At 70.1% G+C, this 54735-nt stretch carries 58 protein-coding genes, 1 tRNA gene and 2 other RNA genes (1 of these 61 only partly in view); 40 read left to right on the top strand and 21 right to left on the bottom strand.

Features of this window, described 5'->3' with window-relative positions:
* The 6 genes from ptsP to ACFSNB_RS12740 form a co-directional block, all read right to left on the bottom strand.
* On the bottom strand, positions 1–556 hold the 5' portion of the coding sequence (gene ptsP / locus ACFSNB_RS12765; RefSeq protein WP_377317131.1) for a phosphoenolpyruvate--protein phosphotransferase. 1217 nt of this gene lie to the left of the window's left edge; only the first 556 of its 1773 coding nucleotides appear in the window; the start codon lies at positions 554–556; its stop codon lies off the left edge, out of view.
* Between the two features lie 79 nt (positions 557–635).
* The gene (locus tag ACFSNB_RS12760; protein WP_377317129.1) at positions 636–914 is read right to left on the bottom strand and encodes an HPr family phosphocarrier protein; all 279 of its coding nucleotides are present in this window, start codon (positions 912–914) and stop codon (positions 636–638) included.
* Positions 911–1318, bottom strand: a complete 408-nt coding sequence (locus ACFSNB_RS12755) for a PTS sugar transporter subunit IIA (protein WP_377317127.1) — start codon at positions 1316–1318, stop codon at positions 911–913. The genes ACFSNB_RS12760 and ACFSNB_RS12755 overlap by 4 nt, the downstream gene beginning before the upstream one ends.
* 85 nt (positions 1319–1403) lie before the next feature.
* On the bottom strand, positions 1404–2303 hold the full coding sequence (gene rapZ / locus ACFSNB_RS12750; RefSeq protein ID WP_377317125.1) for an RNase adapter RapZ: 900 nt from the start codon (positions 2301–2303) through the stop codon (positions 1404–1406).
* Complete coding sequence (locus tag ACFSNB_RS12745) at positions 2300–2734, bottom strand: HPr kinase/phosphorylase (protein WP_377317123.1); 435 nt, start codon at positions 2732–2734, stop codon at positions 2300–2302. Before ACFSNB_RS12745 ends, rapZ begins: the two co-directional genes overlap by 4 nt.
* 31 nt (positions 2735–2765) lie before the next feature.
* Positions 2766–4466, bottom strand: a complete 1701-nt coding sequence (locus tag ACFSNB_RS12740) for a sensor histidine kinase (RefSeq protein WP_377317121.1) — start codon at positions 4464–4466, stop codon at positions 2766–2768.
* Between the two features lie 104 nt (positions 4467–4570).
* Between ACFSNB_RS12740 and ACFSNB_RS12735 the strand changes: the two genes are divergently transcribed.
* From ACFSNB_RS12735 to nifW, 13 genes are all read left to right on the top strand, one after another.
* Positions 4571–5902, top strand: coding sequence for a PP2C family protein-serine/threonine phosphatase (locus ACFSNB_RS12735; protein ID WP_377317119.1), 1332 nt, complete (start codon positions 4571–4573; stop codon positions 5900–5902).
* Positions 5899–6639, top strand: coding sequence for an ATP-binding protein (locus ACFSNB_RS12730; protein ID WP_377317117.1), 741 nt, complete (start codon positions 5899–5901; stop codon positions 6637–6639). The genes ACFSNB_RS12735 and ACFSNB_RS12730 overlap by 4 nt, the downstream gene beginning before the upstream one ends.
* Entirely contained in the window at positions 6636–6962 is a 327-nt protein-coding gene (locus ACFSNB_RS12725; protein ID WP_377317115.1) for an STAS domain-containing protein, read from the top strand. Before ACFSNB_RS12730 ends, ACFSNB_RS12725 begins: the two co-directional genes overlap by 4 nt.
* A gap of 231 nt (positions 6963–7193) precedes the next feature.
* Positions 7194–8903 carry a methyl-accepting chemotaxis protein gene (locus ACFSNB_RS12720; protein ID WP_377317113.1) on the top strand — a complete coding sequence of 570 codons (1710 nt, stop codon included), beginning with the start codon at positions 7194–7196 and terminating at the stop codon, positions 8901–8903.
* Positions 8904–9270: 367 nt separating this feature from the next.
* The gene (gene nifE, locus ACFSNB_RS12715; RefSeq protein WP_377317111.1) at positions 9271–10659 is read left to right on the top strand and encodes a nitrogenase iron-molybdenum cofactor biosynthesis protein NifE; all 1389 of its coding nucleotides are present in this window, start codon (positions 9271–9273) and stop codon (positions 10657–10659) included.
* Between the two features lie 7 nt (positions 10660–10666).
* Positions 10667–12025: a nitrogenase iron-molybdenum cofactor biosynthesis protein NifN gene (nifN, locus tag ACFSNB_RS12710; RefSeq protein ID WP_377317109.1), complete on the top strand. Its 1359-nt coding sequence runs from the start codon at positions 10667–10669 to the stop codon at positions 12023–12025.
* A 49-nt stretch (positions 12026–12074) separates the two neighbouring features.
* The gene (gene nifX / locus ACFSNB_RS12705) at positions 12075–12494 is read left to right on the top strand and encodes a nitrogen fixation protein NifX (RefSeq protein WP_377317107.1); all 420 of its coding nucleotides are present in this window, start codon (positions 12075–12077) and stop codon (positions 12492–12494) included.
* Between the two features lie 22 nt (positions 12495–12516).
* A complete protein-coding gene (locus ACFSNB_RS12700) occupies positions 12517–12972 on the top strand; it encodes a NifX-associated nitrogen fixation protein (protein WP_377317105.1) in 456 nt (151 codons plus the stop codon).
* Between the two features lie 55 nt (positions 12973–13027).
* Complete coding sequence (gene fdxB, locus ACFSNB_RS12695) at positions 13028–13327, top strand: ferredoxin III, nif-specific (RefSeq protein ID WP_377317103.1); 300 nt, start codon at positions 13028–13030, stop codon at positions 13325–13327.
* 73 nt (positions 13328–13400) lie between these two features.
* The gene (locus tag ACFSNB_RS12690) at positions 13401–13991 is read left to right on the top strand and encodes a nitrogen fixation protein NifQ (protein ID WP_377317101.1); all 591 of its coding nucleotides are present in this window, start codon (positions 13401–13403) and stop codon (positions 13989–13991) included.
* Between the two features lie 144 nt (positions 13992–14135).
* Complete coding sequence (locus ACFSNB_RS12685; protein ID WP_377317099.1) at positions 14136–14459, top strand: HesB/IscA family protein; 324 nt, start codon at positions 14136–14138, stop codon at positions 14457–14459.
* A gap of 22 nt (positions 14460–14481) precedes the next feature.
* Positions 14482–15624: a homocitrate synthase gene (gene nifV, locus ACFSNB_RS12680; RefSeq protein WP_377317097.1), complete on the top strand. Its 1143-nt coding sequence runs from the start codon at positions 14482–14484 to the stop codon at positions 15622–15624.
* Between the two features lie 14 nt (positions 15625–15638).
* Positions 15639–15941 carry a nitrogenase-stabilizing/protective protein NifW gene (gene nifW, locus ACFSNB_RS12675; RefSeq protein WP_377317095.1) on the top strand — a complete coding sequence of 101 codons (303 nt, stop codon included), beginning with the start codon at positions 15639–15641 and terminating at the stop codon, positions 15939–15941.
* Positions 15942–16100: 159 nt separating this feature from the next.
* Here nifW and ACFSNB_RS12670 read toward each other — a convergent pair whose 3' ends face one another.
* Entirely contained in the window at positions 16101–16793 is a 693-nt protein-coding gene (locus ACFSNB_RS12670; RefSeq protein WP_377317093.1) for a YkgJ family cysteine cluster protein, read from the bottom strand.
* A 277-nt stretch (positions 16794–17070) separates the two neighbouring features.
* Here ACFSNB_RS12670 and ACFSNB_RS12665 point away from each other — a divergent pair, with 277 nt between their 5' ends.
* From ACFSNB_RS12665 to ACFSNB_RS12635, 7 genes are all read left to right on the top strand, one after another.
* Positions 17071–17673, top strand: coding sequence for an anthranilate synthase component II (locus tag ACFSNB_RS12665; protein WP_377317091.1), 603 nt, complete (start codon positions 17071–17073; stop codon positions 17671–17673).
* A 1-nt stretch (position 17674) separates the two neighbouring features.
* Positions 17675–18703, top strand: a complete 1029-nt coding sequence (gene trpD / locus ACFSNB_RS12660) for an anthranilate phosphoribosyltransferase (protein WP_377317089.1) — start codon at positions 17675–17677, stop codon at positions 18701–18703.
* Between the two features lie 4 nt (positions 18704–18707).
* Positions 18708–19520 carry an indole-3-glycerol phosphate synthase TrpC gene (gene trpC / locus ACFSNB_RS12655; protein WP_377317087.1) on the top strand — a complete coding sequence of 271 codons (813 nt, stop codon included), beginning with the start codon at positions 18708–18710 and terminating at the stop codon, positions 19518–19520.
* 86 nt (positions 19521–19606) lie between these two features.
* Positions 19607–20713, top strand: coding sequence for an NADH:flavin oxidoreductase/NADH oxidase (locus tag ACFSNB_RS12650; RefSeq protein WP_377317085.1), 1107 nt, complete (start codon positions 19607–19609; stop codon positions 20711–20713).
* A gap of 202 nt (positions 20714–20915) precedes the next feature.
* Positions 20916–21623, top strand: a complete 708-nt coding sequence (gene lexA, locus ACFSNB_RS12645; RefSeq protein ID WP_377317083.1) for a transcriptional repressor LexA — start codon at positions 20916–20918, stop codon at positions 21621–21623.
* 2 nt (positions 21624–21625) lie between these two features.
* Positions 21626–21835, top strand: coding sequence for a hypothetical protein (locus ACFSNB_RS12640; protein WP_377317081.1), 210 nt, complete (start codon positions 21626–21628; stop codon positions 21833–21835).
* Positions 21836–21944: 109 nt separating this feature from the next.
* The gene (locus ACFSNB_RS12635; protein ID WP_377317079.1) at positions 21945–22472 is read left to right on the top strand and encodes an Lrp/AsnC family transcriptional regulator; all 528 of its coding nucleotides are present in this window, start codon (positions 21945–21947) and stop codon (positions 22470–22472) included.
* A 191-nt stretch (positions 22473–22663) separates the two neighbouring features.
* Here the strand turns inward: ACFSNB_RS12635 and ACFSNB_RS12630 are convergent, their stop codons facing one another.
* A complete protein-coding gene (locus tag ACFSNB_RS12630) occupies positions 22664–23962 on the bottom strand; it encodes an RsmB/NOP family class I SAM-dependent RNA methyltransferase (protein WP_377317077.1) in 1299 nt (432 codons plus the stop codon).
* Between the two features lie 228 nt (positions 23963–24190).
* A complete protein-coding gene (locus ACFSNB_RS12625; RefSeq protein WP_377317075.1) occupies positions 24191–26032 on the bottom strand; it encodes an AMP-dependent synthetase/ligase in 1842 nt (613 codons plus the stop codon).
* 67 nt (positions 26033–26099) lie between these two features.
* Between ACFSNB_RS12625 and ACFSNB_RS12620 the strand changes: the two genes are divergently transcribed.
* Together ACFSNB_RS12620 and ACFSNB_RS12615 are read left to right on the top strand one after the other, a co-directional pair.
* Positions 26100–27893 carry a M3 family oligoendopeptidase gene (locus tag ACFSNB_RS12620; protein ID WP_377317073.1) on the top strand — a complete coding sequence of 598 codons (1794 nt, stop codon included), beginning with the start codon at positions 26100–26102 and terminating at the stop codon, positions 27891–27893.
* Positions 27894–27972: 79 nt separating this feature from the next.
* The gene (locus ACFSNB_RS12615; protein ID WP_377317071.1) at positions 27973–29943 is read left to right on the top strand and encodes a YgiQ family radical SAM protein; all 1971 of its coding nucleotides are present in this window, start codon (positions 27973–27975) and stop codon (positions 29941–29943) included.
* 73 nt (positions 29944–30016) lie between these two features.
* Here the strand turns inward: ACFSNB_RS12615 and ACFSNB_RS12610 are convergent, their stop codons facing one another.
* Positions 30017–32032, bottom strand: a complete 2016-nt coding sequence (locus ACFSNB_RS12610; protein WP_377317069.1) for an O-linked N-acetylglucosamine transferase, SPINDLY family protein — start codon at positions 32030–32032, stop codon at positions 30017–30019.
* 188 nt (positions 32033–32220) lie between these two features.
* On the opposite strand from ACFSNB_RS12610, the gene cobA reads away from it, so the two are divergent.
* The 3 genes from cobA to ACFSNB_RS12595 all read left to right on the top strand — a co-directional run bounded on the left by cobA (position 32221) and on the right by ACFSNB_RS12595 (position 34247).
* Entirely contained in the window at positions 32221–33009 is a 789-nt protein-coding gene (gene cobA, locus ACFSNB_RS12605) for a uroporphyrinogen-III C-methyltransferase (protein WP_377317067.1), read from the top strand.
* Complete coding sequence (locus ACFSNB_RS12600) at positions 33006–33686, top strand: CbiX/SirB N-terminal domain-containing protein (RefSeq protein ID WP_377317065.1); 681 nt, start codon at positions 33006–33008, stop codon at positions 33684–33686. The genes cobA and ACFSNB_RS12600 overlap by 4 nt, the downstream gene beginning before the upstream one ends.
* A 96-nt stretch (positions 33687–33782) precedes the next feature.
* Entirely contained in the window at positions 33783–34247 is a 465-nt protein-coding gene (locus ACFSNB_RS12595; RefSeq protein ID WP_377317063.1) for a hypothetical protein, read from the top strand.
* A gap of 149 nt (positions 34248–34396) precedes the next feature.
* Here the strand turns inward: ACFSNB_RS12595 and ACFSNB_RS12590 are convergent, their stop codons facing one another.
* Together ACFSNB_RS12590 and ACFSNB_RS12585 are read right to left on the bottom strand one after the other, a co-directional pair.
* Entirely contained in the window at positions 34397–34588 is a 192-nt protein-coding gene (locus tag ACFSNB_RS12590; protein WP_377317061.1) for a hypothetical protein, read from the bottom strand.
* Positions 34589–34620: 32 nt separating this feature from the next.
* Positions 34621–35103 carry a hypothetical protein gene (locus ACFSNB_RS12585; RefSeq protein WP_377317059.1) on the bottom strand — a complete coding sequence of 161 codons (483 nt, stop codon included), beginning with the start codon at positions 35101–35103 and terminating at the stop codon, positions 34621–34623.
* 98 nt (positions 35104–35201) lie between these two features.
* Between ACFSNB_RS12585 and ACFSNB_RS12580 the strand changes: the two genes are divergently transcribed.
* The 7 genes from ACFSNB_RS12580 to sugE all read left to right on the top strand — a co-directional run bounded on the left by ACFSNB_RS12580 (position 35202) and on the right by sugE (position 42954).
* Complete coding sequence (locus tag ACFSNB_RS12580) at positions 35202–36197, top strand: MDR family oxidoreductase (protein WP_377317057.1); 996 nt, start codon at positions 35202–35204, stop codon at positions 36195–36197.
* A 134-nt stretch (positions 36198–36331) separates the two neighbouring features.
* Positions 36332–36520 (top strand): hypothetical protein, encoded by a 189-nt coding sequence (locus ACFSNB_RS12575; protein WP_377317055.1) that lies wholly within the window; start codon positions 36332–36334, stop codon positions 36518–36520.
* A gap of 90 nt (positions 36521–36610) precedes the next feature.
* On the top strand, positions 36611–37729 hold the full coding sequence (gene dnaN, locus ACFSNB_RS12570; RefSeq protein ID WP_377317053.1) for a DNA polymerase III subunit beta: 1119 nt from the start codon (positions 36611–36613) through the stop codon (positions 37727–37729).
* 17 nt (positions 37730–37746) lie between these two features.
* Positions 37747–38907, top strand: coding sequence for a DNA replication/repair protein RecF (gene recF / locus ACFSNB_RS12565; RefSeq protein ID WP_377317133.1), 1161 nt, complete (start codon positions 37747–37749; stop codon positions 38905–38907).
* Between the two features lie 9 nt (positions 38908–38916).
* Positions 38917–41382: a DNA topoisomerase (ATP-hydrolyzing) subunit B gene (gene gyrB / locus ACFSNB_RS12560; protein ID WP_377317051.1), complete on the top strand. Its 2466-nt coding sequence runs from the start codon at positions 38917–38919 to the stop codon at positions 41380–41382.
* A 130-nt stretch (positions 41383–41512) separates the two neighbouring features.
* A complete protein-coding gene (locus ACFSNB_RS12555; protein ID WP_377317049.1) occupies positions 41513–42520 on the top strand; it encodes an Abi family protein in 1008 nt (335 codons plus the stop codon).
* A 116-nt stretch (positions 42521–42636) separates the two neighbouring features.
* On the top strand, positions 42637–42954 hold the full coding sequence (gene sugE, locus ACFSNB_RS12550; protein WP_377317047.1) for a quaternary ammonium compound efflux SMR transporter SugE: 318 nt from the start codon (positions 42637–42639) through the stop codon (positions 42952–42954).
* A gap of 1 nt (position 42955) precedes the next feature.
* On the opposite strand, the gene ACFSNB_RS12545 is transcribed toward sugE, so the two are convergent.
* The 3 genes from ACFSNB_RS12545 to ACFSNB_RS12535 form a co-directional block, all read right to left on the bottom strand.
* A complete protein-coding gene (locus ACFSNB_RS12545; RefSeq protein WP_377317045.1) occupies positions 42956–43669 on the bottom strand; it encodes a glycosyltransferase family 2 protein in 714 nt (237 codons plus the stop codon).
* 69 nt (positions 43670–43738) lie between these two features.
* A complete protein-coding gene (gene serB, locus ACFSNB_RS12540) occupies positions 43739–44653 on the bottom strand; it encodes a phosphoserine phosphatase SerB (RefSeq protein WP_377317043.1) in 915 nt (304 codons plus the stop codon).
* 124 nt (positions 44654–44777) lie between these two features.
* Positions 44778–45266 (bottom strand): TspO/MBR family protein, encoded by a 489-nt coding sequence (locus ACFSNB_RS12535; RefSeq protein WP_377317041.1) that lies wholly within the window; start codon positions 45264–45266, stop codon positions 44778–44780.
* A gap of 270 nt (positions 45267–45536) precedes the next feature.
* On the opposite strand from ACFSNB_RS12535, the gene rplM reads away from it, so the two are divergent.
* Positions 45537–45995, top strand: a complete 459-nt coding sequence (gene rplM / locus ACFSNB_RS12530) for a 50S ribosomal protein L13 (RefSeq protein ID WP_377317039.1) — start codon at positions 45537–45539, stop codon at positions 45993–45995.
* Between the two features lie 4 nt (positions 45996–45999).
* Positions 46000–46464, top strand: a complete 465-nt coding sequence (rpsI, locus tag ACFSNB_RS12525; protein WP_377317037.1) for a 30S ribosomal protein S9 — start codon at positions 46000–46002, stop codon at positions 46462–46464.
* A 230-nt stretch (positions 46465–46694) separates the two neighbouring features.
* On the opposite strand, the gene recR is transcribed toward rpsI, so the two are convergent.
* The 4 genes from recR to ffs all read right to left on the bottom strand — a co-directional run bounded on the left by recR (position 46695) and on the right by ffs (position 49626).
* A complete protein-coding gene (gene recR / locus ACFSNB_RS12520) occupies positions 46695–47288 on the bottom strand; it encodes a recombination mediator RecR (protein ID WP_377317035.1) in 594 nt (197 codons plus the stop codon).
* A gap of 64 nt (positions 47289–47352) precedes the next feature.
* Positions 47353–47676 carry a YbaB/EbfC family nucleoid-associated protein gene (locus tag ACFSNB_RS12515; RefSeq protein ID WP_377317033.1) on the bottom strand — a complete coding sequence of 108 codons (324 nt, stop codon included), beginning with the start codon at positions 47674–47676 and terminating at the stop codon, positions 47353–47355.
* Positions 47673–49454 (bottom strand): DNA polymerase III subunit gamma/tau, encoded by a 1782-nt coding sequence (locus tag ACFSNB_RS12510; protein WP_377317031.1) that lies wholly within the window; start codon positions 49452–49454, stop codon positions 47673–47675. Before ACFSNB_RS12510 ends, ACFSNB_RS12515 begins: the two co-directional genes overlap by 4 nt.
* A gap of 73 nt (positions 49455–49527) precedes the next feature.
* Positions 49528–49626: signal recognition particle sRNA small type (ffs, locus tag ACFSNB_RS12505), an RNA gene on the bottom strand.
* Between the two features lie 220 nt (positions 49627–49846).
* On the opposite strand from ffs, the gene ACFSNB_RS12500 reads away from it, so the two are divergent.
* Together ACFSNB_RS12500 and ACFSNB_RS12495 are read left to right on the top strand one after the other, a co-directional pair.
* Complete coding sequence (locus ACFSNB_RS12500; RefSeq protein ID WP_377317029.1) at positions 49847–50149, top strand: hypothetical protein; 303 nt, start codon at positions 49847–49849, stop codon at positions 50147–50149.
* The gene (locus ACFSNB_RS12495) at positions 50146–50577 is read left to right on the top strand and encodes a PIN domain-containing protein (RefSeq protein ID WP_377317027.1); all 432 of its coding nucleotides are present in this window, start codon (positions 50146–50148) and stop codon (positions 50575–50577) included. The genes ACFSNB_RS12500 and ACFSNB_RS12495 overlap by 4 nt, the downstream gene beginning before the upstream one ends.
* Positions 50578–50850: 273 nt before the next feature.
* Here ACFSNB_RS12495 and ACFSNB_RS12490 read toward each other — a convergent pair.
* Positions 50851–50927 (bottom strand) — tRNA-His (locus ACFSNB_RS12490).
* A 62-nt stretch (positions 50928–50989) separates the two neighbouring features.
* Positions 50990–51952, bottom strand: coding sequence for a ZIP family metal transporter (locus ACFSNB_RS12485; protein WP_377317025.1), 963 nt, complete (start codon positions 51950–51952; stop codon positions 50990–50992).
* A gap of 105 nt (positions 51953–52057) precedes the next feature.
* Here ACFSNB_RS12485 and rnpB point away from each other — a divergent pair.
* From rnpB to ftsL, 4 genes are all read left to right on the top strand, one after another.
* Positions 52058–52477, top strand: an RNA gene (rnpB, locus tag ACFSNB_RS12480) — RNase P RNA component class A.
* Positions 52478–52865: 388 nt separating this feature from the next.
* Positions 52866–53348 (top strand): division/cell wall cluster transcriptional repressor MraZ, encoded by a 483-nt coding sequence (mraZ, locus tag ACFSNB_RS12475; RefSeq protein WP_377317023.1) that lies wholly within the window; start codon positions 52866–52868, stop codon positions 53346–53348.
* A complete protein-coding gene (gene rsmH / locus ACFSNB_RS12470) occupies positions 53345–54307 on the top strand; it encodes a 16S rRNA (cytosine(1402)-N(4))-methyltransferase RsmH (RefSeq protein ID WP_377317021.1) in 963 nt (320 codons plus the stop codon). Before mraZ ends, rsmH begins: the two co-directional genes overlap by 4 nt.
* The coding region (ftsL, locus tag ACFSNB_RS12465) for a cell division protein FtsL (protein WP_377317019.1) at positions 54304–54735 on the top strand (432 nt) is incomplete at its 3' end. The genes rsmH and ftsL, both read left to right, overlap by 4 nt.

Below are 54735 nucleotides of genomic sequence, written 5' to 3'. Positions count from 1 at the left end.
GGTCGAGCAGCGCGGTGTCGGCCGGGGTCATCTCCTCGGCCAGGATCACCGCCCGGCGCGGCAGCGCGGTGAACGGGCGGTGCGGGGTGTGGGTCAGGTTGCGCAGCAGCCGGCGGCCGATGTCGCGCATGTCGGCAACGCGGGCGGCGAGATAGGAATCGTCCATCGCCTCGAAGCTCTGAACGATGCCGGCGATCTCGCGCTGGACCGCCGCCTCGGCGTTGATGTGGGTGTCGGCGATGCGGCGCTCGACCCCGCGCACCAGCCGCGAGCCCTTCAGCATCTGGCGGTAGGCGTCGAGCAGGTAGCCCATCTCCTCGGCGGCGGCGCCGCCGAGATCGACCGCCTTGACCTGCAATTGCTCGACCTGCCGCGCCGCGGCGGCGACCGCCTCGGCGAAGCGGGCGCATTCCTCGGCCACCGCCTCGGGCTCGATCCGCCGTTCCGCCACCGCGATGGTGCCGGAATCGTGCGGATAGGCCACCCCGATCGCGACCCCCCGGGCGATCGCCAACCCTTCGAGCACGACCTCGCTGCCCGCGACCCGCACCGTCATCCCCCACCTCGCCTGCCATGATCCGGACGCCGCCGCGCCGGTTGCCCGAAGGACCCCGCCGGGTCCCGGCCCATCGCCGTCAGTCTTCGTCGAACTTGCGGTCGACCAGCTCGACCAGCGCCGCCACCGCCGCCTCGGCATCGTCGCCATTGGCGGAGATGTCGATGCTGCACCCGGGGGCGGCCGCCAGCATCATCAGCCCCATGATCGAGATCCCCGAGACCTCGGTGCCACGGTGGCCGACGGTGACCTGGGCGTTGAAGGTGGCGGCCAGCTTGACGAATTTGGCGGCGGCACGGGCATGCAGCCCGCGACGGTTGGCGATCAATGCGCCACGGCGCAGAACTTCAGAACTCATCGACGATCCTGGGTCAGCAATTTGGAAGCGACGTTGATGTATTTGCGCCCCGCCTCCTGGGCGCTGGCGACCGCCTCGGCCAACGGCTCGGAATGGCGGACGCTGGCGAGCTTGATCAGCATCGGCAGGTTGACCCCGGCGATCACCTCGACCCGGGCCTTGTCCATGATCGAGATCGCGAGGTTGGACGGGGTGCCGCCGAACATGTCGGTCAGCAGCACCACCCCGTCGCCGTCGTCGCAGCAGGCGACGCTTTCGAGGATGTCGTTGCGCCGCTGTTCCATGTCGTCGTCGGGGCCGATACAGACGGCGGCGACGTTGGGTTGCGGTCCGACCACGTGTTCGAGCGCGGCGACCAGTTCATCGGCCAGCCGGCCGTGGGTGACGAGAACCAGCCCGATCATTTTCCTCCCTCCGCGCCGGACGATCGGCGGCTGTCGCCGCCGGGCCGGTGCCTGATGTCAATCCATGTCATGAGCGATTCCCCCTTCACCCGGCGCCTTCCTCGAGTTCGCGGTGCCGCAGATCGACCCGCTCCCCCCGGTCGCGCAGCCAGGCGGCCACCCGTTCGGCCACCGCGACCGAGCGGTGCCGGCCACCGGTACAGCCGATGGCGATGGTCAGATAGCTCTTACCTTCCGCCGCGAAGCGAGGCAACAGCGGTGCCAGCAATCCGGTCAGGCCGTCGAGGAATGGCGTGAAGGCCGGATCGGCGGTGACGTAGTCGGCCACCGCCGGATCGCGCCCGGTCAGCGGGCGCAATTCGGCCCGGTAATGCGGGTTGGCGAGGAAGCGGGCGTCGAACACCAGATCCGCCTCGCGCGGCAGGCCGTTGCGATAGGCGAACGAGGTGACGAACACCACCAGCCCGGTGCGGTCCTGCTCGGGCGAGAAATGGCCGGCCAGCAGCCGCCTGAGCGCGGCCGGCGGCAGATCGGAGGTGTCGATCACCAGATCGGCCCGCGCCCGCAGCGGCAGCAGCAAAGCGCGCTCGTGGCGGATGCCGTCCTGGAGCGGCCGGTCGGCGGCGAGCGGATGGCGGCGGCGGGATTCGGTGTAGCGGCGACACAGCGCCTCGTCGCTGCAATCGAGGAACAGCAGATCGACCCGGCCGCCGCCCTCGCCCATCAGCCGTTCGACGGTGGCCAGCACCGGCTCAACCCCGAAATCGCGGGTGCGGATGTCGATCCCCACCGCCAGCGGCCGGGCCAGACCGGAATCCGAGCGGACCAGACTGCCCAGCAGCGACAGCGGCAGATTGTCGACCGCCTCCCAGCCGAGATCCTCCAGCCCCTTCAGCGCCAGGGTCTTGCCGGCACCGGACAGACCGGTGACGATCACCACCCGGCCGGCGGCAGAAACGGAAGAAGACGAGGGGTCCGGACTCATGACGCCCTCATTATATCCTGCGGAGCCGCCAGCACCACAAGGCGAACCTTCGCCGCCGCCGAAGCCTCGAATCCGGCCAGCCGCAGGCGGGGCAGCGTCACCCCCAGCCATTCCACCGTCTCGGCCGGCGGCAGCCGCTCGATTTCGGCCGGGTCGGCGACCAGATCGACCACCAGCGCCAGCGGCGCCGGGCCATGCGGCAGACGCAGGATGCCGACCCCGCGCGCCTCGATCAGCCCGGCGATCGGCGCCGGCACGTCGGCGATCAGGCGGTCGCCCTGGCGCGTCAGCCGGGTCTGGTCGTCGGCCACCAGCCGGGCGCCACCGTCGATCAGACGCAGCGCGAGGTCGGATTTGCCGCGCCCCGACCCGCCGCGGATCAACACGCCGCGGCCCGCGACCGCCACCGTGGTGCCATGGACCAGATTCATGAGGAAAAGGTGGCGGCCGGAGGGAGCGAAGTCAATCCCGCCCCGCCGCCGCGATCGCCTTGGGCAGGGCGACCAGGAAGGTGCTGCCGCGTCCGGGCTCGGATTCGGCCCAGATCCGGCCGCCGTGATGCTCGGCGATCTTGCGGCAGATGGCGAGACCGATGCCGGTGCCCTCGACCGCCTCGCGGCTGACCAGACGCTGGAAGATGCCGAACACCCGGCCGAGATCGCCGGGGGCGATGCCGACGCCGTTGTCGGCCACCGCCACCACCCATTCGGCGCCGCCGTCGCGGCAGGTGACGCCGATGCGCGGCGGCACCCCGGGACGGACATAGGTCAGGGCGTTGCCGATCAGGTTCTGGAACAGCCGGACCAGCTCGGAGCGGTCGCCGATGCAGACCGGCAGATCGTCGGCCACCCTCACCTCGGCCCCGGCCTCGGCCACCGCCACCTCGAGATGGCGCAGGCTGTCCTTGACCACCTCGGCCAGCGCCACCGGATTCATCGGGCTGCTGACGCGGCCGATGCGGGAATAATGCAGCAGATCGATGATCATCCGGTCGAGCCGCTTGGCGCCGTCGAGGGCGAAGCCGAGGAACTGGCGGGTTTCGTCGTCAAGCGCCGCCGCCAGCCGCTTGTCGAGCAGGCCGAGATAGGCGCTGATCATCCTGAGCGGCTGGCGCAGATCGTGGCTGGCGACATAGGCGAACTGTTCGAGATCCTCGTTGGAATGGCGCAGTTCCTCGACCAGGGCGGCGAGACGGGCCTCGTTGCGCTTCTGGGCGGTGATGTCGGACTTGATCGCCAGATAATTGGTGACCTCGCCATCGAGGCCGGAAATCGGCTGGATCGAGGCATATTCCCAATAGAGCGCCCCGTCCTTGCGCCGGTTGATCAGCTCGCCTTCCCATTGCCGCCCGCTCGACAGCGCCGCCCACAGCCCCTCGAAGGTGCCGGGCGGATTGCAGCGGGAATTGAGGATGCGCGGGTTCTGGCCGATCGCCTCGTCGCGGCCGTAGCCGGTGACCTCGACGAACTTCTGGTTGACGTATTCGATCTGGCCCTGAAGGTTGGTGATGACGATCGAAACCGGGCATTGCTCCACCGCCCGGGTCAGCAGGGCGAGGCGATGGGCGGACTGGATGGTCGAGGTGATGTCGGCGCCGCTGCCGTAATAACCGAGGAACGCGCCCTCGGGGGTGAAGCGCGGGATGCCGCTGACCTTGACCCAATGCACCCGTCCCTCGGGATCGAGATGGCCGCATTTGAAGTCGCGGAACGGCAGATGGGCGGCGAGGTCGGCGTCATGGCGGCGCCAGGATTCCTCGTCGGCCGCCACCGTCTCGGCGGCGAGGTCGGTCTGGCGGCGGCCGATCAGGCTCTCGGGCGGCAGGCCGGTGACGGTGCGAAAGCCGTCCGACACCCAGACGAAGCGGCAGTCGCGGTCGCTTTCCCAGAACCAGTCGACCGCGGTGGCGGCGAAGGCGCGGGCGCGGGCCTCCGCATCGCGCAGCGCCCGGCACTGGGCGGTGAGGCGGGCGTTTTCGGCCTCAAGCGCGGCACACCGGGCCTCGGCCCCGCCGGGAGACGCCGCATCCTCGGCGCCGAGGTTGTCCGCTTTGGCCCGATCGCCCACCGCGTCGTCCTTTCCGCCGTGATTCGCCCGATCCGCGAGGGTGTCCTCCCCCCGGCCGACCAGGGCCAGAATACCGCCGCCTTGGCCGCTTTTCATCTCCGATTCCGTCGTTCCGACTCGGGGGAATCCTGGACGGCGGGGCGGCGGCTGACGTAGGATGCAATCGTGAATAATTGGTTAATCCTGCCAGGAGCGCGGGGATGAACTCGACCGGAAAGGCCGCCGCCGCGGTGCCGGCAGCCACCGGGCCAGGGCGGCTGATCCGTCTGCCCAGCCGGTCGGCCGGCTGGCTGGAGGCGCCCGAGCCCGCGCCCGATCCGGCGATGATGGCCCCGCCCCGTCCCGAGCCGGCCTCGCTGGCGGTGCTGCTGGTCGAGGACGAACCGGGCGACGCCCGGCTGGTCGAGCTGGCGCTGATGAGTTCTCACCGTCCCAGCTTCGCCGTCAGCCACGTCCAGACCCTGGCGGCGGCGGTGGCGCATCTGGCCGCCGCCCGGCCGACCGACGTGGTGCTGCTCGACCTCAGCCTGCCGGATTCGGCCGGGCTGGCGACGGTGGCGCGGATCCGCGAGACCGCCCCCCGCCTGCCGATCGTGATCATGACCGGCACCGACGATCCCCGGCTGGCCGAGGCGGCGCTGGAGGCCGGCGCCCAGGATTATCTGGTCAAGAGCGACGATCCCGAGCGCACGGTGGCGCGGGCGATCCGCTACGCGGTGACGCGGATGACCAGCCAGATCGAACGCGAGGCGCTGCTGAAGCGGATCGCCCTGCAACAGCGCACCCTGATGGACGAGATCGCGGCGGCGCGGGCGATGCAGTTCGACCTGCTGCCGCGTCCGGCGCGGATCGATGCCCGCCTCGCCGAACTGGGGATCGAGGTCGAGTCCTTCTTCGAGCCCTCGCTCGGGATCGGCGGCGACCTGTGGGGCTGCCTCGACCCCGGCGGCGAGCGGATCTGTTTCTACTCGTTCGACTTCACCGGCCACGGCATCGGCGCCGCCCTCAACGTGTTCCGGCTGCACGCTCTGATCAGCGACCGCTGGAACGCGGCGCAGAGCCCGGCCCAGACCCTGCGCCTGCTCGGCATCGCCCTGCGCGGCCTGCTCGGGCGCGGCCATTTCGCCACCATGGCGCTCTGTTGCCTCGATCTTGGCCGGGGCGAGATCGAATGGGCCTCGGCCGGGGCGCCGGCGCCGCTGCTGATCGAGGGCGGCGCGGTGCGCTTCCTCGACGCCAAGGGGGTGCCGCTCGGCCTGTCGCCCGACCCGCATTACCTCGACCGGCGCGAGCCGTTCCCGCCCGGCGCCACCCTGCTGCTCTACAGCGACGCCATCACCGACGCCCCGCTGGCCGAGGGCGACGAGATGTTCGGCGAGGCCGGGCTGTGCCGCCTCGCCGCCGAGCTGATCGCCCGCGACGGCCGCGCCCGGGTGGCCAGCCTGATCGAGGAATTCGAGCGCCGGGTGCGGCTGCCGCTGGAGGACGATCTGACCACGCTGGCGATCCGCCGGCTGGGAGGCGGGCCGTGAGCGCGCTGACCGACCGTCCCGCCGCCGCCCGGCCGGTCCGGGTCGGCCGCGCCGGCACCGGCTGGAGCGAGGCCGGCGCCGCGCCGCACCTGCTGGCCGGCCCGGCCGGGATCGAGGCGCTGCGGCACGGGCTGGCCCCGCCGCTGGCCGGCTTCCTCGATACCGGCGGCGGCGGGCTCGACGGCGTCGGCCCGCGCTGTCTCGCCACCGTCGCCGCCGGCGGGCTGGTGCTGTCGCTGACCACCGCCTCGGTCTGCGCCCTGCCGGTGGTCGAGCTGGCGACGATCGCAATCCGCCACCGCTTCGGCCTGCCGCCCGGCGACCTGATCGAGCGGATCGAGATCTGTCTGGCCGAGGCGCTCGGCAACGCGGTGATCCACGGCAATCTGGCGATCCCCGGCCATCTGCGCACCTCGCCCTGCGGCTTCGCCCGCTTCCGTCAGGTGATGGCGGAACGGCTGCGCGACCCGATGCTGGCCGATCGCCGGGTCGAGATTCACGCATTGCGCGCCGCAACCAACTCGTTCACCCTTCTGGTCTCGGACCAGGGGAGCGGGTTCGACCTGGGGGAACAAAGCGGACGGGTGGTGCCGATCGACGCGCGCTGCGGGCGCGGACTCGACCTGATCCGGCGGGGCTGCACCGGCCTCGCCAGCGAGGACGGCGGCCGCACGGTGCGGATGGAGTTCGCCGGACCGGAGGCTGACCGGCCGGCACGCGAGGGGGAGCAGGGGTGAACGGCAGCTGGCACATGCGCTACCGGATCGAGGACACCGGGACGGATCTGGTGGTCCATCTCGAGGGTCAGCTCAATTTCGGCGCCGACCGGGTCTTTCAGGACCTGCTGGCCGAATTGGCCGAGCATCACGGTCACCGCCGGGTGCGGCTCGACCTGTCGGAGCTGAGCCACATCGATTCGGTCGGACTCGGCCTGCTCTACATCGCCCGCGAGGATCTCGACGCGGTCGGCATCCGGCTCTGTCTCAGCCGCCCGCGCGCCAACGTGCTGCGCATGCTCGACCTGACCGAGGCCAGCGAAACCTTCGAGATCACCCGCTAGCCGCGCGCCGGCGGGCACCAATGTTGGGGATGGGACGATTCAAGCAAGAATGAGGCAGCGCGATGCGATGTTGAACCGCCCAAGAATAAGGGTCGAAGCAGAGCACGTCCGGGGGGGCCGGGCCGAAAGGCGCGGACCGGACAGGCGGAAATATTGTCAGGACGGACCCAGTCCGGCGCGGAGAACGCCGGGAGCGGGTTGCGTCCGGGGGACTGGGAAGGAGTGACGGGTATGTCCAAGGCCGGTTGGGGAACACTGCGCCTGCGCGAGAAGTTCATGCTGGTGATCGGGGCGGGCGTGATCGTGATGGCGACGCTGATCGTCGTCTTCATCGCCCGCTACGAAGAAAGCGCGATGGAGCGCAAGCTCTACGAACTCAGCCTCAACGAAATGACCTCGCTGCACGCCTTGATCGTCAACGTGATGGCGAACCGCCCGACGGATTCGGAAAACGTCGGCATCAAGGTGTTCAACAAGTGGTTCGACAGCCGCAACGATCATTACGCCGGCAAGGTGTGGAGCGTGTGGGGGCCGAAGGTCACCGCCTACATGAAGGACGCCGAGCCCGACCGCGCCCCCAAGGCGCCGCAGGACGAGGTCGATCGCGAGGCGCTGGCCACCGGCAAGCCGGTCGGCCGCTTCGTCGGCGGGTTCTACCGCTATTCGATGCCGATCGTGCTTGGCGTCACCGACGGCGCCAACCAGGAGGTCTGTCACACCTGTCACGGCGGGATGGGGATCACCGACGGCGAGGTGATCGCGGTGCTGTCCTCGTCGCTGTCCACCGCGGCGGAGAAGGCCGAACTCAACCAGGCGATCACCTGGCTGGTGATCTTCGGCGTGGTGTCGACCATCGTCTCGGTGCTGGTGGTGCGCTGGATCCTGAGCGGGGTGATCATCCGCCCGATCCTGCGGATGAGCGGTCTGATGGAGCGGCTGGCCAAGGGCGACATGACGGTGGCGATCGAGGGCACCAGCCGCGCCGACGAGGTCGGCGACATGGCCCGCACCGTCCAGGTGTTCAAGGAACACATGGTCGAGGCGGAAAAGCTGCGCTCGGCCCAGGACGAGGAACGCAACCGCGCCTCGGCCCAGCGCGCCCAGGCCCGCCACGAAATGGCCAACAATTTCGAGCACACCGTCAAGACGCGGGTGGCGCGGGTCGATGAATCGACCGCCGGCATCCGCAACACCGCGCAGTCGATGGCCAACCGTTCGGAAAAGAGCGGCGGCCGCACCCTGGAGGTCAGCGAGGCGGCCGGGATCACCACCGAACGCGCCGCCGCGGTGTCCGAGGCGACCCGCCAGCTGGCGGAATCGGTCAACGAGATCGCCAAGCAGGTCAGCCAGTCGTCGCGGATCGCCCAGCGGGCGGTGGAGGACGTCAACACCACCGCGCGGCAGATGGGCGAACTGTCCGAGGCGGTGCGGGCGATCGGCAACGTGGTGCAGTTGATCAACGACATCGCCGCCCAGACCAACCTGCTGGCGCTCAACGCCACCATCGAGGCGGCCCGGGCCGGCGAGGCCGGCAAGGGCTTCGCGGTGGTGGCGGGCGAGGTCAAGCACCTCGCCAACCAGACCGCGCGGGCGACCGACGAGATCGCCCAGCAGGTGGCGGCGGTGCAGGCCTCGGCCCGCGAGATGACCGGCAGCATCGAGGGGGTGGTGACCACCATCCGCGAGATCGACGACATCTCGACCGCGATCGCCAGCGCGGTGCAGCAGCAGGAGGCCACCACCCGCGATATCGCCAGCAACATCAGCGAGGTCGCCCATCAGGCCGGCGAGGTGTCCCGCTCGGTCACCCACCTGTCGAAGGCCTCGGCCCAGGCCTGCGCCGGCACCATCCGGGTGATCTGGAGCGCCAAGACCCTCGCCAACGTCGTCGCCGACCTCAACGGCGAGGCGGAACGCTTCCTCCAGTCGGTCCGCAAATAGCGGCCCCCCGACCGGGTTTCTCTTCCAGCGCGGGCTTCGGCCCGCGCTTTTTTTGTCCAGATGCCGCTTTCGTGGGCTCCGCCCACACCCGCCAGGAGCCCGCGGCTCCTGGACCTGCTTCGGTGGTGTGCCGCACCGCCCGAGCCCAAGCTGAAGGCTGCCTGGGCTCCCGACCATCGACGCTGGTCCAGGAGCCGCTGGCTCCTGGCGGGTGCGGGCGGAGCCCGCGTTCTTTCCCGACACCTCCCTGTCGCAGACGCGACATTGTCGGCCTATGGCCCAGCGCGGCGCCTGCTTTTCCGCCCCCGCGACGATGGCACGCCCCTTGCTTCTTACAAAAATGTACCGAGACCGGGAGGCCGAGCCGATGCTCAAGCGCAAGATTCAGGAGCTGATGACCGAGCCCGCCTGCGCCACCAATCAGGCCAAGGATGCGGCGCAGCGCAAGAAAGGCTGCGGCAAGAAGGGCAAGCCCGGCGCCACCGCCGGCGGCTGTGCCTTCGACGGCGCCAAGATCGCGTTGCAGCCGATCACCGACGTCGCCCACATCGTCCACGGGCCGATCGCCTGCGAGGGCAATTCCTGGGACACCCGCAACGTCGCCAGCAGCGGGCCGACCCTCTACCGGCTCGGCTTCACCACCGACATGAGCAATCTCGACATCATCCATGGCGGCGAGAAGAAGCTCTACAAGGCGATCCGGCGGGCGGCGCAGCGTTACCAGCCGGCGGCGGTGTTCGTCTACCAGACCTGTGTCGGCGCCCTGATCGGCGACGATGTCGAGGCGGTGTGCAAGGCGGCGGCCGAACGGCTGGGGCTGCCGGTGATCCCGATCAACGCCCCGGGCTTCGCCGGCTCGAAGAATCTCGGCAACCGGCTGGGCGGCGAGGCTTTGTTCGACCATGTGATCGGCACGGTCGAGCCCGACGATGCCGGCCCGACCGACATCAACATCCTGGGCGAATATAACGTCTGCGGCGAGATGGCGCTGTTCAAGCCGCTGCTCGACCGGCTCGGCATCCGCCTGCGCGCCTCGATCACCGGCGACGCCCGCTTCCATCAGGTGGCAAGCTGTCACGCCGCCCGGGTCAACATGGTGCTCTGTAGTCAGGCGCTGGTGACCCTGGCGCGCAAGATGCAGGAAAAATACGGCATCCCCTATTTCGAGGGCTCGTTCTACGGCATCTCCGACACCTCGGACGCGCTGCGCTCGATCGCCCGGCTGCTGGTCGAGCGCGGGGCCGAGCCGGTGCTGCTCGACCGCGCCGAGGCGCTGATCGCCGCCGAGGAGGCCAAGGCCTGGGCCAAGATCGAGCCCTACAAGGCCCGCCTCGCCGGCAAGCGGGTGCTGCTCTACACCGGCGGGGTCAAGAGCTGGTCGGTGATCCAGGCCCTCCAGGAAGTGGGGATGGAGGTGGTCGGCTCCTCGGTGCGCAAGAGCACCGCGAGCGACCGCGACAAGGCGCTGGCCCGGCTCGGCGGCGACCCGACCAAGCTGGCCGACGCCATCCCCGCCCCCGAGATGTACCGGATGTTCAAGGAAGGGCGCGCCGACATGATGCTGTCGGGCGGGCGCTCGCAATTCATCGCGCTGAAGGCCCGCACCCCCTGGATCGACATCAACCAGGAACGCCACCACGGCTATGCCGGCTATGACGGCATGGTCGAACTGGTGCGGCAGATCGACCTGTCGATCAACAACCCCGTCTGGCAGCAGGTCCGCGCCCCGGCGCCGTGGGACCTGGAACAGGAGTAGTCGCGTCATGGCCCTGATCGTCGATCACAACAAGCCGCTGTCCTCCTGTCCGCTGAAGATCAGCGCGCCCCTGGGGGCGGCGCTGGCCTTTCTCGGCATGCGCGGCTGCCTGCCGATGTTCCACGGCAGCCAGGGCTGCACCGCCTTCGCCCTGGTGATGATGGTGCGCCATTTCCGCGAGGCGATCCCGCTCCAGACCACGGCGATGAACGAGATCAGCACCATCCTGGGCGGGATGGAGCAGGTCGAGGAAGGGCTGCTGACCATCGCCGACAAGGCCAAGCCCGAGATCATCGGGGTGATCTCGACCGCCCTGACCGAGACGCGGGGCGAGGACATCGCCGGCGAGGTCAAGCAGATCCGCGCCCGCCGCCGCGAACTCGACGACATCGCGGTGGTCGATGTCAGCGCCCCCGATTATGCCGGCTCGCTCGAAACCGGCTGGGGCAAGGCGGTGACCGCGATCATCAACGCCCTGGCCACCCCGGCCGGCGGGCTGGCCAAGCTGCATCAGGTCAATCTGCTGCCCGGCTGCCACCTGACCCCGGGCGACATCGAGGCGCTGAAGGACGTCATCGGCGAATTCGGGCTCGACGTGGTGGTGCTGCCCGACCTGTCCGACTCGCTCGACGGCCACGTCGCCGACAGCTACGTCCCCACCACCCTGGGCGGCACCCCGGTCGCCAGCGTGCGCGAGATGGGGCGCTCGAAGCTGACCATCGCCGTCGGCGAGCACATGCGGATCGCCGCCCAGACCCTGCAGGAACGCACCGGGGTGCCGTTCGTGCTGTTCGACCGCCTGACCGGGCTCGAGGCGGTCGATCGACTGATGGTCAGCCTGTCCACCGTCGCCGGGGTGCCGGTGCCGGCGCGCCAGCGCCGCGCCCGCTCGCAACTGGTCGATGCGATGCTCGACAGTCACTTCTATTTCGGCGGCCGCTCGATCGCGATCGCCGCCGAGCCGGCGCTGCTGTGGAGCCTGGGCAAGCTGGTGACCGATCTCGGCGCCACCCTGGTCGCGGCGGTGACCACCCAGCCGACCGGGACGCTGTCCGAGCTGCCGGCCGAGCGGGTGATCATCGGCGATTTCGAGGATCTCGAGGACCAGATCCTCGAATCCGCCGGCTGCGAGCTGATCCTGGCCAATTCCAACGGCCGGCAGGCGGCGGCGCGGCTGTCGATCCCGCTGTTCCGGGTCGGCTTTCCGGTGTTCGACCGGCTGGGGGCCGCGCATCAGGTCTCGGTCGGCTATCGCGGCACCCGCGACCTGATCACCCGGCTGGGCAACGTCCTGATCGAGATTCCCAGCCACGGCCCCATCCCTGCGGAGCATTTCCATGGCCACACGGCGGCTACGGCTGGTTGATCCGGCCGGTTCCCCGTCCGGCGACGGGCCGAAATCGAGAGGAGGTCACATGAGAATCGCCATCGCCACCCAGGACCGGCAGCGGGTGGACGCCCACTTCGCCAGCGCCCGGACCTTCCTGTTCTACGACGTCGGCCCCGAGGACCACACCTTCCTTGAGGCGGTGCAGTTCGATCTGGTCAGCGCCGAGGAAGGCGCCCACCCCGAGGACGGCGAGGACCGCCTCACCGCCAAGATCACCGCGCTCGAAGGCTCGGCCCTGCTGTTCTGCCGCGCCATCGGCGGCCCGGCGGCGGCGCGGGTGGTGCGGGCCAACGTCCACCCGATCAAGCTGCCCGACGACGAGCCGATCCCCCAGGTGATCGAGCGGGTCCGCACCATGCTGAAGGGCAACCCGCCGCCGTGGCTGCGCAAGCTGCTGAAGGACCCGGAGGCGGGCGCCGACCGCTTCGTCGACGACGAGGACTGACCCCAAGGAGAGACGCCGACTCATGGCCGAACCGCAATCCATCCCCGAGGATCCGTTCCTCAAGTCGCTGCTGATGCTGATCCGCGCCCATGACGGCAGCGGCGCGTGGGAGGCGATGCCCGATGCCGAGGTGATCGCCCCCTTCATCGTCACCAAGGAACAGCGGCGCGAGATCCCGCTGATCGGCGACCCCGACCCCGACATCCTGTGGCGGGTCGAGCTGTATTATTCCGCGATCGGGCTGGCGATCGAGCAGCGCACCGGCTTCAACGCCGCGCCGATCATGAAGATCCACCACGAGGGCTGGGGGCGGATGCTGCTGACCGCCGGCCGGCTGGTGGTGGTCAATTCCTATCTGCGCGACCTGCACCGCTTCGGCTTCGACAGCCCGCAGGCGATGATCGACAAGGCCGCCAAGATCATCGACGGCGCCGTCGCGGTGATCGAACGTTTCCCCGAGGCCGCCGCCGCCTCGTGACCCCGCCCCCCGACCGACCCCGTTTGACCCTGACCATCTGCAAGGAGTGGATCCGATGTCGTTCCGCCAGTTCACCACCCAGGACGGTTCTCCCTGGATTCCCAAGTACCTCACCGACATCAGCGCCGAGCTGTGCATCGGCTGCGGCCGCTGTTTCAAGGTCTGTTCCCAGGCGGTGATGAAGCTGATGGGGATCAACGAGGACGGCGAGATGTGCGACCCGTTCGACGATGACGACGGCGAGGTGGTGCGCAAGGTGATGACCCTCGAAACCGCCGGCAAGTGCATCGGCTGTGGCGCCTGCGAGCAGGTCTGCGGTACCAAGGCGCAGTCCCACGCGCCGATGCCGGCCTGACGCCGGCCTCCGTCCCCTTCCCCCCGGCGGGGAAGGGGATCGCCGCCCGCGTTTTCCCGCCAGGAGCCCGGTGATGAACGAATCCCTCTACGCCCAGTTGATCGAAAGCCCGGGCGGGGGCGATCCGTTCGACCGGCACTTGTTCGCCTGCACCATCGCCCTGGCCTGGCGCGAGGGGCCGCCGCCGCTGACCCGGGGGCTCGGCCTGTCGGCGCCGGCGCTGGCCGCGCTGGTCGGCCGGCTGTTCCCCGAGCGCCCCGCCCTGCTGGCCGGGCTGCGCCAGGACGACGAGGGCGCGCCGCTGTCGCCCGAGGAGCCCGACCTGCGCGCCCTGCTGCTCGATTGCCGCCGCGGCGCGCTGGTCGAGGAGGAATGGCTGGCCCACATCCTGGCCCGCCGCGCGCTGGGGCCCAACCATCTGTGGCAGGATCTCGGCCTGACCGGGCGCGGCGACCTGTCGGCGCTGATCCGGCGCCATTTCCCCCCCCTGGCCGCCCGCAACGACCGCGACATGAAATGGAAGAAATTCCTCTATCGCGAACTGTGCCAGCGCGACGGGCTGGTGGTGTGCAAAGCGCCCAATTGCGAGGTCTGCGTCGATCACGATCTGTGTTTCGGCGCCGAAAGCGGCCTGCCGCGCGGGAATGCGACGTCGCTGTCGTAAACCCGACAGGATGTGCGACAGCGGTAAATCCCGCCGCCGCCGAAAGCCCGCGAAACCGCGCCTTTGCCGCCCGCCACCCTTTGGCACGCCACTTGCGTAACTCTCTCCACGACAGAAGCCGCTGTTCCAGAGGAGGGGTGCCAAATGTTGAACCTGACCGACAGGGCCGTCGATGTGATCCGCGAGGTCTGCCAGGGCGAGTATCAGGGCCTGCGGATCCTGGTGCGCAAGGGATGTTCCGGCCTGACCTACAGCATGGGGCTCGAGGAGCAGGCGGCCGAGGATGACGAGGTGGTCGGCGTCGCCGACGTCAAGCTGTTCATCGATCCGGGCTCGGCGCTGTGGCTGACCGGGGCGACGCTCGATTACATCGCCGATTCGTCGATGGGCTCGGGCTTCGTGTTCGACAATCCGAACGCGGTGCCGCCGCCGTCGGGCTGCTCCTGCTCCGCCGGAAGCTGCGGCTGAACCCGGGCCGGGGAGAAACGCGATGAGCAATCCCGCGAGGATCATCGTCAACGACACCACCCTGCGCGACGGCGAGCAGACCGCCGGCGTCGCCTTCCGCCGCGACGAGAAGCTGGCGATCGCCCGGGCGCTGGACGCCGCCGGCGTGCCGGAGATCGAGGTCGGCACCCCGGCGATGGGCGAGGACGAACAGGCCGGCATCCGCGCCGTCGCCGCGCTGGGCCTCCGGGCCCGGCTGATCGCGTGGTGCCGGATGCGCGAGGACGATCTCGCCGCCGCCGCCGCCTGTGGCCTGACGATGGTCAATCTGTCGATTCCGGTGTCCGACCTGCAATTGTCGGCCAAGCTCCAGCGCGACCGCGCCTGGGCGCTCGGCCACATCGATGCCTCGGTGCGGCGGGCGGTGGCGCTGGGGTTCGAGGTGATGGTCGGCGGCGAGGATTCCTCCCGCGCCGACCCCACCTTCCTGGCCCAGGTGGTGCGCGCCTGCGAGGCGGCCGGCGCCCGCCGCTTCCGCTTCGCCGACACGATGGGGATCCTTGAGCCGTTCGGCGCCTATGAACGTTTCAGCGCGCTGCGGGCCGCCTGCGGGATCGAACTCGAGGTGCATGCCCACGACGATCTCGGCCTCGCCACCGCCAATTCGCTGGCGGCGGTCAAGGGCGGCGCCACCCATGTCAGCACCACCGTCAACGGCCTGGGCGAGCGCGCCGGCAACGCCCCGCTGGAGGAAGTGGTGGTGGCGCTCGACCACCTCTATCAGCGCGACACCGGGGTGGCCAAGCCGGCGCTGGCCGCCGTGTCGCGGCTGGTGGCCGAGGCCTCGGGCCGGCCGGTACCGGTCAACAAGAGCATCGTCGGCGAGGCGGTGTTCACCCATGAATCCGGCATCCATGTCAGCGGCCTGCTGCGCGACCGCCGCACCTATCAGGCGCTCGACCCGCGCGAGCTGGGGCGCGACCACCGGCTGGTGCTGGGCAAGCATTCCGGGCTGACCTCGGTGCTGCATGCCTGCGCCGAGGCCGGGCTCGAGGTCGATCCGCCCCGGGCGCGGCTGATGCTGGCGCGGGTCCGCCGCCATGCCGACCAGACCAAGACCTCCCCCACCCTGGACGACCTCAAGCGCTTCCACCGCGAGGCGACCGCCGCCCAAATGCCGGTTTGAAGGATGCTGCCGCGATGATTCTCGAAACCCTGGCCAAGCTTTCCAGTGCCGAGCAGTTCTTTGAAATCCTCGGCGTCCCCTACGAGGAGCGGGTGATCAATTCCAGCCGCCTGCACATCCTCAAGCGGTTCCGCGACCTGATCGCCACCACCGACATCGAGGGGCTGGACGAGGACGACACCACCGCCGTCTGTCGCGCGGCCCTGATCCAGGCGCATGACGATTTCGCCGAGGGACGGGGCCCGAAAACCTTCAAGGTGTTCCGCGACGCCCAGCCCGGCTTCGTGCCGCTGGGCGAGATCCGCCGGGCGATCTGACCCCTCGCCGACCGCCCGGCGGCAAAGCCCCTGGCGCCTTCCTCTCCACCGGGATCTCCCTGCCCCGGCGGAAGGCGCCAGGGGCTTTCCCGTTACGCCCCCGCCTGGAGGCTTCCGCCTTCCAGACCGCCCCCTCTTCCCCGGAAGAGTGATGATTTCTCAGGCCCGGCGCGCGGCCTCTTCCCCCGGCGGCACCCAGCGATGCAACTGGGCGTCGGCCGGGAACACCCGCTCGCCCCGCGCCCAGGCGGCCAGGGCGTCGGGACGGTCGAGCACCGACTGAAGCGCGGGCACCAGCGAATAGGCGTCGCAATCGAGCCCGGCCGCGTGCAGCGGCAGATTGAAGCCGGCGGCGACGGCCTCGTGCAGCCGGCGCGGCACCGCCAGCGGCTGATGGCGGATCGGCGGACCGCCGGGCGGCGGATCGATCTTGGCGAAGGTGGCCATGCACCAGCGCGGATCGGGTTGGAACAGCCCCCGGCATTTCAGCGGCCGCAGCGGGTGGATGCTGCAACTGTACTCGACCAGGAACGGACAGGCGCGGCCGCCGTTCCAGGCGGCGACCCGGCCGCGCCAGCCCGGCGACGATTCCAGGGTAACGGCCAGGGAGAGGATCTCGACCGGACTGAGTTCGACCGGCTGGTGGCAGCACCAGCCGCAGCCGGGACCGCAGGCGGCGCGGTCGGGTTCGAGCGCGGCGGCGGCGACCCAGGCGCGATCGGCCAGCACGTGGGTATGGGCGACCGCCGCCGGCCAGTCCGGCGCGGGCTCGGCCAGCGTCGCCTGGGCCAGCGCCCGGGCGGCGGCGAAGGCGGCGTCGAGATGGGGAGCGAGTGCGGAACCACCGGTCATCCGGCCAGGATAGCAGAGAGACGGCGGCGGCAAAACAGCGGGCCGGGCCGGGCGCGCTGCCCGGCCTCCACCGGCGGCCATAGACCGGAACGCCGGGGGGCGGGAAAATGGGAAATGGAGGCTTCCGCCGTGGTTTGGACCGGGCTATTTTGGCAGCGGCGCGCACGGGAGCAGGTCGGGTCCGGGACCGGACACCGGTCCTTCCGGGGAAGAAACCGGGGAACGCCTCGGCGACATCACAGACGTTGGGTTGTTTTTCAGTGGGTTGGAGGGTGGCTTGTTTCTCCTGATCGACAATTACGACAGTTTCACCTACAACCTCTGGCATTATCTGGGCGAACTGGGCGCCGAGGTCGCGGTCCGCCGCAACGACGCCCTGACGGTGGCCGAGGCGCTGGCGCTGGCGCCGCAGGGAATCGTGATCTCGCCCGGCCCGTGCGATCCCGACCGCGCCGGCATCTGCCTCGACCTGATCGCCGCCGCCGCGCAGGCCGGGGTGCCGCTGTTCGGGGTCTGCCTCGGCCATCAATCGATCGGGCAGGCCTTCGGCGGCAAGGTGGTGCGGGCGCCGCAGCCGCTGCACGGCAAGATCAGTTCGATCCACCATGACGGCTCGGGGGTGTTCGCCGGCCTGCCCTCGCCGTTCCGCGCCACCCGCTACCATTCGCTGGTGGTCGAGCGGTCGAGCTTCCCCGCCGACCTGCATGTCTCGGCCTGGAGCGAGGACGGGCTGGTGATGGGCCTCACCCACCGCACCCTGCCGATCTGGGGGGTGCAGTTCCACCCCGAGAGCATCGAGACCGAGCACGGCCACCAGATGCTGCGCAATTTCCTCGATTACGCCACCGGCCGCCCGGTCGCCCCCGGGGTGGCGGCCTGAGATGAGCGCGATCGGCGTGATCAGGCCGGTGCTGGCGCGGGTCGCCCTGGGCGAGAGCCTGTCCGAGGCCGAGGCCGAGGCGGTGTTCGCCGAGATCATGTCGGGCGAGGCGACGCCGGCCCAGATCGGCGGCCTGCTGATGGCGCTCCGGGTGCGCGGCGAGACGGTGGCGGAAATCACCGGCGCCGCCCGCATCATGCGGGCCAAGTCGCTGCCGGTCGCGGCCCCGGCCGACGCGATCGACACCTGCGGCACCGGCGGTGACGGCTCGGGCACCTACAACATCTCGACCGCCGCCGCCTTCGTCGTCGCCGGCTGCGGCGTGCCGGTGGCCAAGCACGGCAACCGTGCCCTGTCGTCGAAATCGGGCTCGGCCGACGTGCTGGCGGCGCTCGGGGTCAATCTCGACGCCGACCTCGCCTTGGTGCAGGAATCGCTCGCCACCAACCATATCGGCTTCCTGATGGCGCCGCGCCATCACAGCGCGATGCGCCACGTCGCCGGCCCCCGGGTCGAACTGGGCACCCGCACCCTGTTCAACCTGCTCGGCCCGCTGGCCAACCCGGCCAACACCCGGTTCCAGGTGATCGGGGTGTTCGCCGAACGCTGGGTCGAGCCGCTGGCCGAGGTGCTGGGCCGGCTCGGCTCGGAGCGGGCCTGGGTGGTGCATGGCAGCGACGGGCTCGACGAGCTGACCACCACCGGCCCGAGCACGGTGGCCGAGCTGCGGAACGGCCGGGTCCACCGCTTCACCGTCACCCCGGAACAGGCCGGCCTGCCCCGCGCCGACGCCGAGGCGCTGAAGGGCGGCGACGCCGCCGCCAACGCCCAGGCGCTGCGCGCCCTGCTCGGCGGCGCGCCCGGCGCCTATCGCGACATCGTCGTGCTCAACGCCGCCGCCGCGCTGGTGGTGGCGGGCCGGGCCGGGGATCTCGCCGCCGCCGCCCGGCTGGCCGAGCATTCCATCGACAGCGGCGCCGCCGCCGCCTCCCTCAATCGCCTGATCGCGATCACCAACCGGATCTCCTGACACCATGTCCGCATTGCCCACCATTCTCGACCGGATCTGCGGGGAAAAGCGCAAGCTGGTCGCCGAACACAAGGCCCACCGTCCGATTCAGGAATTGCTGAACCGGGCCCAGGACCAGGCGCCGCCGCGCGGCTTCGCCCAGTCCCTGACCGACAAGGTCGCGGCGGGCGGCTTCGGCGTGATCGCCGAGATCAAGAAGGCCTCGCCCTCGGCCGGGGTGATCCGCCCCAATTTCCAGCCGGCCCAGATCGCCCGCGCCTATCAGCGCGGCGGCGCCGCCTGCCTGTCGGTGCTGACCGACACCCGCTTCTTCCAGGGCAGCGACGCCGATCTCGGCGCCGCCCGCTCGGCCTGCGACCTGCCGGTGCTGCGCAAGGATTTCCTGGTCGATCCCTATCAGGTGGTCGAGGCCCGGGCGCTCGGCGCCGATTGCGTGCTGCTGATCGTCGCCGCCCTCAGCGACGAGGATCTGGCCCAGATGGAATCGGTCGCGCTCGGCTACGGCATGGACGTGATCCTCGAGGTGCATGACGAGGCAGAACTGGAACGGGCGCTGAAGCTGCGCTCGCCGCTGATCGGCATCAACAACCGCGACCTCAAGGTGATGCGCACCGACATCGCCACCACCGAGCGGCTGGTGCCGCTGCTGCCGCCCGACCGGGTCGCCATCTCGGAAAGCGGGCTGGAAAGCCCGGCCGACCTCAAGCGGATGGCCGATGTCGGGGTGCGGCGCTTCCTGATCGGCGAGTCGCTGATGCGGCGCACCGACGTCGAGGAGGCGCTGCGGGTGCTGCTGGCCGGCGCCTGCGCCGGCTGACCCTGGCGGCGCCGTCCGCCGCGATCCGCGACCGGGACGGCGCCAGCCCCCCGCCGGCAGCCGGTCCCCAGCCCAGGAGGAACCGCATGTCGGCCTTGTTTTCCCCCTTCACCCTGAAGAGCGTCACCCTGCGCAATCGCGTCGCGGTGCCGCCGATGTGCCAGTACAGCGCGACCGACGGTCTCAGCAATGACTGGCACTGGGCCCATTACGCCGGGCTCGCCCGCGGCGGCGCCGGACTGGTGATCGTCGAGGCCACCGCAGTGGCGCCCGAGGGACGGATCAGCCCGGCCTGCCTCGGCCTGTGGAACGACGCCCAGGCCGAGGGGCTGGCCCGCATCGCCGCCCAGATCAAGGCGGCCGGCGCGGTGCCGGGAATCCAGATCGGCCATGCCGGCCGCAAGGCCAGCGCCAACCGGCCATGGGAAGGCGACGACCACCTCCCCGCCGACGATCCGCGCGCCTGGCCGATCCTCGCCCCCTCGGCGGTGGCGTTCGGCGCCAACCTGCCCCGGGTGCCGCGCGCGATGGATCTCGCCGACATCGCCCGGGTGCGGGCCGATTTCGTCGCCGCCGCCCGCCGCGCCCTCGCGGCCGGGTTCGAGTGGCTCGAACTGCATTTCGCCCACGGCTATCTCGGCCAGAGCTTCTTCTCGCCCCATTCCAACCATCGCACCGACGGCTATGGCGGCGACCTCGCCGGGCGCTCGCGCTTCCTGTTCGAGACGCTGGAGGCGGTGCGGGCGGTCTGGCCCGATTCGCTGCCGCTGACCGCCCGCTTCGGGGTGATCGAATATGACGGCCGCGACGAACAGACCCTGGCCGAGTCGATCACCCTGGCCCAGGGCTTCCGCCAGCGCGGCCTCGACCTGCTCAGCGTCAGCGTCGGCTTTTCCACCCCGGAGGCCTCGATCCCGTGGGCGCCGGGCTTCCTCGCCCCGATCGCCGGCCGGGTGCGGGCCGAAACCGGTCTGCCGGTCGCCTCGGCCTGGGGGCTCGAATCCCCCGCGATCGCCGAACGGGTGGTGGCCCAGGGCCAGCTCGATCTGGTGATGATCGGCCGCGCCATGCTGGCCGATCCGCATTACCCCTACCGCCTCGCCCAGGCGCTGGGGGTCGAACGGCCGTCCTGGGTGCTGCCAGCGCCCTACGCCCACTGGCTGGCGCGCTATCGGCTGTATCAGGGGGACTGACGCGGGCTCCGCCCGCCCCCGCCAAGGGCCGCAAGGCCCTTGGATCCCTTTGGGGGTCGGGCATGGACACGCCTGTCAGCCTGGGCGGAACCCGCATCCTCTCTGCGGCGGAACGCTTGACGGCAGGGTGGAACATGGGTAGAACAAAGCGAGGTTGTTTAGGCTTTGTTCCTGATGGCTCCGCCCTGAAAGGATGCCCGGCATGCTGACCCGCAAACAGTACGAGTTGCTGATGTTCATCGATCAGCGACTGCGCGCCACCGGGGTGTCGCCATCCTTCGACGAGATGAAGGACGCGCTCGACCTCAAGTCGAAATCGGGGATTCACCGCCTGATCACCGGGCTGGAGGAACGCGGCTTCATCCGCCGCCTCGCCCACCGCGCCCGGGCGCTGGAGGTGCTGCGCCTGCCCGACAACCGGGCCGACAGCGCCCCGCCGCCCGCCCCGGCCCGGCCGTTCTCGCCGACGGTGATCAAGGGCAGCTTCTCCCAGGTGCTGACCGGGGCGCCGATCGCCGGCCCGGCCGACGCGGTGGCGCTGCCGCTGTACGGCAAGATCGCCGCCGGCACCCCGATCGAGGCGCTGCGCGACCATTCGACCAGCATCGACGTGCCGGCCGCCCTGCTCGGCAGCGGCAACCATTACGCCCTGACGGTCGAGGGCGATTCGATGATCGACGCCGGCATCCTCGACGGCGACGTGGTGGTGGTGCGCAGCTGCGATCTGGCCGAGGCCGGCACCATCGTCGTCGCCCTGATCGACGACAGCGAGGTGACGCTGAAACGGCTGCGGCGCAAGGGCGGCTCGATCGCGCTGGAGCCGGCCAACAAGAAATACGAGACCCGGATCTTTCCTCCCGACCGGGTCAAGGTCCAGGGCCGGCTGGTCGGCCTGCTGCGGTCCTACTGACCATGGCCGCCCCTCGCCCCCTGCGCTTCGGCTTCACCGTCGACGGCCGGCCGGCGACGGAAGAACCGGCGGCGATGTGTGTCACCTATCTCGGCCGGACCAGCCGCCGCGCCGCCGAGGCCGACGCCCGCCGCCGCTTCGAGGAATGGCGCCGCCTCGCCAGCCCACTGGCGCGCCGTTGGTCGGCCGATCAGGTTGTGCTCATTCCTTAGGCAATCCCGGTTTTCTGCGGAAAACATGACCGGAGGAAAGGTAAGGGCTTGCTGGGACGGGACTCCGTAATATAATTTCGCGCACTTTCGAAGCTTGCGGAGTTTTTTGATGCAGCGGGTCAAGCTCGACCGGATCGATCGCCGTATTCTCGCCGATCTCCAGGCCGACGGCCGGATGACCAATGTCGAGTTGGCGCGACGGTCGGGGATCTCGGCCCCCCCCTGCCTGCGGCGGGTGCGGGCGCTGGAGGAGACCGGCTACATTCGCGGCTACCATGCCGACATCGATCCGACGGCGCTCGGCTACACCGTGACGGTGTTCGCCCAGGTCGGGCTGAGCAGCCAGGCCGAGGCCGACCTCAAGGCGTTCGAGGATCTGACCAATTCCTGGCCGGAAGTGCGCGAATGCCACATGCTGGCCGGCGAGACCGACTTCCTGCTGAAGGTGGTGGCGCGCGACTGGGACGATTACCAACGCTTCCTCACCACCCGCCTGACCGCCGCCCCCAACATCAGCCACGTCAAAAGCGCCCTGGCGATCCGCAGCGCCAAGGTCCAGCCGGGCGTGCCGATCGACGTCAACGAGGGCGACGAGCCCGAGCCGCTGGCCGACGAGGACATCCAGGACGCGTCATAGGCGGGCTTGACCCGCCATCCCCATGTCAAGCCAAACCGCGCCCCTGGATGCGCGGATCAAGTCCGCGCCTGACGGAGAAGAGCGCCCCGCTCCTCCATGATGAACCAAAAAAGAAGGGGGTCCGGGGCATCGCCCCGGCCGGGCCCGCGGGCGGGAGCCCGCGTAACATCGCAGTGTGGCGGGAGCCCGCCTCAGGCCGGCAGCCGTTCCAGCACCTGGGCGAAAAACCCGTCGGTCTGGTGACGCAGCGGGGTCAGGCGCAATCCGTCCCCCTCGACCGGACAGGGCGTGCCGAGGGTTTCGGCCCAGGCCTGGGCCACCGGCACGATGCGGAAATCGGGATGGGCGGCGAGGAAGGTCGCGACCTGCCCTTCGTTCTCCTCGGTCATCACCGAGCAGGTGGCATGGATCAACCGGCCGCCGGGACGGACCAGCCGGGCGGCGCTGGCGAGGATCGCCTGCTGCCGGCCGACCAGTTCGAGCAGATCGGCCTCGCCCAGTTGCCATTTGGCGTCGGGATTGCGGCGCCAGGTGCCGGTGCCGGTGCAGGGGGCATCGACCAGCACCCGGTCGAACGAGCCGGCCGAGCGTTTGATCCATTTGTCGGATTCGCCGCCGATCACCCGGCGGGTGACATTGTGGACCCCGGCGCGGCGCAGACGGTCGCCGGCGCGATCGACCCGCCATTCGGCGACGTCGCAGGCCACCAGCCGGCCCTTGTTGGCCATCTCGGCGGCCAGGGCCAGGGTCTTGCCGCCGGCCCCGGCGCAATAATCGACCACCGCCATCCCCGGCCGCGCCCCGACCAGCAGCGCCACCAGCTGCGAGCCCTCGTCCTGCACCTCGACCAGCCCGTCGCGCCACGCCTGGACCTGGACCAGCGCCACCCGCGAGGCCAGCCGCAGCCCGAGCGGCGACAGAGCGGTGGGGGTGGCCTGGATCCCCTCGGCCGCCAGCGCGGCGATCGCCTGCTCGCGCGTCGCCTTCAGCCGGTTGACCCGCAGGTCGAGCGGGGCCTCGTCGCGCATCGCCCCCATCTCCTCGGCGAGCCGGTCGCCGAACAAAGCGGCGAGACGCGGCGCGATCCAGGCCGGATATTCGCCCCGCACCTCGGGCGGCATCTCGTGATGGAACAGCGAACGGGTCTCGCGCAGCCACTCGATCATCCGGGTTTCGTCCGGCTCGGGCGGCCAGGCGGAATGCGGCCCCCGGAACAGATCCGGCGTCACCGGCTCGCCCTGGAAGGCGAGATCGGCCAGCACCCGGGCCCGGCTGCCGCCCTCGGCCTCGCAGCGGGCGATCCACCAATCGAGCCGGGCCTGAGCGCGCAGCACCCGCCACACCCGCTCGGCGATGGCGCGGCGGTCCTTGGCGCCGATGTAGCGGCGTTCGCGGAAATAGGCGGCGGCGGCGGAATCGGCCGGCCGGGCCGATTTCTCGATCGCGGACAGGACCTCGATGGCGGCCTGGAGACGGGCGGCGGGAGTCATGGGGCAAAACACCTGATCGGCAAGGGAAAAAGCGCCCCGCCGGACGGGGGCGGCGACGTGACGGCGCAACGCGGCGGGGGACGGCCCCACTCATAAGGCAACCGCCCGGCCGAAAGCAACAGCCACGGCCGGAGCCGATGCCCCCCCCCTTCCGACAAAAACAAAGGGGGTCCGGGGCATCGCCCCGGTTGGGTTTGGGCGAAAGCCCAATCGTTCCCGGGCGGCGGACTACATCGCGTCAACCCGCGACCGCGCCGCGCGGGCGGTGGCGCGGTCCTCGTACATGCCGTCGAGGATTTCGGCGTGGCTCTCGCGGATCAGGTGGCGGCGGATCTTCATCGTCGGGGTCAGCAGCCCGTTCTCGACCGAGAACGGCTCGGCCAGCACGGCGAAGCGGCGGATCCGCTCGACCGGGGCGAGACGGGCATTGACCTGCTCGACCGCCATCGCGATCTCGGCCTTGAGGCTGGGATGCTCGATCACCACCCCGCCCGGCCGGCTGCCCAGCGCATGGGCCACCCGGTCGGGCTCGGGTACGATCAGCGCCACCAGATGGGGGCGGCGGTCGCCATGCACCATCGCCTGGGCGATGCCGGGCTGAAGGGTCAGCAGGGTCTCGATCCGCTGCGGCGAGACGTTGTCGCCGCCGGAATTGACGATGATGTCCTTCTTGCGGTCGGTGATGCGCAGACAGCCATCGGCCTCGATCACCCCGATGTCGCCGGTATGCAGCCAGCCCTCGGCATCGATCGCGGTGGCGGTGGAGACCGGATCCTGCCAGTAGCCCTGCATCACCAGTTCGCCGCGCACCAGGATCTCGCCATCGTCGGCGATGCGCAGCTCGACATCGTCGAGCGCCGGGCCGACCGTATCGGGCCGCTCCTGGCCGGGGCGGTTGACGCTGATCACCGGGGCGGCCTCGGTCTGGCCGTAGCCCTGGAGGATCCGCACCCCGAGCGAGAGGAAGAACCGCCCGACCTCGGGCGACAGCGGCGCGCCGCCCGAGACGAACGCCTTGAGCCGGCCGCCGAACCGCTCATGGACCTTGCGCCGCACCAGCCGGTCGAGCACCCGGTCGGCGATGGCGTCGAGCGGGCCGAGCCGGCCGCGCTGGTCGAGCCGGCGGCCGCCCAGCCGCAGCGCGGCGCTGAACAGGCTGCGCTTGGCCTGACCGCTCTTGGCCAGCCCCTTGAGGATCCGGCTGCGCATCGTCTCGTAGAGGCGGGGCACGGCGGTCATGATGGTCGGCCGCACCTCGAGCATGTTGGCGGCCAATTGCTCGATGCTGTCGGCACAATGGATGCTGGCGCCGATCGCGATCGGCAGATAGAGCCCGGCGGTGTGCTCGTAGGCGTGCGACAGCGGCAGGAACGACAGGAACACCTCGTCCTGGTCGATGCCGCGATTGAGGTCGTGGACCAGCCGGGCCGCGCCGGCACAGTTGTGCAGGATCGAGCCGTGCGACTGCATCACCCCCTTCGGCACCCCCCCGGTGCCGGAGGTGTGGATGATACAGGCGGTATGGCGGCGGGTCAGGGCGCGCACCCCGGCGCGCAGGGCGGCGAAATCGCCCTCGGCCCGACCGCGCCCCAGCACCTCGTCCCACAGATGGCGGGTGATGCCGGGGGGCGCCTCGGCGAACGGGGAATCGATCAGGATCACGTCGGGCCGGGCCGGCACCTCGGCGGCGGCGGCCAGCACCCGCATCGCCAGCGCCGTGCTCGACACGATCGCCAGCCGCGCCCCGGAATTGGCCAGGATGTGGGCGTGGTCGGCCACGGTGTTGGTGGTGTAGGCCGGCACGGTGATCGCGCCGACGGTCATGATCGCCAGATCGGCGATCGCCCATTCCGGCCGGTTCTCGGCGATCAGGGCGACGCGGTCCCCCGGCCCGACTCCCAACGCGGACAGCCCGGCGGCCAGGGCAAGCACCTGCTCGGCGGTGGCGCGCCACGAGCGCGCCCGCCATTCCCCCTGCCGTCGCGCCACCAGAAACGGCTTTTCCCCCAGTCGCTCCGCCTGATCGAAGAACATCCCGGGCAGGCTGGTCCAGGCGCGAATATCCTCCATGCGACGATCTCCCTGTTCCCCGCTAACAGTGATACCTATATTCGCGCACGGCACAAGGAGGTTGCGCATGACTCATCACGGTTCCGCAGGTGCGAACGAAGCCCTTCCGGAATGGGACCTGTCCGATCTGTATCCTGGAACGGACTGCCCGCAACTGGATCGGGACCTGAGCGAGGTCGCCACCGCCGCCAAGGGGTTCGAGACCCGTTTCGCCGGCCAGCTCGCCAGCCTCGACAGCGCCGGCTTCGCCGCGGCGATCGCCGAATATGAGCGGATCGGCGAGGTGTTCGGCCGCATCATGTCCTATGCCCAGCTGCATTATGCCGGCAACGTCGCCGACGCCGCGCGCGGGCGGTTCATGCAGGGGATGCAGGAGCGGGTCACCGACATCTCGACCCACACCCTGTTCTTCACGCTGGAAATCAACCGGCTCGACGACGCGACGCTGGAACGGCTGCTGACCGACCCGGCGGCGGCGCGCTATGCCCCCTGGCTGCGCGACCTGCGGGTGTTCCGGCCGCACCAGCTTTCCGACGAGCTGGAAAAGATGCTGCACGATCTGCATGTCTGCGGCACCGCGGCGTGGCACCGGCTGTTCGAGGAAACCATCGCCCGGCTGCGTTTCCCGGTCGGCGGGGCCGAACTGACCTCGGCCGAGGCGCTCAACCTGCTGTCCGACCCCGACCGCGCCAAGCGCGAGGAAGCCGGCCGCGCGCTCGGCCGGGTGCTGGGCGACAATGCCCCGCTGTTCGCCCTGATCACCAACACCCTGGCCAAGGAGAAGGAGGTCGACGACCGCTGGCGCGCCTATCCCCGGCCGCAATCCTTCCGCAACCTCGCCAATCAGGTCGAGGACGGGGTGGTCGATGCCCTGGTCGCGGCGGTGAAGGACAATTACGCCCACACCGCCCATCGCTATTACGCGATGAAGGCCCAATGGCTCGGGCTCGACAAACTGAGCCACTGGGACCGCAACGCCCCGCTGCCGGACGACAACGACCGGCTTTATTCGTGGGACGAGGCGCGCGGGCTGGTGCTCGACGCCTATGGCGCCTTCTCGCCCGAGCTGGCCGCGCTCGGCCGCCGCTTCTTCGACAATCCGTGGATCGACGTGCCGCCCCGCCCCGGCAAGTCGCCCGGCGCCTTCGCCCATCCCACCGTGCCGTCGGCCCATCCCTATCTGCTGCTGAACTACATGGGCCGCAGCCGCGACGTGATGACCCTGGCCCACGAACTGGGCCACGGCGTCCATCAATTGCTGGCCGCCGGCCAGGGGCCGCTGCTGTCCGACACCCCGCTGACCCTGGCCGAGACCGCCTCGGTGTTCGGCGAGATGCTGACCTTCCGCGCCCTGCTCGACCGCGAGACCGACCCGGCCCGCCGCCGCATCCTGCTGGCCGGCAAGGTCGAGGACATGCTCAACACCGTGGTGCGCCAGATCGCCTTCTACGATTTCGAAAGCCGGGTCCATCAGGAACGGCGCGAAATCGGCGAACTGGCGCCCGAGCGGATCGCCGAAATCTGGCGCGCGGTGCAGACCGAGAGCCTCGGGCCGGCGTTCGATTTCGACGCCAGCTACGATCATTTCTGGACCTACATCGCCCACTTCATCCATACCCCGTTCTACGTCTACGCCTATGCGTTCGGCGATTGTCTGGTCAACTCGCTCTATTCGACCTATCAGGGCGGGACGATCCCCGATTTCCAGGCCCGCTATCTCGACCTGTTGCGGGCCGGCGGCACCCTGCGGCACCGCGAGTTGCTGGTGCCGTTCGGGCTCGACGCCTCCGATCCGGCGTTCTGGAGCCGGGGGCTCGGGCTGCTGACCGGCTTCATCGACGAGCTTGACCGCGCTGGTTGAGATCATGACCCACCGCCCGGGCGTCGGGGCTTCCGCCCCGAACCCCGACCGGGAGGCGCAGCCTCCCGGACCCTCCCGTTTGCCGGCGCTGTTCGACCGCAAGGCCGGCGGGAGCGCGGCACCGTTCCTGCCGACCAGCCGAGGCGAGATGGAGCGGCTGGGGTGGGACGCCTGCGACGTCGTGCTGATCGGCGGCGACGCTTATGTCGATCATCCCAGCTTCGGCCTCGCCGTGATCGGGCGGGTGCTGGAGGCCGACGGCTTCCGCGTCGGCATCATCGCCCAGCCCGACTGGACCAGCGCCGAGCCGTTCAAGGCACTGGGGCGGCCCCGCCTGTTCTTCGGCGTCACCGGCGGGGCGATGGATTCGATGGTCAACCATTACACCGCCGACCGGCGGCTGCGGCATGATGATGCCTATACGCCCGGAGGGATCGCCGGGCGGCGGCCGGACCGGGCGGTGCTGGTCTATGCCCAGCGTTGCCGCGAGGCGTTCAAGGACGTGCCGATCGTGCTGGGCGGGATCGAGGCCTCGCTGCGCCGGGTCGCCCATTTCGACATCTGGTCGGAGAAGGTGCGGCGCTCGGTGCTGCTCGACGCCAAGGCCGACCTGCTGGTTTACGGCAATGGCGAGCGGGCGATCCTGGCGATCGCCCGCCGCGCCGCCCGGGGCGAGCCGATCCGGGCGATGGGCGACCTGCGCGGCACCGTCACCCTGCGCGACCGGGTGCCCGACGATTGGCGCGAATGCGACCTGTCCGGGCTCGACGCCGCGCTGCCACCGCCGGACTCGGACGATGTCCGGCCGGAGGTGGTGCGGCTGCCGTCGTTCGAGGCGGTGCGCGACGATCCGGTGCTGTACGCCCACGCCACCCGGCTGCTGCATCTCGAAACCAATCCGCTCAACGCCCGCGCCCTGGTCCAGCGCCATGGCGACAAGGAGGTGTGGGTTAGCCCGCCGCCGCTGCCGCTGTCGAGCGCCGATCTCGACCGGGTCCACGAACTGCCTTATGCCCGCGCCCCCCATCCCGGCCAGGGCGACGGCAAGATCCCGGCCTGGGAGATGATCCGCTTCTCGGTGGCGATCGTGCGCGGCTGTTTCGGCGGCTGTTCGTTCTGCGCCATCGCCGCCCATGAGGGGCGGATCGTCCAGAGCCGCTCGGCCGACTCGGTGCTGCGCGAAATCGCCGCGATCCGCGACCGCACCCCCGGCTTCACCGGGGCGATTTCCGATCTGGGCGGCCCGACCGCCAACATGTGGCGGCTGGGCTGTACCAAGCCGCAGGCCCAGGCCCGCTGCCGGCGGCCGTCCTGCCTCACCCCCCGCCCGTGCCCCTCGCTCGGCACCGATCACGGCCCGCTGATCGCGCTGTACCGCGCCGCCCGCGCCGTGACCGGGGTGCATAGCGTCGCGGTCGCCTCGGGGGTGCGGCACGACCTCGCCCTCGCCAGCCCGGACTATATCGACGAGCTGACCCGCCACCATGTCGGCGGCACCCTCAAGCTGGCGCCCGAACACAGCGAGCCCGGCCCGCTGGCGCTGATGCTGAAGCCGCCGATCGAGCAGTTCGAACGCTTCCGCACCCGCTTCGAGGCCACCGCGCGCAAGGCCGGCAAGAAGCTGCGGCTGATCCCCTATTTCATCGCCGCCCATCCCGGCACCACCGACCAGGACATGCTGGCGTTGGCGCTGTGGCTGAAACGCAACGGCTTCCGGCTCGATCAGGTGCAGACCTTCCTGCCCTCGCCGCTGACTCTCGCCACCGCGATGTACCATTCCGGCCGCAACCCGCTGGAACAGGTCAAGCGCGAGGGCGCCACGGTGTTCACCGCCAAGGGGCTGCGCCAGCGCCGGCTGCACAAGGCGTTCCTGCGCTGGCACGACCCGGAGAACTGGCCGATCCTGCGCGAGGCGCTGCACCAGATGGGCCGGGCCGACCTGATCGGCGGCGGCCCCAACGCCCTGGTGCCGCGCGCCGCCGCCCGCGCCGAAAACGCGCCGGTCAAACGCGGCCCGCCGCCGCGCGGCAAACGCCCGCGCCCAAGCTGAAAGCCCGCTCCGCGCCCGACCATCGATGGGATCCAAGGGCCTTGCGGCCCTTGGCGGGGGCGGGCGGAGCCCGCTATTCGGCGGGAACCTCCAGCCGGCGGGGGCGGTGGCCGGCGCGGGCGGCCTGCCACATCAGGGCGAAGCCGCGTTCGAGATCGCGGGCGAAACGCTCGGTATCGAACAAAGGCGAGCGGGCCCGGGCCAGTTCCAGCCGATGCGCCAACGCCGCCCGCGCCGCCGGATCGAGCGCCAGCGCCACCGCTTTTTCCTCATAGGCGGCAAGGTCGGGACAGATCAGCTCGGGCAGGTCGAGGGTGGCGAGCAGACTGGCCGCCACCCGGGCCGGGAACAGCGGCCCCGGCGCGGTCAGCACCGGCACCCCGGCCCACAGCGCGTCGCTGGCGGTGGTGTGGGCATTATAATAAAGCGTGTCGAGCACCAGCCCGGCATGCAGGTGACGGGCGAGATGGGCCGGCTTGGGCGCGCGGGGGGCGAACACCAGCCGGGCCGGGTCGATCCCCCGGGCCGCCGCCTCGCGCCGCAGGTTGGCCTCCATCGTCGCCGAGCGCGACAGCAGCCACAGCACCGACCCCGGCACCCGGGCCAGGATCCGCATCCACACCCCGAACATCACCGGCTCGATCTTGTAGGCCTGGTTGAAGCAGCAGAACACGAAGCCCTCGGGCGGCAGGCCGCAGGCGGCGCGGTCGGGCAGATCGGCGGCGATTTCCTGTTCGCGGTCGTTGGGCTGGTAGCAATGCGGCAGCACCAGCAGGCTTTCGCTGAAGCCGGCCTCGGCCCCGGGCGGGGCCACCACCCGATCGACGATCGCCCAATCGATGAAGCCGGCGCCGCTGCTGCCGGGCAGCCCCAGCCAGTTGGCGGTGACCGGGGCCGGCCGCAGCGCGGTCAAGGCGAGGCGGTTGCCCCGGGTATGGACGTTGATGTCGATCAGGATGTCGATCCCGGCCTCGACGATGCGGGCGGCGGCGGTCGGAATGTCGAGCGGGGCGAGGTCGAGGAACAGGTCGGAACGTTCCCGCACCGCCCGGCGATAGGCGCTGCCGTCGTCGGGGCCGAGCGACAGCGCCGCCACCCGCACCCGGCTGCGGTCGTGGGCGGCGAACAGGCCACGCATCAGGTGGGTGGTGGGGTGGTCGTGAAAATCGGCCGACAGATAGCCGACCGTCAGCACCGGGCGCGGGCCGGGCCGGGCCGGACGCGGCCGGGGCGCGAGCGCCCGCGCCTCGACGGCGACCCGCTCGGCCCGGCGGCGGGCGATGGTCAAGTGTTCCGCCGCGCTGAACGGCAGCGGCAGGCTGAGCGCCAGCATCGGCCCGATCGGGTCGTCGCGCCGGGCCAGCGCCGGCTCGATCAGGCTGGCGCGCAGGGACTCGATCCCGCTCCAGTCGCATTGCCCCAGCCGCGCCTCGGCCAGCCGGGCCAGAATGGCGGGGTCGTCGGGACGGACGGCGGCGGCACGGGCATAAAAGCCGATCGCCGCCTCGTCGTCGCCCCGGCGGCGGGCGGCATGACCGGCCCCCAGCAGCGCCTCGGCCAGGGTCGGCGCCAGCGCCAGGGCGCGGGCGAAACAGTCCGAGGCCGCCTCGACCCGCTCGGTCTCCAGCAGCAGGTTGCCGAGATTGAGCAGCAGCGGCGGGGTATCGGGCGCCAGCGCCAGGGCGCGGCGGAACCAGTCCTCGGCCTCGGCGCGGCGGCCATGGGCCAGCGCCACCCGCGCCATCCCGGCCAGCAGCGGCCAGAAATCGGCCCGGGCGGCGAGGCCGCGCTCGAACGCGCCGCCCGCCTCGTCCCAGCGCGCTGCGTCGGCCAGCAGCCCGCCGAGATTGAGCCAGGCCTCGGCCATCCCCGGCGCCCGCGCCACCGCCTTGCGCAAAGCGGCGATCGCCGCCTCGGGCTTGGCGCGGTCCTTCAGCACCCGGGCCAGATTGTAATGGGTCATCGGATGGTCGGGCAGCAGCGTCACCAGCCGGCGGCAGGCCGCCTCCGCCTCGGCCAGCCGGCCGGCGCGGTAGCTCGCTTCCGCCTGTTCGGCCAAGGCCTGCGCCCGCTGCTGATCCCCGCTCATCCCTGTCCTCGTCCGTCATCGCCACCGGCCCCCGCCGGTCGCCCGATCCCACCACGGCCGCGCCCGATTGCCAAAGCCTTTCGACGGCGGCACGACGGCGGTGGCGAAACTGGCCTTGGCGCCCCACCTTGTGCTAGGAGTGCCGCTCCCCGCGCGCCGCGGCGCCTTTCGGGTGAATGAGGAGCAACGTGACAACCGCCACCGCACCCGGCCCCGGGCCCGGCCGGGTCTTCCTGGTCGGTGCCGGCCCCGGCGATCCCGACCTGCTGACGGTCAAGGCGCACCGGCTGATTTCCACCGCCGCCGCGGTGGTCTACGACCGCCTGATCAGCCCCGAGATCCTGGCCCTGATCCCCGCCGCCGCCGAGCGCATCTTCGCCGGCAAGGAATGCGGCCACCATTATCTCAGCCAGGACGAGACCAACGCCACCCTGGTGCGGCTGGCCCGCGCCGGGCGCGACGTGGTGCGCCTCAAGGGCGGCGACCCACTGGTGTTCGGACGCGGCAGCGAGGAGGCCCTGGCCCTGATCGAAGCCGGGATCGGCTTCGAGGTGGTGCCCGGCATCAGCGCCGCCGCCGGGGTCTCGACCTATGCCGGCATCCCGCTGACCCATCGCGGCCTCGCCACCGGGGTCCGCATCGTCACCGGCCATCTGCGCGAGGACCGGCGGCTCGACCTGCCGTGGGATCGCATCGCCGATCCCGACACCACCCTGGTGATCTATATGGGGCTGCACGGCCTGCCCGAGATCGCCGCCCGCCTCGCCGCCGCCGGCCTCGCCGCCGACACCCCGGCCGCCGCGATCGAGAACGGCACCACCCCGCGCCAGCGCCGGGTGATCGGCACCCTCGCCACCCTGCCCGCCCTGGTCGCCGCCGCCGGGCTGCGCCCGCCCAGCCTGATCGTGATCGGCCGGGTGGTGTCGCTGGCCGGCAGCCTCGACTGGTTCACCCCCGCCGCCGGCACGGCGCGATGAAGCCGGCCCGGCCGGCCTTGCTGCTGGTCGGGCATGGGTCCGCCCGCGTCGCCGGGGCCGGCGCCCCGCTCGAAGCCCTCGCCGCCCGGCTGCGCGCGGACGGGGACGGCGCTCCGGTGGCGGTCCGCTTCCTGCGCCAGGAACCGCGCCTCCGCCCCGATGATCCGCTGCTCGGCCCCGCCGCCCGGGTGGTGCCGGTGCTGCTCGGCGGCGGCGGCCTCGCCGCCGAACTGACCGCGCTTGCCGGGCCGGCCCGCGTCACCCCGCCGGTCGGCGACCATCCCGGCTTCGCCGCCCTGGTCGAACGCCTCGCCGTCACCGCCGCCGCGACGGGCGGGCTCGATCCCGCCGCCGCCGCCCTGCTGCTGGTCGCCCATGGCGGCCGCCATCCCGGTGCCGACGCCCCGGCCCGGACCCTGGCCGCGCGTCTCGCCGCGACCGGGGCCTTTGCCTCCGTCAGCGCATTGTTTCTCGAACAGGCGCCGCGCGCGGCCGGCTGGCGCGACCACACCGGCGGCCGGCCGGCGGTGGCGCTGCCGCTGCTGCTGGCCTCGGGCGGGCATGCCCGCCACGACGGGCCCGGGCTGTTCGCCGGAACGGGCGTTACCCTGGCCCCGCCGCCGACCGATCCGGTCGCGCTGGCGGCCATCGTCCGGGATTTGGCCGGAGACAGTTAAAGCGGGGCTGCCGCCCCATAGGCGCCAGGAACCGTGTCAACATAGCCCGAATGTGTATTTCGCCGACACCTCTCAATACCGATAAGGAATTTATTCGTGAACAATGATCGGCTTCGGATTCCGCAGGACCACGATTACTTTTACGCAATTGGCCTAGCGACAGTGGCTTTTGCACGACTAGAGTGGGATGCGGTATGGTGCTGCCAAAGACTAGAAAATGGCTACATCAATACAATTGAGCCTCGAAGGAAAACGGCCGGAAAAATTGCAGAAGACCTTGAGCGACTCTTTTCCAGAATCGCCGACATCAATCTCCGTTCGAAAGTTGTTCCGTTTGCGGCAGAGTTTTCAGCAGTCGCCCAAGAAAGAAATGGTTTAGTGCATGGAAAGCCGGGCACCGCCCCCAATGGCGATCAACGGCTATTCCGGCATGGTACTGAATGGACGATCGACAAAATCAATGAATTTTCTGACCGATGTGTGAAGGCGGGAGCACCGTTGAACGCCTTGCTATATGACGAGTTCAAGGAGCCGTGCAGCATTGCACTCCATTCGGTTTAATCGTTCAAGGGCAACAGCAACGGATTGCAAACACGCCCCCAACCGTTCGTAGCGCTTAGAGCCGCAGGCTCGGAAGAGCCCGCGCCGGGCGCGGCAGAAAAAGTTCGCCGCCCCAGCGGGAACGACGAACCGAAGCCGGCGCGGCGCGATCAGTTCACAGCCAGCGTCACCATCGACTGCAACTGATCGATCACACCAAGCTCAACGAAGAGGCAAGTCTGCTTGTCATCGATCGATACGTTGAACATCTGGGTGAACACCGTGCGCCGCACATGGGCCAGCCGCCCCGTCCTCCTCACACGGGGGCGGCGATGGCAGGGGCAAGCATCGCCAACCTTCATTCCCCGGAATTCCGAGATGACCCTTTTTCATCTCAGCGGCAGGGTTTGTAATCGTCCGACACCTCGTTCTTCAGCAGCTTGGCGCGGGCCGAGAACTTGCCGTAACCGCCTTTGCTGATTTCCTTCAGCTCCTTGTCCACCTGGGCGCAAACGGCGCCGACCATCGACAGGTTGCGGGCATAGGTGACGATCGCCCCATCGGCGCGGGTCTGTTTCGACTGCCAGTCCTGGGGGAATTCGCGTTTCCACGCCTTGGCCCGGCGCCCCACCGCGGCGCGGAAGCGAGCGCCGTTGACCTCCTCGAATTTTTCCCAGGTCGGGAACGAATCCTTGAGGAAGCCGCCGGCCTGACACAGCCGCGAGGTCTCGCGCAGATAGATGCCGTGGCGCACCTCGCGTTCGGCGGTCAGTTCGGCATCGGTGAAGCATTGCTTGCCCTTGCCCGCCGCCCAGGCGGGAAACGGCGCGGCCAGCGACAGCAGCAGGGCGGACAACAGAACGGCCTTGGCGAACACGGTCGGACCTCTGGGGGATGGCGGGGCGGTCAGTATGCCATGACCGATGGTCGTGTTAGAGTTCGGAATCCACACTCACCCCGTCCGAGGAGCCTCCGGTGACGACATTTCCCGCGCTCGTGCTGACCGAAGAAGAGGGCAAGGTCCGCCCGTCGATCCGCCACCTGACCGACGCCGATCTGCCCGCCGGCGACCTCACCGTCCGGATCGAGCATTCGACCCTCAATTACAAGGACGGGATGATCCTCAACGGCCTGGGCCGGCTGGTCAAAAGCTACCCCCACATTCCCGGAGTCGATTTCGCCGGCACGGTCGAGGCCTCGGATTCGCCCGCCTTCCGCCCCGGTGACGCGGTGATCGTCAGCGGCTGGCGGGTCGGCGAGCTGTATTGGGGCGGCTATGCCGGCAAGGCCCGCATCCGCGCCGAATGGGCGGTGCCGCTGCCGCCCGGCCTGACCACCCGGCGGGCGATGGCGATCGGCACCGCCGGCCTGACCGCGATGCTGGCGGTGATGGCGCTCGAGGAACACGGCCTCGGCCCGGACACCGACGGCGAGGTGCTGGTGACCGGCGCCGCCGGCGGAGTCGGCAGCATCGCCGTGCTGCTGCTGGCCAAGCTCGGCTATCGCGTCGCCGCCGCCACCGGCCGCGCCAGCCAGCACGATTATCTGCGCGGCCTCGGCGCCACCACCCTGATCGACCGCGCCGAGATCGCCACCGCTCCCGAACGGCCGCTGCTGTCGGAACGCTGGGCCGGGGCGATCGACAGCGTCGGCGGCGGCACCCTCGCCCACATCCTCGCCAGCCTGCGCTCGCGCGCGGCGGTGGCCGCCTGCGGCAACGTCGCCGGCGTCGCCTTCCCCGGCAACGTCCTGCCGTTCCTGCTGCGCGGGATCAGCCTGCTCGGGATCGATTCGGTCTCCTGCCCGACCCCGCGCCGGATCCGCGCCTGGACCCGATTGGCCGAGACGCTGCCGCTCGACCGGCTCGACGCCCTGACCACCGAGGCCCGGCTGACCGACCTGCCCGACCTCGCCGCCGCCATCCTCAAGGGCGAGGTGCGCGGCCGGGTGGTGATCGACCCCCATCGCTAGGTGTTTCCTTCGTCCGTGCGAAGGCAAGGGGGGAGGACACCCCGTCCCCCCTTCGCCGACGAAAAAAGGTCGCCAACGGCGGCCGGCTGGGCGCAAAGTGAGGCGGCCTGACCACAGGCGAGGGAGGGGGCCCGATGCTGGGACCGGCGGAACTGCGTGAAATCAACGAGGCGCTGGCCCAGGCCGGCGCCGATCCCGCGCCCGACGGGCGCGGCCCCTATCTGTCGGCGGCGTTCGCCGCCGCGATGGCGCTGGCCCGGGCCCTGCGCGAGGCCACCGCCGGCAGCGCCGCCGGGCGCGAACCGCCCCCGCCTGCCCCCTGATCCGAAAACGCTTTTGGCTCCGGCGGCCTGTGATATACTGCCGCCCCCGTTCGCGGGGGGACTCACTTTAATCTCAGGTGTCGGCACAGCATGAAACTGACCATCGAGCGCGCGGCTCTGCTGAAGTCGCTGGCCCATGTGCAAAGCGTGGTCGAGCGCCGCACCACCATCCCGATCCTGTCCAACGTCAAGCTCGACGGCCGCTCCGGCCGGCTGTCGCTCAACGCCACCGACATGGATCTCGACATCCTGGAGACGGTGCCGGCCGACATCGCCCGCCCCGGCGCCACCACCGCTCCGGCCCACACCCTGTTCGAGATCGTCCGCAAGCTGCCCGAGGGCAGTCAGGTCGAGATCGAGGTGCGCGAGGAGGACGGTCAGCTGACCCTGCGCTCGGGCCGGTCGAAATTCTCGCTGGCCTGCCTGCCGGTCGAGGATTTCCCGGTGCTGTCCGAGGGCGAGCTGCCGTTCCGCTTCACCCTGACCGCTACCGAGCTGAAGGCGCTGATCGACCGCACCCGCTTCGCGATCTCGACCGAGGAAACCCGTTACTACCTCAACGGCATCTACCTCCACGCCGCCGCCGGCGAGGCCGGGCCGACGCTGCGCGCCGTCGCCACCGACGGCCACCGCCTCGCCCGCGCCGAGGTCACCCTGCCCGAGGGCGCCGCCGGCATCCCCGGCGTCATCATCCCGCGCAAGACCGTCGCCGAGGTGCGCAAGCTGATCGACGAGACCGAGGGCGAGATCACCGTCGCCCTGTCCGAGACCAAGCTGAAATTCGCCTTCGCCGATGCCGAGCTGACCTCGAAGCTGATCGACGGCACCTTCCCCGATTACGAACGGGTGATCCCGACCGACAACGACAAGGTGCTCGACGTCGATTGCAAGAGCTTCGCCCAGGCGGTCGATCGCGTCTCGGCGATCTCGAGCGAGAAATCGCGCGCGATCAAGCTGAGCCTCGTCACCGGCACCGCCACCCTGTCGGCATCGAGCCCGGAAAGCGGCAGCGCGGTCGAGGAGATCGAGGCCAGCTATGACGCCAGCCCGCTCGAAATCGGCTTCAACTCGCGCTACCTGCTCGACATCCTCGGCCAGATCGAGGGCGACACCGCCCGCTTCGCAATGGCCGACGCCGCCTCGCCGACGGTGGTGCGCGAGGTCGCCGACGGCAGCGCGATCTACGTGCTGATGCCGATGCGGGTGTGACCGGTCCCGCCGCCGCGATGCCGCCGGGACCGCCCGGCCGGCTGGCGGTGCGCCGGCTGGCCCTGACCGAGTTCCGCTGCTACGCCACGCTGCGCCTCGAGGTCGGCCCCGGCCCGGTGGTGTTGACCGGCCCCAACGGCGCCGGCAAGACCAATCTGCTTGAGGCGCTGTCGCTGCTGGTGCCGGGACGCGGCCTGCGGCGGGCCGGCACCGGCGAGTTGACCCGGCAGCAGGCCGCCCCCGGCGCCGCCTGGGCGGTGTCGGCGCGGATCGAGGACGAAACCGGCCCGGTCGAGATCGGCACCGGGCGCGACCCCGGCGGCGACCGGCGGGTGGTGCGGATCGACGGGCGCAACGCCCGCTTGGCCGATCTGGCCGGACGGATGGCGGCGCTGTGGCTGACCCCGGCGATGGACCGGCTGTTTTCCGAGGGCAGCGGCGGACGCCGCCGCTTCCTCGACCGGCTGGCGTTCGGGCTCGATCCCGGCCACGCCGCCGAGGCCGCCGGCTACGAACAGGCGATGCGCGAACGCGCCCGTCTGCTGCGCGCGGCCCGCGACGACGGCCGCCCGGCCGATCCGGCCTGGCTGGCGGCGCTGGAACAGGGCATGGCCCGCCACGGGGCGCGGCTGGCCGCCAACCGGCTGGCCATCGCCGCCCGGCTCGACCGGGCCTGCCGCGACGGCATCGGCCCGTTCCCGGCGGCGCGGCTGGCGGTCGAGGGCGAGGTCGAGGGCTGGCTGGCGGCCGGGCTCGATGCCGAGGCGGCCGAAGAGAGGATGCGGACGGCGCTGCGGGCGGCGCGGCCGCGCGATCAGGCGGCGGGGGCGACCACCTTCGGTCCGCACCGCAGCGACCTCGCGGTCCGCCATGCCGCCCGCGACATCCCGGCGGCGCAGGGCTCGACCGGCGAGCAGAAGGCGGTGCTGGTGGCGATCGTGCTGGCCCAGGGCCGGGTGCTCGCCGCCGAGGGCGGGCGGCGGCCGCTGCTGCTGCTCGACGAAGTGGCGGCCCATCTCGACCGCGAGCGGCGGGCCGCGTTGTTCGACGAATTGTGCGCCCTCGGCGCGCAAAGCTGGCTGACCGGGACCGACGCGCCGCTGTTCGAAGCCTTCGGCGCCAGGGCCCAGTTCTTCCGGGTGGCGGATGCGTCCGTCGAGCCCGGCAACGGAGTGTAAGGTGAGGCGATGACGACCCCTGAGACCCCCGTGATCCCCCCTTCCGGCGAGCCGAGCGCGGCCCAGGCCGGCGCCGAGGAGTATGGCGCCGACTCGATCAAGGTGCTGCGCGGCCTGGAGGCGGTGCGCAAACGCCCGGGCATGTATATCGGCGACACCGACGACGGCTCGGGCCTGCACCACATGGTCTACGAGGTGGTCGACAATTCGATCGACGAGGCGCTGGCCGGCTATGCCGACCGGGTCGAGGTGATCCTCAATGACGATGGCTCCTGCACCGTCACCGACAATGGCCGTGGCATCCCGACCGACATCCACGAGGAGGAGGGCATCTCCGCCGCCGAAGTGGTGATGACCCAGCTCCATGCCGGCGGCAAGTTCAACCAGAATTCCTACAAGGTGTCGGGCGGCCTGCACGGCGTCGGCGTGTCGGTGGTCAACGCCCTGTCCGACATCCTCGACCTGCGGGTCTGGCGCGCCGGCAAGGAGCACGCGATGCGGTTCCACCTCGGCGAGTCCGAGGCGCCGCTGAAGGTGGTGGCGGAGTGCGGCGACCGCACCGGCACCGAGATCACCTTCCTGCCCAGCCCGACCATCTTCACCCAGACCCGGTTCGACTTCGCCACGCTCGAACACCGGCTGCGCGAACTGGCCTTCCTCAATTCCGGGGTGCGGCTGCGCCTCGCCGACCGCCGCCACGGCGAGAATCAGGTCAGCGAGCTGCATTATGAGGGCGGGATCGAGGAATTCGTCCGCTACATCGACCGCTCGAAGACCGCGCTGCACAGCCCGCCGATCGTGATGCGGGGCGAGCGCGACGGGATGACCGTCGAGGTGGCGATGGAGTGGACCGACAGCTACCACGAGAGCCAGCTCTGCTTCACCAACAACATCCCCCAGCGCGACGGCGGCACCCATCTCGCCGGCTTCCGCGCCGCGCTGACCCGCACCATCAACGCCTACGCCAATGAATCCGGCATCGCCCGCAAGGAGAAGGTGGCGCTGGCGGGCGACGACATGCGCGAGGGCCTGACCTGCGTGCTGTCGGTCAAGGTGCCCGACCCCAAATTCAGCTCGCAGACCAAGGACAAGCTGGTCAGTTCCGAGGTCCGCCCGGTGGTCGAGAGCATCGTCAGCGAAAAGCTGGCGGAATGGTTCGAGGAGCATCCCGGCGAGGCGCGCAAGGTGGTCGGCAAGGTGGTCGAGGCCGCCGCCGCCCGCGAGGCGGCGCGCAAGGCGCGCGAGCTGACCCGGCGCAAGGGGGTGCTCGACATCGCCACCCTGCCGGGCAAGCTGGCCGACTGCCAGGAACGCGACCCGGCCTTGTCCGAACTGTTCATCGTCGAGGGTGATTCGGCCGGCGGCTCGGCCAAGCAGGGGCGCAACCGCGCCAATCAGGCGATCCTGCCCCTGCGCGGCAAGATCCTCAACGTCGAGCGCGCCCGCTTCGACAAGATGCTGTCCTCGGCCGAAATCGGCACCCTGATCGCCGCGCTCGGCACCGGCATCGGCCGCGAGGATTTCGATCCCGACAAGGCGCGCTACCACAAGATCATCATCATGACCGACGCGGACGTCGACGGCAGTCACATCCGCACCCTGCTGCTGACCTTCTTCTATCGGCAGATGCCCGGCCTGATCGAGCGCGGCTTCCTCTACATCGCCCAGCCGCCGCTCTATCGCGCCAAGCGCGGCCAGAGCGAGGTCTACCTCAAGGACGACCGCGCCCTGGAGGAATATCTGATCGACGCCGGTCTGGCCGACGGAGTGCTGCGCCTCGCCAGCGGGATGCAGATCGGCGGGGTCGAACTGCGCGCCCTGACCGAGCAGGCCCGCGCCATCCGCCACCTGCTGACCCCGCTGACCCGCAAGGTGCCGATGGGGGTGGTCGAACAGGCGCTGATCGCCGGGGCGTTCGATCTGGCGCTGCTGACCGATCCGACCCGGGGCCCGGCGCTGGCGACCACCCTGGCCGCCCGCCTCGACGCGCTGGAAAGCCCGCTCGAACGCGGCTGGTCGGGCGAATGGCACGAGGGCGAGGGCTTCCGGGTCAGCCGCACCCTGCGCGGCGTCACCGAAAGCCACCTGATCGACGCCGGCCTGATCCGCTCGCCCGAGGCGCGGCGGCTGCACGAAAGCGTGCCGCGCCTGCGCGAGGTGTTCACCGCCCCCGCCACCCTGGTGGCCAAGGAACGCGAACTGTCGCTGCCCGGCCCGGTCGCCCTGGTCGGGGCGATCATGGAACAGGGCCGCAAGGGGGTGGCGATCCAGCGCTACAAGGGCCTGGGCGAGATGAACCCCGAGCAATTGTGGGAAACCACCCTCGACCCGCAGGCGCGCTCGCTGCTCCAGGTGCGGGTGGCCCAGGCCGACGACGCCGAACAGGTGTTCTCGACCCTGATGGGCGACATCGTCGAACCCCGCCGCGACTTCATCCAGGCCAACGCGCTGAAGGTGTCGAACCTCGACGTGTGAGGAACCGCATCAGGCGACGCTTTTAGGGCAACAAACGAGGCGGGGTGTCTTGCCCGCCTCGTTTTTTTTCATACGATGGCGGAGGTTGCCTTTTCTGCGGTGGGAATGGGCTACGATATCATCGCAGGCTGTGGCGATCGCCGCGCAGCCTGATCCGAATCCGGGGGCGTTGCCCAAAGATCTTGATCGTTGCCTCGTAAACGCCTATGTTTTTCTGGTCACGGGTTGCCACACGTCCTTTCGGGGAGTGCAAAATGGTAACCCTTTTTTTTACCCAGAAATCATGCCGCCGATACCCTACGCCAAGCCCTACGCGTCTCCCGCCGATTTGGTAACCCACCTCATCGATCGGAACCTCGACATTTCCGATCGGGCCGACGCCGAGCAAAAAATCGCGGAGATTGGGTATGATCGGCTTCGCATTTACTTCGCCAGTCGTCGCCAGCATACCGTAATCGGCAAGCCTTTCAGGTCGGGCACCACCTTTGACGACATTATGAGGCTCTACGCCCTTGACGAGGAACTGCGCGCCCTATGCTTCCGCCATTGTTCTAAATTTGAATTGGCGTTTCGGAATTTGATCGCCGAGGAACTGAGTTCTCGATATGGCCCTCATCCATATTTTGATGACACCATTTACGACTCGGAAAAATCGCGTTTCTCGGCGGTAAAGTGCCTGTCAGAAATATTTCACAAGAGCAGAGATCCGCGAGCGAAGCACTATTTCAAAAAGTACAACCCTCCACACCTGCCGCCAATTTGGACGCTCAAGGAATTCATGACGTTTGGATCGACAAATGTGTTTTTCAAGACCTTATCCAATCAGAACCGCCTTTTAGTTTCAAATGGATTCGGGGTGACGAATAGGAATGTTTTCGAGAAATGGATCGATGCCTTGATCGACTTTAGAAACGTCTGCGCCCATCACGACCGCCTTTGGAACAGGACATTTCAAAAAGAGATAAACGCCTATCACCGAAAGGCGATCCCCTCCGGACCTCCCACAAAGCTAAAGGCGTTCCTTGAAGTACTTGAATTCCTCTTGGGGGCCAGGGGTCACCGCGTTGCAATTGTAGCCGAGGTCACGACTTTGTTGAGGGCGTACCCTGTTGCTCAGCCTTCAGAGCTTGGCTTTTAGAGCGCGAGTTGTCGTCGCCGCACTTTTTCCGATCGCGGGCAACTCCCGACCATTGACGGGTTCCAAGGGCCTCCGGCCCTTGGCGGGCGCGGGCAGAGCCCGCTCTGGAGGACGCGATGAACTGGTTTCTGCTGCTGATCGCCGGGCTGTGCGAGATCGGCTGGGCGATCGGGCTGAAATACACCGAGGGTCTGACCCGGCTCTGGCCGAGCGTCGCCACGCTGGCGGCGATGGTGGTCAGCGTGGTGCTGCTCGGGGTGGCGATGAAGACCCTGCCGGTGGGGACCGCCTATGCGGTGTGGGTCGGGATCGGCGCGGTCGGCACCGCGCTGCTCGGCATCGTGCTGTTCGAGGAGCCGGCCAGTTTCGCCCGCCTCGCCAGTCTGGCCCTGATCTGCGCCGGGATCGTCGGGCTCAAGCTGACGACGCCGTAGCTCAGCGCCAGAGGTTGTAGCGCAGGATGCAATAGAGGGCGCGGACGCCGTCGCGCCAGCCGATCTTCTTGCCGTCCTCGTAGGTACGGCCGGAATAGCTGATCCCGACCTCGTAGATGCGCGGGCGCGGGGCGAGGTGGGCGACCTTGGCGGTGATCTCGGGCTCGAAGCCGAAGCGGTCCTCGACCAGGGTGATCTGGCTCAGGATCTCGCGGCGGAAGGCCTTGTAGCAGGTCTCCATGTCGGTCAGGTTGAGATCGGTAAACATGTTCGAGGCCAGGGTCAGGACCTGGTTGCCGATCGAGTGCCAGAAATACAGCACCCGGGTCTCCTCGCCGCCCTTGAAGCGCGAGCCGAACACCACGTCGGCGCGGCCGTCGAGGAACGGGCCGAGCAGGCGGGGATAATCGGTCGGGCTGTATTCGAGGTCGGCGTCCTGCACCAGCACGATGTCGCCGCTGGCCCGCTCGAAGCCGGAGCGCAGCGCCGCGCCCTTGCCGCGATTGACGCCGTGCTCGACCACCACGATCTCGGGGTGGCGCTGGGCCAGCGCCTTCATCACCGCCACCGAGCCGTCGCGCGAGCCGTCATCGACGATGACGATCTCGAGGTCGAGGCCGCAGCGATCGGCGCCCCTGACCCGGGCGACGATCTCCTCCAGCGTCTTTTCCTCGTTGTAGCAGGGAATCACCACGGAGAGACGGGAGAGGGTCATCGAACGGGTTCCTGGCGAAAGGACGGGGAACATTCCCCGCCTGGGGTTAACCGCAGAGCGGGCGGCCTGTCAATCCCGCGTACCGGCCGGAGCGACGATCTCGGCGTCGCGATAGCCCTGGGCATAGAGCAGCGCCGACAGATCACCGTGATCGACCCGGGCCCGCGCCTCGCCCGCCACCACCGGCTTGGCGTGGAAGGCGATGCCGAGACCGGCCTCGCGCAGCATGTCGAGATCGTTGGCGCCGTCGCCGACCGCCACCACCAGATCCGGGCCGATGCCGAGGTCGGCGGCGGTGGCGCGCAGGGTGGCCAGCTTGGCCTCGCGGCCGATGATCGGGTCGCCGACCGCGCCGGTCAGCCTACCGTCCGCGACGATCAGGCGGTTGGCGACGTCGCGGTCGAAGCCGCAGGATTGGCGGACCCGGCCGGTGAAGAAGCTGAACCCGCCCGACACCAGCACCGCATGGGCGCCGTGCGCCTTCATCGTCGCCACCAGGGCATGGGCGCCGGGGGTGAATTCGATCCGCGCCCAGGTCTGGGCGAGGCAGCTTTCCGGCAGGCCGGCGAGCAGGCCGACCCGTTCGCGCAGGGCGGCGGCGAAATCGATCTCGCCGTTCATCGCCCGGGCGGTGATCAGGGCGATGCGGTCCTTGATCCCGGCGAAATCGGCCAGTTCGTCGAGCGTCTCGCCGGTGACCATGGTCGAATCCATGTCGGCGACCAGCAGACGCTTGCGCCGCCCGGCCTGGGGCTGGGCGATGGCATCGACCGGCCAGCCTTCGAGGATGCGCTGGGCGATGGCGTCGCCCTCGGCCGGGGCCAGCCCGGTGAAGGCGAGGTCGCAGGCCCGCTCGGGCGACAGCCAGTCGGGCTGGCCGACCTCGGCCCCCAGCGCCCGCAGCGCCCCCCGCACCTCGGACACCAGCGAGCCATCGAGCCCGGGCAGGCCATGTCCGGCGATCAGGGTCAGCACGTTGTCCATGGGAAGGTCCTTGGCGGTCGGGCGGAGGCGAGCGGCCGGGACGGGGCCGGCGGGCAGGCGAAGGCCCACCCTTTACTGCGCCCCGTCCCGGCTGGCAAGCCTCAAGCCGCCCGACCCGCCCGGCTCAGGCCGGCTCGGCCGGCGCGCCGAACGGCCGGTTGAGCCGGACCACCGCCAGATTCAGCGCGGCGGCGAAGGTCACCCAGGCCAGATACGGCGCGATGAAAGCCGAGGCGGCGGGGGCGAACGGGGCCAGCCCGACCACCAGCGCCAGCACCGACAGCCACAGGAAGACGCATTCGATCAGCGCCCAGTCCGGCCGGCGCCAGCGGAAGAACAGCGGGCTCCACAGGATGTGGCAGGCGGCGTTGAAACCGAACAGCGCCAGCACGCGGATCCGGGTGGCCTCGTCCGGCGCCGCGTCCCACGCCAGCGCGGCGGCCCAGCCGGCCAACCCGAGAATCAGCCCCCAAGCCGGGCCGAACGCCCAGTCCGGCGGCTGCCAGCGCGGCTTGCGCAACGCGCGGTACCAAGGATCGATGGTGGTCAGCGCACCGCCGATCCCGGCGACGACGATCGCGCCCAGCATGGCGACGACAATGGTGATGGTCATGATCCCGTCCCTCAACGAATAGGTCCCACCGCAAAGATGGGGGCAACGGCGCCGACGGGCAAGCGCGGAAGCCGATCCACCCCCGGATCGATCACGGGCGGAAAACCCAGGATTTCCGCGCCTCTCCGGGGCGGTATTTTGATACCGCGCGGCTAAGTCGTTGTTTTATAACGGCATAAAATCGATTGACTTCATTCCAGGGTCTGGCATACTCCGCGCCCTCGACGCCGTGGCTGCACGGCGACGTCAACTGGTTTTGCCGTGGGTGCCATGAAAACCTATAACGCCAAACCGTCCGAAGTGGAAAAGAAGTGGGTCGTCATCGACGCGGACGGCGTCGTGCTCGGTCGTCTCGCCAGCATCATCTCGATGCGGCTGCGCGGCAAGCATCTGCCCACCTACACCCCGCATGTCGACATGGGCGACAACGTGGTGGTGATCAATGCCGAGAAGGTCCGCCTGACCGGCAACAAGCTGGCCGACAAGCGCTTCTTCTGGCACACCGGCCATCCCGGCGGGATCAAGGACCGGACCATCGGCCAGCTGCTCGGCGGCCGCTTCCCGGAGCGGGTCATCGTCAAGGCGGTGGAACGGATGATCACCCGCGGGCCGCTCGGCCGCCAGCAGATGAGCAATCTGCGGGTCTATGCCGGCCCCGCCCATCCGCATGAGGCCCAGCAGCCGGAAGTGCTGGACGTCGGCGCGCTGAATCCGAAGAACAAGAGGTAATCCGATGGCCGATCTCTCCAGCTTGGCCGACCTTCAGGTCTCGACCCCGGCCGCGCCCGTCCACGAGCGCAAGGTCGATTCCAGCGGCCGCGCCTATGCCACCGGCAAGCGCAAGAACGCCGTTGCCCGCGTCTGGGTCAAGCCCGGCACCGGCAAGATCACCGTCAACGGCCGCGACCTGCCGGTCTACTTCGCCCGTCCGGTGCTGCGGATGCTGATCAACCAGCCGTTCGAAACCGTGCGCGCCGAGGGTCAGTTCGACGTGGTCTGCACCGTCACCGGCGGCGGCCTGTCCGGCCAGGCCGGCGCGGTCCGCCACGGCATCAGCCGCGCCCTGACCTTCTTCGACCCGGCGATGCGTCCGCCGCTGAAGGCCGGCGGGTTCCTCACCCGCGACCCGCGCGTGGTCGAACGCAAGAAGTACGGCAAGCACAAGGCCCGTCGCTCGACCCAGTTCAGCAAGCGCTGATCCGGTTCGGCACCCGCCGACATTGCCAGGGGGTCCGGAGCAATCCGGACCCCTTTTCTTTGCCTCGGGCGCACAATCAACGGGTCAGGCGGCCCCCCAGGGATGCGCGGATCAAGTCCGCGCATGACGGAAAAGAGCGGGGCCGCCCGCCCCGCTCCTCCGGGATGAAGCAAAAAAGAAGGGGGTCCGGGGCATCGCCCCGGCGGGTCGCGGGCAGAGCCCGCGTAACGCTACACCCGACGGCGGGCGCGCAGGGCGGCGGTGATGGTGCCGTCGTCGAGATGGTCGAGATCACCGCCGACCGGCACCCCCTGGGCCAGTCCCGACACCGCGACCGCGCCGCCTTCGAGCCGCTCGGCCAGATAATGGGCAGTGGTCTGCCCATCGACGGTGGCCGGCAGGGCCAGGATCACCTCGGCGACGCCGCCCTCCCCCACCCGGTCGAGCAGCCGGCCGATGCCGAGATCGTCGGGGCCGACGCCGTCGAGCGCCGACAGCAGCCCACCCAGCACGACATAGCGCCCGGAGAAACTGCCGGTGCGTTCCATCGCCCACAGCGCGGCGACGTCCTCGACCACGCACAGCAGGCTGGGATCGCGGCGGGGATCGGCGCAGATCGCGCAGGGATCGACGGTGTCGAAATTGCCGCAGCGGCGGCAGGGACGGATCCTGGCCGCCGCCTCAGTCAGGGCCTGGGCCAGCGGTTCCATCAGGATCTCGCGCCGTTCGAGCAGGCGCAGCGCGACGCGCCGGGCCGAACGCGGCCCGAGCCCGGGCAGACGGGCCAGCAACTGGATCAGCCGCTCGATTTCCGGACCGGCCATCGCCCCTCCGCGTCGGGTTGGCGGCCGGCCCCGCCCTGGTCGCGGGCGGGGCCGGCCAGCCGGATCAGAACGGCAGCTTGAGGCCGCCGGGCAGGCCGAAGCCGCCGGTGATCTTTTCCATTTCCTCCTGCATCACCGCTTCGGCCTTGGTGCGGGCGTCGGCGAAGGCGGCGACGATCAGGTCCTCCAGCACCCCGGTCTCTTCCGGCTTGACCAGCGACGGGTCGATGCGGACCTTGCGCAGGTCGAACTTGCCGGTGATGGTCACCGAGACCAGACCGGCGCCGGCGCTGCCCTCGACCTCGGTCTCGCCGAGCTTGGCATGCATCTCGCCCATCTTGGCCTGCATCTGGGTGGCCTGCTTCATCAGGTTGCCGAGATTCTTCATAGATCTTCTTCTCCAGGAAACATTTCGGACTCGGGCTCGGCCTCGTCGGCGGCCGGCCCGGCGGACGGACCCGGCTCCGGTTCGAGGTCGCGCACCGCCTCGATCGTCGCATCGGGAAAGGCGGCCAGCACCGCCTTGACCAGGGGATGGTTGGCCGCGTCCTGGCGCCGGCGCAGGTCGGCCTCGGCCTCCTGCTCGGCCAGGGTCGGGCCGGCCGGATCGGTGGCGTTGAGCGACACCGTCCAGCGCCGCCCGGTCCACTCGCCCAGCAGCCGCCCCACCTTCGCCGCCAGATCGGACGGCGCGCGCGATTGCTGGCGCCATTCGATCCGGCCGGGGGCGAACGAGACCGGGTTGACCTGGGTGCGCAGCACCACCGCCAGCACCCCCTCGCGCCGTTCGGTGAACAGCGCCACCGCCTCGGCGAAGCTCGACGGCATCGGCGGCAGGGCCACCGGCTCGGCCATCGGGGCGGCGCGCAACGCCGCCATCGCCCCGCCGCCGCCCGGCCCGGGACCGGCCAGCACCGGCCCGCGCGCCTCGACCCGGCCACCGCCGCCGCCGGGGGCACCGCCGCCCCCGCCGCCGGGACCGTGCGGCGCCGGCGGGGTGCCGGCGCGGATCTGTTCGACCAGTTCGGCCGGGCTGGGCAGATCGGCGACATAGCCGAGCCGGACCAGCGCCATTCCGGCGGCCTGGATCGGACTCGGCGCGGCGCGGGTCTCGCCCAACCCCTTCAGCAGCATCTGCCACGCCCGGCTCAGCACCGCCAGCGACAGGCTGCCGGCCATTTCCTGGCCGCGCACCCGCTCGGTCTCGGCCACCCCGGGATCGCCGGCGCTGTCGGGCGCCAGCTTGAGCCGGGTCAGCCAGTGGACCAGATCGAGCAGGTCCTGCAACACCACCACTGGGTCGGCCCCGGCGGCGTACTGGCCGTCGAGCAGGGCCAGGGCCTGGGCGATCTCGCCCTTGAACAGGTCATCGAGCAGGTCGAACACCCGGGCGCGGTCGGCCAGCCCGAGCATGTCGCGCACCTGCTCCTCGCTGACCGCGCCGCCGCCATGGCTGATCGCCTGATCAAGCAGCGACAGCCCGTCGCGCACCGAGCCATCGGCGGCGCGGGCGATCATCGCCAGCGCGGCGGGGGCGATCTCGGCCTGCTCGGAAGCGGCGACCCGGGCGAAATGCGCGGCCAGCGTCGCGATCTCGACCCGGCGCAGGTCGAAACGCTGACAGCGCGACAGCACCGTCACCGGCACCTTGCGGATCTCGGTGGTGCAGAACACGAACTTGATGTGCTCGGGCGGTTCCTCCAGCGTCTTGAGCAAGGCGTTCCACGCCTTCTCCGACAGCATGTGGACTTCGTCGAGGATGAACACCTTGTAGCGCGCCGAGGTCGGGCGGTAGCGCACCTGATTGGTCAGCTCGCGGATGTCGTCGATGCCGGTGCGGCTGGCGGCGTCCATCTCCAGCACATCGACATGGCGGTCCTCGGCGATCGCCCGGCAATGCTCGCACACCCCGCAGGGGGCGATGGTCGGACCGCCCTGCCCGTCCGGGCCGATGCAGTTGAGGGCACGAGCGAGGATGCGGGCGGTGGTGGTCTTGCCCACCCCGCGCACCCCGGTCAGCACGAAGGCATGGGCGAGCCGGCCGCTCTTGATCGCGTTGGACAGGGTGCGGACCATCGCTTCCTGGCCAATCAGCCCGGCGAAGTCGGTCGGCCGGTACTTGCGGGCCAGAACCCGATAGGGAGGGGGGGCGGGGCTGTCGGTCATCGCGGCAGAATATCTCGCGCCGGCGCCGCTGCACAGGCCCGGCCGCGACCGCGTCGCCCTAAATGAAGAGAGAGGTGGGAGACCGGACAACGACCCGGATCGGAAATCGTTGCGGCTGCTTCCTTCCGGACCTGACCGGGTTGGCGATTGATCCGTCCGCCGCCGATCTCCCGGGCGGGGGTTTACAGGGGATGCGCCGATCAGGCAAGCGAAAAAAACGACGCGGGCTCGACGCGGGCTCTGCCCGCACCCGCACGCGGGCTCCGCCCGCACCCGCCAGGAACCTGAGGTTCCTGGACCTCCCCGACCAAACCATCCGTCAAGCGGCGGCTCGGATTGTCGATCCGGCAATTTTGGACTATATGTCCGGATAGCGGCGAGAGAGGTTTGCGATGGGCAACACGGCGCAAAACCAGGCAACCCGAACCTACCGCGCCCGTCTGGCCCAGCGCGGCTTCACCCGCTTCGAGATCATCGCCCTCGAGACCGACCGGGATCTGTTCCGCGCCCTCGCCCGGCGCTTGGCGGAGCCGGGCCCGCAGGCGGAGCAACTCCGCGCCACCGTCAAGAGCGTCGTTGCCGGCGAACCGCCCAGACCCGGGGGAATCCTGGCGGCGCTACGCCGCTCGCCCCTGGTCGGGGCCGATCTCGACCTGACGCGCGCGCGCGACGAAGGGCGCAAGATCGATCTGTGACCCGCTTCCTGCTCGACACCAACATCATCAGCAACGTGGTCAAGCCGGCTCCCTCGGCAGCCCTGCTCGCGTGGTGGGGCCGGCAGCCGGACGAAGCCCTGTTCATCTCCGCGCTGACCGTCGCCGAGATCCGACGCGGCATCCTTGAAAAACCGCACGGGAAAAAGCGCGACATCCTCGAACGCTGGTTCAGTGGGCCGGAAGGCCCCCAGGCGCTGTTCGCCGGCCGGATTCTGCCGTTCGACGATCAGGCCGGGCTGATCTGGGCTCGCCTGATGGCCGAGGGCAAGGCCGCCGGCCGGCCCCGCAGCGCGCTGGACATGATCGTCGCCGCGATCGCCGAAGCCAATCAGTGCCTGGTGGCAACGGACAACGAAAAGGACTTCGCCGGCATCCCGTTCGTCAATCCCATGCGTGGGGCGGGTTGAGCGGAGACTTCCCCGCAAAACATAACGACCAGATGAGCATTCGTCGCCCCGGACCGCGGCAAACCGCGCCGATCGGGCGCGGTGTCCCCTGACACGGCCCGAAACCGGCCGGAATTTCAAACCGGCACGGGTCGATCATCAGATCGGCGCTCGGCCGAGATGACGCGGAAATGAGGCGGGGTGTGGGCGGTGCGGCGGGCGGAACCTGTCTGCCCGGGCACGCGCGGTTTCCCCCGGTTCGAGGGGAAATTCAACAAGATCAAAGGGGGAAAATGGGGCGAGTGATGAGATTCGAACTCACGACATCCAGGACCACAACCTGGCGCTCTAACCAACTGAGCTACACCCGCCACCGGAGAGGCCGCCCTTTTAGCGGAGCCGGCCGCGCCCGTCAAGCGCTGTTTTCACCCTTTCAGCCGAAGGCGGTGTCGAGCCCCATCATCACCGCGAAACCGGCCATCAGCCCCAGCGTCGCCGGGGTCTGGTGGCCGTTGCGGTGGGTCTCGGGGATCACTTCGTGCGACACCACGAACAGCATCGCCCCGGCGGCAAGGCCGAGCCCGATCGGATAGGCCAGGGCAAAGCCCGACGACAGGCCGAGCCCGACCAGCGCGCCCAACGGCTCCATCGCCCCGGTCGCCACCCCGATCCAGCCCGCCCGCCACCGCGCCAGCCCGGCCGCCCGCAGCGCCACCGCCACCCCCAGCCCCTCGGGCAGATCCTGCAACGCGATCGCCCCGGCCAGCGGCAACCCGACCGACAGGTCGCCCCGGGCGAAGCCGACCCCGATCGCCATCCCCTCGGGCAGGTTGTGCAGGGTGATCGCCAGCACGAACAGCCACACCCGCGCCAGCCGCGCCGCCCCCGGCCCGCACGGGGCGCCATGGGGGTGCTGGTGGGGGAAGAAGCGGTCGAGCCCCAGCATCAGCGCCGCCCCGAGCCCGAGGCCGACCGTCACCACCAGCGCCGCCATCGCGCCGCTGCCGGTCAGCTCCCGCCCGGCGGCGAGGCCCGGCAGCAGCAGCGAGAACGAACTGGCCGCCAACATCATCCCGGCGGCAAAGCCGAGCAGGCTGTCCTCGGCCCGCGCCGACAGCCCGCGCAGCCCGGCTCCGGCCAGCGCCCCGGCCCCGGTGGCGGCGAACCCGGCCAGCCCGCCCAGCGCGGCATAGCCCAGCCACGGCCCCCGCGCCGGATCGAGCCCGCCCGCCGCCCCCGCCGCGATCAGAACCAGCAACGCCAGCACCGCCACCGCCAGCCCGGCGGCCGGCAGCGGCCGCCGTCGCGCCTCGGCCCACCACAAGGCCAGCCAGGACGGCGCGACGGCGGAAAGGGAGGAGGGGACGGCGGACCCGGCGCGGGGATCGAGCGACATCGACGGCCTCTTTTCTTTTTATTGCTTCCAATAATTAACTCAGCCGGCGCCGGGCCGCAATCGGGGATGACAGGGCCGGCCCCGCCCTGTATGGTGCCGCCCGCGTCAGACGGCCGGACGGCCGCGCTCCAGGGCTTCACCGCCTTGGGGGGAGGAAAGTCCGGGCTCCACGGAAACACGGTGCCGGATAACGTCCGGCGGGGGCGACCCCAGGGAAAGTGCCACAGAAAGCAAACCGCCTGCGCCCCGGTTTTCCGGGCCGCCGGTAAGGGTGAAAGGGTGCGGTAAGAGCGCACCGCGGCGCCGGTAACGGCGATGGCAGGGTAAACCCCACCGGGAGCAAGACCAAATAGGGGCGGCACCCGTCTTTCTCACGAAAGACGAAAGCGCGTTTCCGCGCCGCCGCCCGGGTCGGTCGCGACAGGCGTCCGGTAACGGACGTCGCAGAGGAATGGCCGTCACCGCGGTCCCATGGGATTCCATGGGACGGCGGGACAGAACCCGGCTTACAGGCCGTCTGACGCCCTCGCCCCGCCGCCCCGGCCGGGCCCGGATCCCCCGCCCCCGGCGGGCCCGATCCATACCAACCGGCAGGCCCTAAGGTCCCGACCCGAGGCGCTTTTTCCGCCCAAATGGACTATCCACAGGCAGCCCATTGGCGGTTTTTCCTCCAAAATCAGGCCCTTGCCGAAAAAACCTCCAGTACTTTGATAAAATTTTGTACACAACTTGAGACGCCACCCTCAGAGTCGGGTCATTACTATCTGATTCCATTGACGCCCATGCTTTCCCATGATATCCCATAAATACCCATTCGGCGGCACCGGGGATTCGCCCGCCGGAACAGCGCAAGGAGTGTGGGGCCGACGGCACGACCGGCGAATCCGGGGCATCTCGAGGCAAGGCGAAACGAGTGGCTCTGTTCCTCTCCACCTTCGTCAACAAGGTCGACCGCAAAGGGCGGGTCTCGGTGCCGGCATCGTTCCGCACCGCGCTGGCTTCGTCGGGCCTGGCCGGGATCGTCGTCTATCGCTCCTTCATCCACCCATGCGCCGAAGGCTGTGGACTTGATTTCATGGAACGGTTGTCGGCCAGTACCGAAACCCTCGACCTGTTCAGCGCCGAGCAGGAAGAGCTGAGCGCATTGATCTTCGCCGACGCGCGCCAGCTCGCCTGGGATCCGGAAGGACGGGTGGTGCTGCCCGAGGACCTGATCGCCCATGTCGGGATCGGCGAGAGCGCATCCTTCGTCGGCAAGGGCCAGACCTTCCAGCTGTGGGAGCCCGAGGCCTATCGCGCCCACGAGGCCGAAATCCGCGCCCGCGCCCTCAGGAATCGGCCGACCCTGCCGCTGCGGCCGCCGGCCGCCCCCCCACGCGGAGGAGAGGCGCCATGACCACCCCCCACATCCCGGTGCTGCTCGACGAAATGCTGGAAGCCCTCGCCCCCGAACGCGGCGGCCGCTTCCTCGACGGCACCTTCGGCGCCGGCGGCTACAGCCGCGCCATCCTCGCCACCGCCCCGGCGGCGGAATTGATCGCCTTCGACCGGGATCCTTCCGCGCGCGCGCGGGGGGAGGCGCTGGCGGCGGCGCATCCCGGCCGCTTCCGCTTCGTCGCCGGCCGGTTCGGCGATCTCGACGAATTGCTGCCGCCCGACCTGCGCCTCGACGGGCTGGTGCTCGACATCGGGGTGTCGTCGATGCAGCTCGATCAGGCCGAGCGCGGCTTTTCCTTCGCCAAGGACGGCCCGCTCGATATGCGGATGGAACAGAGCGGCGAAAGCGCCGCCGATCTGGTCAACACCCTGCCCGAGGCGGCGCTGGCCGACCTGATCTACCGCTATGGCGAGGAGCGGCTGTCGCGCCGGATCGCCCGCGCCATCGTCGCCGCCCGCCGCGCCGAGCCCTTCACCCGCACCGCCCAGCTCGCCGCCGTGATCCGGCAGGCGGTGGGGGGACGGTCGGGCGACGGCATCGACCCCGCCACCCGCAGCTTCCAGGCGCTGCGCATCGCCGTCAACGACGAGCTGGGCGAACTGGAACGCGCCCTGGCCGCCGCCGAACGCCGGCTGGCGCCGGACGGGCGGCTGGTGGTGGTGACCTTCCATTCGCTCGAGGACCGTCTGGTCAAGGACTTCCTGCGCGACCGCTCCGGCGCCGCCGCCCGGCCGTCGCGCCATTCGCCGCTGGGCGAGGCCGGGCCCGCGCCCAGCTTCACCCTGCTCCACCGCCGCGCCGCCCGCCCCGGCGCGGAGGAACTGGCCCGCAATCCCCGCGCCCGCTCGGCGCGACTGCGCGCCGGCCTCCGCACCGAGGCCCCGGCCTGGCCCCTGCACAGCGGGAGGGCTGCATGACCCGCGGCTTCCTTGGCACCACCCTGTGGATCGGGCTCGCCGCCTGCATCGGCGTCGGCCTGTTCCTGATCAAGCACGAGGTCAAGCTCAAGGAGCAGCGCCTCGACGAACTGAACGCCCAGATCCGCGCCAACCAGCAGAGCGTCCACGTCCTGCGCGCCGAATGGGCCTATCTCAACGATCCGGTCCGCCTGCGCGGGCTGGCCGAGAAATATCTCGGCATGCATCCGGTCCAGCCCAGCCAGATCGCCTCGCTCGACGCGGTGATGAGGGACGGGCTGCCGGCGCCGCTGCCGACCCGCCTCGCCGACGGCCGCACCCGGCCGATCGCCCCGGCGGCGATCGCCGCCCGCGCCGCCACCGCGGCGATCGCCGCGCGCACCAATCCCGCCGCGCCGGCCGGAATCAATCCGCTGCTGCACCATCTG

This window comes from Phaeospirillum tilakii (assembly GCF_042683125.1).
In the GTDB taxonomy this organism is placed as follows: Bacteria; Pseudomonadota; Alphaproteobacteria; order Rhodospirillales; family Magnetospirillaceae; genus Phaeospirillum; species Phaeospirillum tilakii.
The sequence above is the reverse complement of the archived record's forward strand: the minus strand, read 5'-3'. Positions and strand labels throughout refer to the sequence as shown.

Bases quoted from the DNA above. Each gene is read 5' to 3' on its own strand.
- ACFSNB_RS12760 (WP_377317129.1), bottom strand. From the start codon at position 914: ATGAGTTCTGAAGTTCTGCGCCGTGGCGCATTGATCGCCAACCGTCGC.
- ACFSNB_RS12755 (WP_377317127.1), bottom strand. From the start codon at position 1,318: ATGATCGGGCTGGTTCTCGTCACCCACGGCCGGCTGGCCGATGAACTG.
- rapZ (WP_377317125.1), bottom strand. From the start codon at position 2,303: ATGAGTCCGGACCCCTCGTCTTCTTCCGTTTCTGCCGCCGGCCGGGTG.
- ACFSNB_RS12745 (WP_377317123.1), bottom strand. From the start codon at position 2,734: ATGAATCTGGTCCATGGCACCACGGTGGCGGTCGCGGGCCGCGGCGTG.
- ACFSNB_RS12740 (WP_377317121.1), bottom strand. From the start codon at position 4,466: ATGAAAAGCGGCCAAGGCGGCGGTATTCTGGCCCTGGTCGGCCGGGGG.
- ACFSNB_RS12735 (WP_377317119.1), top strand. From the start codon at position 4,571: ATGAACTCGACCGGAAAGGCCGCCGCCGCGGTGCCGGCAGCCACCGGG.
- ACFSNB_RS12720 (WP_377317113.1), top strand. From the start codon at position 7,194: ATGTCCAAGGCCGGTTGGGGAACACTGCGCCTGCGCGAGAAGTTCATG.
- nifE (WP_377317111.1), top strand. From the start codon at position 9,271: ATGCTCAAGCGCAAGATTCAGGAGCTGATGACCGAGCCCGCCTGCGCC.
- nifN (WP_377317109.1), top strand. From the start codon at position 10,667: ATGGCCCTGATCGTCGATCACAACAAGCCGCTGTCCTCCTGTCCGCTG.
- nifX (WP_377317107.1), top strand. From the start codon at position 12,075: ATGAGAATCGCCATCGCCACCCAGGACCGGCAGCGGGTGGACGCCCAC.
- ACFSNB_RS12700 (WP_377317105.1), top strand. From the start codon at position 12,517: ATGGCCGAACCGCAATCCATCCCCGAGGATCCGTTCCTCAAGTCGCTG.
- fdxB (WP_377317103.1), top strand. From the start codon at position 13,028: ATGTCGTTCCGCCAGTTCACCACCCAGGACGGTTCTCCCTGGATTCCC.
- ACFSNB_RS12690 (WP_377317101.1), top strand. From the start codon at position 13,401: ATGAACGAATCCCTCTACGCCCAGTTGATCGAAAGCCCGGGCGGGGGC.
- ACFSNB_RS12685 (WP_377317099.1), top strand. From the start codon at position 14,136: ATGTTGAACCTGACCGACAGGGCCGTCGATGTGATCCGCGAGGTCTGC.
- nifV (WP_377317097.1), top strand. From the start codon at position 14,482: ATGAGCAATCCCGCGAGGATCATCGTCAACGACACCACCCTGCGCGAC.
- nifW (WP_377317095.1), top strand. From the start codon at position 15,639: ATGATTCTCGAAACCCTGGCCAAGCTTTCCAGTGCCGAGCAGTTCTTT.
- ACFSNB_RS12670 (WP_377317093.1), bottom strand. From the start codon at position 16,793: ATGACCGGTGGTTCCGCACTCGCTCCCCATCTCGACGCCGCCTTCGCC.
- trpD (WP_377317089.1), top strand. From the start codon at position 17,675: ATGAGCGCGATCGGCGTGATCAGGCCGGTGCTGGCGCGGGTCGCCCTG.
- trpC (WP_377317087.1), top strand. From the start codon at position 18,708: ATGTCCGCATTGCCCACCATTCTCGACCGGATCTGCGGGGAAAAGCGC.
- ACFSNB_RS12650 (WP_377317085.1), top strand. From the start codon at position 19,607: ATGTCGGCCTTGTTTTCCCCCTTCACCCTGAAGAGCGTCACCCTGCGC.
- lexA (WP_377317083.1), top strand. From the start codon at position 20,916: ATGCTGACCCGCAAACAGTACGAGTTGCTGATGTTCATCGATCAGCGA.
- ACFSNB_RS12640 (WP_377317081.1), top strand. From the start codon at position 21,626: ATGGCCGCCCCTCGCCCCCTGCGCTTCGGCTTCACCGTCGACGGCCGG.
- ACFSNB_RS12635 (WP_377317079.1), top strand. From the start codon at position 21,945: ATGCAGCGGGTCAAGCTCGACCGGATCGATCGCCGTATTCTCGCCGAT.
- ACFSNB_RS12630 (WP_377317077.1), bottom strand. From the start codon at position 23,962: ATGACTCCCGCCGCCCGTCTCCAGGCCGCCATCGAGGTCCTGTCCGCG.
- ACFSNB_RS12625 (WP_377317075.1), bottom strand. From the start codon at position 26,032: ATGGAGGATATTCGCGCCTGGACCAGCCTGCCCGGGATGTTCTTCGAT.
- ACFSNB_RS12620 (WP_377317073.1), top strand. From the start codon at position 26,100: ATGACTCATCACGGTTCCGCAGGTGCGAACGAAGCCCTTCCGGAATGG.
- ACFSNB_RS12610 (WP_377317069.1), bottom strand. From the start codon at position 32,032: ATGAGCGGGGATCAGCAGCGGGCGCAGGCCTTGGCCGAACAGGCGGAA.
- ACFSNB_RS12600 (WP_377317065.1), top strand. From the start codon at position 33,006: ATGAAGCCGGCCCGGCCGGCCTTGCTGCTGGTCGGGCATGGGTCCGCC.
- ACFSNB_RS12590 (WP_377317061.1), bottom strand. From the start codon at position 34,588: ATGAAGGTTGGCGATGCTTGCCCCTGCCATCGCCGCCCCCGTGTGAGG.
- ACFSNB_RS12575 (WP_377317055.1), top strand. From the start codon at position 36,332: ATGCTGGGACCGGCGGAACTGCGTGAAATCAACGAGGCGCTGGCCCAG.
- dnaN (WP_377317053.1), top strand. From the start codon at position 36,611: ATGAAACTGACCATCGAGCGCGCGGCTCTGCTGAAGTCGCTGGCCCAT.
- recF (WP_377317133.1), top strand. From the start codon at position 37,747: ATGCCGCCGGGACCGCCCGGCCGGCTGGCGGTGCGCCGGCTGGCCCTG.
- gyrB (WP_377317051.1), top strand. From the start codon at position 38,917: ATGACGACCCCTGAGACCCCCGTGATCCCCCCTTCCGGCGAGCCGAGC.
- sugE (WP_377317047.1), top strand. From the start codon at position 42,637: ATGAACTGGTTTCTGCTGCTGATCGCCGGGCTGTGCGAGATCGGCTGG.
- ACFSNB_RS12545 (WP_377317045.1), bottom strand. From the start codon at position 43,669: ATGACCCTCTCCCGTCTCTCCGTGGTGATTCCCTGCTACAACGAGGAA.
- serB (WP_377317043.1), bottom strand. From the start codon at position 44,653: ATGGACAACGTGCTGACCCTGATCGCCGGACATGGCCTGCCCGGGCTC.
- ACFSNB_RS12535 (WP_377317041.1), bottom strand. From the start codon at position 45,266: ATGACCATCACCATTGTCGTCGCCATGCTGGGCGCGATCGTCGTCGCC.
- rplM (WP_377317039.1), top strand. From the start codon at position 45,537: ATGAAAACCTATAACGCCAAACCGTCCGAAGTGGAAAAGAAGTGGGTC.
- rpsI (WP_377317037.1), top strand. From the start codon at position 46,000: ATGGCCGATCTCTCCAGCTTGGCCGACCTTCAGGTCTCGACCCCGGCC.
- recR (WP_377317035.1), bottom strand. From the start codon at position 47,288: ATGGCCGGTCCGGAAATCGAGCGGCTGATCCAGTTGCTGGCCCGTCTG.
- ACFSNB_RS12515 (WP_377317033.1), bottom strand. From the start codon at position 47,676: ATGAAGAATCTCGGCAACCTGATGAAGCAGGCCACCCAGATGCAGGCC.
- ACFSNB_RS12510 (WP_377317031.1), bottom strand. From the start codon at position 49,454: ATGACCGACAGCCCCGCCCCCCCTCCCTATCGGGTTCTGGCCCGCAAG.
- ACFSNB_RS12500 (WP_377317029.1), top strand. From the start codon at position 49,847: ATGGGCAACACGGCGCAAAACCAGGCAACCCGAACCTACCGCGCCCGT.
- ACFSNB_RS12485 (WP_377317025.1), bottom strand. From the start codon at position 51,952: ATGTCGCTCGATCCCCGCGCCGGGTCCGCCGTCCCCTCCTCCCTTTCC.
- rsmH (WP_377317021.1), top strand. From the start codon at position 53,345: ATGACCACCCCCCACATCCCGGTGCTGCTCGACGAAATGCTGGAAGCC.